This is a genomic window from Ferruginibacter sp., from assembly GCF_049840995.1.
Taxonomy (GTDB): Bacteria; Bacteroidota; Bacteroidia; order Chitinophagales; family Chitinophagaceae; genus Ferruginibacter.
The window spans coordinates 807,403-865,073 of record NZ_JASGIP010000003.1 but is presented as its reverse complement, the minus strand read 5'-3'; the positions used below and the strand labels follow the sequence as shown (position 1 = coordinate 865,073).

The following is a 57,671-nucleotide window of genomic DNA, read 5'->3' as shown; positions in this document are numbered from 1 at the left end:
TGCTTCTTTCTTTTCTGCAACAGCAATAGCTTTTGCCTGCACATCAAAATCTTTCGAGATAGATATCAACTGTCGTAGCTGGTTTGCTTTAGTAGGGTTATATCCCATACCATTCTGCATGATATTGATATCTATCTTTTGTTTTTTATTAAAGGCCTGCGCATAAATAAAATAATTGTTCTGCGGCTGCAGGTCCGAAAAAAAGAACATGCCATCATCATCTGTATCGATCTTAATAGCTTTGCCAAAGGCTTTGGCATTCATTAAAAATAATTTTGCACGCACGGGTTTTTTATCAACGCCTACAATTTGTCCGCTTAAAATATTGGCCTGGTCGGGCATAAACTTTAATTGCTTTTGGTTCAGCACATATTCGGTATAATCAAAATAGCGGTAGCCATGTGTCAACATCAAAAGGTCCAGCGCAGGCACTGCCTTTGGCTCGTCTTTTTTAAAATAGAATTGTGGTTCTTCTATCTTGCCTTTCAGCTCGCTGCTCAGTAACAGCCACGAAAGAATATGATCCTGCTTATCATCTGCAAAGGTCCACAGCTTATCATCCACCACTGCCAGCGAAAGATTGGATGCAATGGGATCACCCTTTTCATCCATTGTTTTTACAGTAAGCATCACTTTTTCGCGGGGCAGGTATCTTTGTTTGTCGGTGGTAATGGTTACATACAATAATTTCTGTTCGTTCAAAAACACCAGCCTTTCTGCCAGCGGCAATTCATCATCGCGGTATAAAGTGAATTGTGCAATACCGGCAGGAAAAATACCTTCATCGATGGTAATAGTATTGCTGCCTTTTTTAAGCCCGATACTTTCATGATAATAAGTAATGGATTTAACGGTGGCTTTCAGATGAATACGCTCGGCAGTATTGCTGGTAAGCTGTACAGTGATCTTTTTATTTTCTTTACTGATGTGCATGGCAATGCCATCATTAACAGCAGCAGGTAAGCTGAATTGCTGGCTGATGCCTGCCGGGGATGTGATGACCGCTTTGTACGACTGACCCGCCTGCGGTGCAAATAAAAACTTACCCATACCAAAATGATAACTTTCAAAACTGCCCGCTTTATTACCACGGCTGTCAATGATATAACCTTTGATATCAGCCGCCTTGCCATTTTCGTTCAGCGCTTTAAAAGCCACTGTGTTGGGCATGCCATTGATGAACGTGCCGCCTTCGGGCATAAACTGCAGGTCGATCTTGTTCAGCACAATGGGGATGCTCCTCGATATCGCTTCGGTATAAGCATTGTAATCAACCGTTACATTCAGTAGACCATCGGTAGTGGCAAGATCGTTAGGCAATGTAAAATTGATGACCGCCTTGCCATCATTGCCCGTTTTAAAATTTTGTGTGCTTACTATTTCCCCGCCAATGGATACAGCGTATTTTACGTTGTAATTGCGGATGGGTTCATCGGCGATATTGCGCATACTGAAGTTGGCTTTTACCAGGCTGCCAGCGCTGTAACCTTTTTCAGGAAAATCCAGCTTCATCAACACCCTGGGTGCGATCACTTTTTGCAATGTGATCTCCTTAATAAAAACCTGGCTCTCTTTTTCATTCAGCATCCAGCTGGTATAAGCCCTTATTTTATAAACACCACCAACAGATTGATCGGTAAAATCAAAAGAACCTTCGGCATAACCATCCGTAACCTTCAGCGGCGATTTTTTAACCACGGTACCGGCAGGGCTTATTAATTCTGCATACACCACGCTGCTCAATTGGCTGGCTGTCTGGTCCTGCGCTTTTACCAGGTATAATTTAAAATACAGCACATCCCCTGGTTTATAAAAAACATGATCCGTTTGTATATAGATCTTTTCTTTGGTGGAAACATAATCCTGAGCGCTGATACTGCAGCAGCCTAACAGCAAACTGAAAAACAATATTGCTTTTAATGAAGCGATCCTTTTCATGGTACTAAAATTTAAGGGATAATGAAAAACCGAATGAATGATAAGAGGGCAGGTTGAAAAGATCCAGCCCTCGGGTGCCTGCCTGGTCAAACAGCAGCTGGTTGGGATCTACGCCCTTGTATGCAGACCATAGCATGAAATTGCTGGCATATAGTGCACAGCTGATCTGCTGTACATATTTTTTTGGCCTGAACTGGTAGGACAGGTTGATGTTGTTCAACCGGATATGATCTGCTTTTTGAATATAGGATGCTGCAACACCACCGATGCCATAGCGGGTCCAGCGGTTTTGTTCCACCGGCAGGGATGGATCATAAAAAGATACCGGTATCGTGTTGGCCTTACCGTTAATATCCACCCCGTTAAAAACATAGCCCGTGGTATTTCTTAATGCAGCAGAGCCCGCCGACCTGCCATAATAATCCAGCAACGCTTCCGTACCGTTCCATACGTCACCACCCTTTTGCCATTCCATTATAATGCTTAGCCTCCATTTTTTTAAGTCGAAAGTGCTGGCATTTTTTATAACAAAATCAGGCGTGGGGTCGCCGATCACTGATGGCGTATTGTTTACCATTGGAAAGCCATCTGTACCAATGATGGTATTACCGGCTGCATCCTTTAAATAACTATTGCCCACAATAGCGCCCAGCGGCGCACCCTTTACAATAGCTTTATGCACATCTGCAAAGCCGGCAATATCAAAGAAGTCATATCCTGCTTTAACTTCGGTTACCCGGCCCCGGTATTTACTAAAAGTAAAGCTGTTGCTTACCGATAATTTTTTGGTGCCGCCAATAAGAATCCTTGTAGTTAATTCCAGGTCCATGCCGCGGTTACGGTGACTGGCCAAATTCATTAACTGCAACTGGTTGTTACTATATACCGGGAAAACATCGTTCAATGTGTACCGGGTATACCAATCTGCAACCAGGTATATTCTATTTTTAAGCAGTCTCCATTCAGTTCCAAAATTATATTCCCGGTGCTCAATAGGCATCAAGCCATTAAAGCCTGTTACTTCTTTTACAGGAAGGTATTGCAGTGTCTCGGCAACACGATATTGTGTAAGATTGTTTTGTGCCAGCGAAGTATTGATGGGCAACTCGCTGTTGAACTGGTTATAAGCAGCCTTTAACTTTATCCAAACGCCAGGTATATTAAACAGGTTGCTAAACACGCTGTAAGCAGCAAGGCCGGGCAGGAAGAGATCTTTTTTTGCAGTGGTGGAAGATGTATACATTTTGTCGGTAACCCGTATACCCGCCTCTCCAAAACCGCATTCAAAAGTTTGCAGGTAACTTAACAGGATATCGCTGGAAGAGCGATGATATTGATACAAATTACCTGGATAGGATATGGAAGAGCTGTTATTGTTATAAATATAACCCAGGTTTGCGGTTCCCCTCAACCCAAATTTGTAGTGGTCGCTGTTAAAACGAATATTGTATTCGGCAGCGGCATTTAAAAAATAATTCCGGTCTTTTTTATTGCGGTTAACGGCAATACCGTTCTCAAAAAATGCAGTAGAGGGGCGGTAACCTTCATTACTGTTTTGCTGCAGGTTTTCGAATGACTGGAATAAACTGATGGATCCTTTACTGAGCTTGTGCAGGATATTCAGGCTGCCACTTTTTTGCAGATTACTGAAAGAATGATCATTGTTTTGTAGCAGGAACAAAGGATTATCGGCATACTGGCTATAACTTCTTTGTACAGCGCCTAGCGTATTACCCTGGCCGTTATCAAAACTTACCGGTGTAAGTAATGCATTTTGATATACCCTGTTGAGAAAACCACCGCGGTTGCTGTTGGAAAAAGATTGCCCGGTATAACTATAAGCCGCCGTCAATGTAGTGCTCTTAATCGTCTGCGTACCGGTTGCAGCAAAATGATCGGTATTATTTTGATTAAAATTGATAAAGGTCTTTTCTGTAGTATGTCCTGCATTGATCAGTAAGCCTGAAACCATAGTGGAATTCTTTTTATACTTCAGCTGCACCGTTGCATTATTGGAAAACGAGGCCGCCGTGCGGAAAACGGAAGATGAATAGGGTATGATTTTTTTTCCGTTCCCGCTACCGGCAGCTGTTAATTTTCCATTTGCATCATAGGGGTAAGATGTTCCGTCAAATTCAAGCGTATTGATTGCAGGGCCATAACTGAATAATTCATTGGTTTCTGGTCCCTGCCAAACTGTTTTTCCGTTCAGGGAACGGCCTTGTACATATTCCTGCTGTACATCGGGCGTATGATTGGCACGTTGTATCTCTGTAATAGATGTGACCCAGCCGCTTACGGTTAATTTTTTATACTGCAGCAGATACAGCTGTAATCTGTTATTCCTGTCAACTGTTATCCGCTCGAATTTGTTGTAGAAATAATCGTTATAGAAATAACCATTCAGCCCGAGCCTTAAAGAAGATCTTTCCAAACTGTTGGAGCTGTCGGTCCATCGCTTTCTTGTAACGGTATCTTTTTTTATCAGCGAAAGATAATCCTGCGAAATAACAGGCTGCACGTCCTGCGCTGCAACAAAAAGAGGGCATACGAAAAGTATAAGCAGTATTGTTTTCATCTGTTAATGTTTTTTGCTGGTTGTGATCGCTGCAGTCTTAACACCGGATGCAAAAAGAAAACGGATTACACAAAATATTTTTTTAAGTACACTGTTCGTGTACTTATTCTTACAGCTCATGCAGCTGTTTGTGCAACTCATTACGGTGTTTATATTAATGCAGCACAGCCGTTTATACTTTCGCCGTAATTAAAAACCCACACTATCATGAAGAAGAAAATAATTATTGCATTGCTGGCGATCATTCCTTTTGCTGCCAATGCACAGCTTAAAGGGCTGATGAATAAGGTAAAGAATAAAGTAAACCAGCGGGCCGACAGTAAGGTGGACAAGGAAATTGATAAAACACTGGATAAGGTAGAAGGTAAAGATGCGCCTGCCAAAACCACCACTACCACTACTAAAGAAGAACCGGTAACAGCAAAAGCAGATGACGGTGTAAAAAGTTTTACAAAATATGATTTTGTACCGGGAGAAAAAATATTGTACTATGATAATTTTGACCAGGAAGCCATTGCAGAATTGCCCACCGGCTGGAACACCAACGGATCGGGCGAAGTGGTAACGCTGGAAAAATTCGGCGGCAAATGGCTGCGCCTGCACAATCCCTTTGTATACCTTACCAGCAATACCAAAGAACTAAGCGAAAACTATACAGCAGAATTTGACCTGGTACTGCAGTTAAAAAATAACGGCTGGATGTATCCTACTTTCTCCGCCGGCTTTTTAGCGAGTAGTACCGAAGGCAATACCGACAATGTTTTTTTAAAGGACTATAATAAATACAGTGCAGCAGTAGCTACCGTTTATCCTGCAGAAAACAGTAACAGCCGGGTACAGCTGGAATCTTTTACCGACGCCAAAACATTTTTTAAAAGCGAAGCAAAAATGTACAGCGAACTGGAAAAATATTATGGCAAACCGGTGCACGTAGCCATACAGGTGCAAAAACAGCGTTTCCGCATGTGGATCAACGAAACAAAAGTATTTGATGTACCCAAGGGTGTGGACACGGCGTATAAGATGAACCAGTTGTTCTTTAAAGTGGGTCAGACCAATTACAAAGAAGATCAGTACGCTGTTTATATCAGCAATATAAAAGCAGCCACCGGGTTACCCGATACCCGTCATAAATTAATTGAAGAAGGAAAATTTTCCACCACGGGTATTTTGTTTGATGTGAATGCTGCCACCATAAAACCGGAATCGTACGGCGTGGTAAAAGAGATAGCAGGGGTATTGAAAGAAAACCCCGGTGTGCGGATAAAAGTGATCGGCCATACCAGCAGCGATGGTGATGATAATGCCAATATGGAATTATCGAAGAAAAGATCACTGGCAGTAAAAGAAATGCTGGTAAAAGAATTCAGCATTGATGCCACAGTGATAGAAACCGAGGGCAAGGGCGAAACACAACCTGTAGCAGATAATAAAACAAAAGAAGGCAAGGCGCAGAACAGGCGGGTGGAGTTTATTAAACTATAATATAACTATAACGTATATACGTATTTAATGACAGCAAAGCCATTCACTATTGTGGATGGCTTTTGTTTTACCGCTACTTACGGGATTAAAAAACAACAATTCAGTGATCAATTTATGCAGTCCACGCACTGTTACATTGCCGGGCAGCTTAACAGCAGGCAATTTTGCGGCATTAATAACCAAAAAACTAAGTCATGAAAAAAGTAATTACAGTATTGGCAGGCATAATTATATCTGCCTCCGCATTTTCACAATTGTCCATCGGTGCACAAGGCATCGGTAATCTCAGCAGTGCATCACTCAACACCAGCGACCTTGTTAACCCGGTAAAAAAAGCAAGGATGCTGCAGGGCGCCGGTTTGGTGGCCGATTATACATTCTGCAAAAACACCAGCCTGCGCAGTGGCGTAAATTTTTTACAACAGGGAGTAAAGGTAGAAAGCAATAGCGGTGTTAATACACTGAAGTTTGAAGCCACCACCAGCCTCGATTACCTGCAGGTACCGGTGCAAATTGTTTACAGCGTTCCCCTGGCTGGCTTCCGCTTGTTTGCAGGAGCAGGCGGCTATTATTCGTTTGGTATCAATGGTAAAACAAAACTGACCACTACCACCACTTTGAATAATGGCAACACCCAGGTAACAAAAGAAGAGAACGATGCTTTTAAAAAAGAAAGCGATGGTGGCAGCGGTTTTAAAAGGTCTGACTATGGCGCAGGCATACTGGCAGGTGTACAATTACCCGACAGGTTTTATATCCATGCCGGCTACCAGTTAAGCTTTGCCAACATCAACAGCAATGATGCCGGTAAATACAAGAACCGCAGTCTTCAATTGACCATTGGCTGTTTCCTTTGGAACAGTAAATAAGTTACAGCATACAGGCAGCATCTTTCTGCCTGTATTTTTTCAATTCATGTATGCAAAAAATCAATTGATACATGCGCCCGTTTTTGATCCGCCTGCCATAAATGATTTTTGTGTCCTCATCATTCAACCGAAAAATTAATTGTATTGATATGAAAAAATTAAAACGCATACTTAAATGGACCGGCATTATACTGCTGGTACTGGTAACAGGTACGGCCATTGTTACCGCATCCAGGCAAAATATGAAATATGATGCGCCTTACCCGGAAATCCACGCCAGTAAGGACAGTGCAGTGATATCCAAAGGCAGGCATATTGCCAATGCCATTGCACACTGCAACGATTGCCACAGTAAAAGCAACAACGATTCTTTGCTCAGCCTGGGCCAGGATGTTCCATTGAGCGGCGGCGTGGGCTTTACATTACCCGTGGGCACTATCTATTCGGCCAATATCACTTCGGACAGTACTTATGGTATCGGCAAATTCACCGATCCGGAAGTGGCAAGAGTACTGCGCTATGGCGTTCATCCGGATGGTACCGTGGTATATGATTTTATGCCCTTTCATAATTTGAGTGACGAAGACCTGATCGCTGTATTATCTTACCTGCGTACACAGAAAGCCGTTAGTACCCCCAAACCAGCCAATGATTTGAACCTGATGGGCAACCTGGTAAAAGCATTTTTAATAAAGCCGGTTGGCCCTTCTGAAAAAATACAGGCAGCAGTAAAGCCAGACAGTACAGCCGAATACGGCAAATACCTGGTGTACAATGTAGGCAACTGCAATGGCTGCCATACCGAGCGCACTTTAAGCGGTGTGTACACAGGCGAACCTTTTGCCGGTGGTAATATGATGCCCAACGGCATGGTAACACCCAACATTACTCCCGACAGCAGCAGCAGGATATTCGGCTGGACACAGCAAAGCTTTATCGACCGCTTTCGTAAAGGCAAACTGATACCGAATACAGAAATGCCCTGGAACTCTTTTAAAAGAATGGATGATGTGGAACTGAAAGCGATCTATCAATTTCTGCAGACGGTAAAGCCGGCCAAAACAAAACTGATCCCTCACTAATAATTCACCGATCATGAAAAAATATCTTTTTGTATTTGCATCATTGTTGTGCTACAGTGTTGCAGATGCCCAACAACGGCCTGCAGCAAACTCTTTGCCCGACATTGATAAAATGATGAAGATGACACCAGCGGAGCTGGAAACCTACAAACAGAAAATGCTGCAACAGGCCAGTGCACAAATAAAGGACGTGGCATCAAAAAATAATATCAAGGTAAACGAAATGCTGCTGCCGGATTACGAACTGAAGCCACCGGTAAAAGATATCAAGCGCTTATCATTATTGCCGGTGCAACCACCCACATTGATACAGTTATCAGATGGCTTGAAGCAATCGATGCAGCAGCTGCAGTCGGTTACACCCAAAGCCATACTGGAAGAAGTAAAAACCATTACCACGCAACAAACACCTTCACAACAGCAAAGCACTTCTATTGCAGAATTTTACAGCGATAAACCGGTGCAGGCTTTACTGGTGTCCATGAATGCTGCTATACAAAACCCATCGGTGGTGGAAGGATGGAATAACCTCGCTGCATTATATAACATGAGCGGGCTGCAACATAAAGCCATCCCCATACTGATGCATCATCTTTCCAAAGAACCCAACAATAGTATGCTGCTGAATAATATGGGGCAGGCATACATGGGCCTCGGTGACCTGGAGAATGCAGAAAAGTTTTTAACAGCCTGTTTGATACAGGATCCCCTGCATCCCGAAGCCAACCGCAGCATGGGTATGATCCGCTTTTTTCAAAAGCAATTTGCAGAAGGGCAAAAATATTTTGAAAAGGAACTGGAAGTAGCGCATCGCCGTTCCACACTGGCAAATTTAAAAAGAAAAGGCATCAAGATAAACCTGGCGGCTATACGAAAAAGAAGAACCGGGATACCGCATCATGATTATTTTTCTGATATCGGCTTTTCCAAATTTGCTTTACCTGACCTGCCGGCAACAGCAGGGCAAGCAACACAGTGGTATAATATCAATGCTCCCTACGTGAAATCGCTGCAGGCAGAATTTATATTCTGGTTTAGCGCCGGTGATGCTACAGAAGCGCAAATAAAGGAAGAAGGCAGGCGTGCGCCGGGCTTGTATGCCGACCTGGAAGATGAACTGATGAGCGACCTGGGGGATGAGTTTGCACCGTTACTGGGTTTGATCACTAAACAGGAACGATCCAACCTGGATGGAATGCTGGAGGACTATAATAAAAAACTCAGCGAAGCAATTTGCCCCACGCCACCGAGTGTGCCGGGTGCAGGAGCTGACCTTGCGCTGGCCTATCAAAAAAAGTGCTGCGACCTGCGTAAACCCATCGCTGATGCTTATGTACAGAATGTAAATGATTTTATAAAGAACCGCTTCAACATTGTAAACACCCGCTGGAAGGAATATATCAATGCCATGATCAGTTATGTGCAATTAAATCCAACACTGGGCAATAAAAAGATCGTGTACAGCACCGTGGCGCAATACTTTACTTTTCTTATTACTACCGTGCAGACCGCAGTAAGTTTTGAACCGGACCCGATGGAATGCTTTGCAGTAAAAATGACATCGGAAGAAGCAGACGGAATAATTGAAGCCAGCCACAATATCGATTTCAGCTGCCCCGCCTGGTTGAACCTGGAACTGGATGTGCAGGTGGGAAAAATAAAAGCCGATTGCTCCAAGTATGCCATCGAAGCCTCTCCTGCGTTTGTACGATTAGGATACGAACATGATTTTAAAACAGGCACTTCCACATTGGCAGCGGGAGTAGGCGCCAAAGCCAAATTCTTTGCTGCTGCCGGCAGTGCCGAACTGAAGCAGATGGTATATGTGTCGTTCGATAATAACAATGAGTTCAGTGATTTTGGATTGAAGGGAACTGCTTCTGCTAAAATAGGCGATACTCCCGGCAGCATTGCCGACGGACTTATAAAAGTAGGCGGCACAGTTGCCGGCGTGGAAGGAGGTTATACATGGGGTATCAATTCCGGCTTTAATTCGGCAGTGAAGGGCAAAGGAATCATTGCAGATTTTGTAAAGATCGATAAATCATTATAAGATTTTTATTGCACCTGAATAAGCAACAATTCATAACAGTTTTAAAACAATTGAAACATACAACGCTGTAATAACAGCAACGCGGAAAATAACTTGCACCGGTTTCTTAAAAGTATAGCCATGATCTTTTTTGAAACTGCAATTCATCAACAATCAAAACACCATTAAAAAGCAGATCAAATGAAAAAGATTTTTTTATCTGCAGCCATCGTATGTGCTGCATTATTAGGAGCCTGTCAAAAAAGTAAAACAACAAAAGCATCCGCCACAGCATGCTCCAATCCAAGTGCACCGGTTAGCGCTGCATTACAGGGCAACTGGATGTACGGTAATTTCTCTATGACGGAATACTGGACACAGAACCCCGCCGATTACCTGGGCAACGCATTGCAGTTTGCGATCGCATTTAAATTCAATGCAGACGGCACTTATGAACAGTATTTTACATCGAGCAGCGTTACACTGGGTGTTGTTACTTACCAGCAATCAGTATCTAAAGGAACGGTTGTGATCGACGAAACCAATAAAACCGTTAAAACCTATTGCTGTACGTCGCGTTACAAAAGAACAAAGAACGGGCATGTGGAAGAAGAGCGTGACCTTAACCCCAGCGAGATAACCACTTTGAGTACTTACAATTACACTACTGGCACTGAGCCCAATGGCACCAAAGCTATTTACCTGACCATTGCGGGTACCACAAGCCAGCTCAAATTCTTACAAAAATTCTAAAAAGTATAGCCATGAAAAAAATACTATTGTCGCTGGTAATTGCCATTGCTTTTATCAGTAACATTCATGCACAGGAGCTTAAAACAGTAACAGAAGCGCCGAAACAATTCATGCAGATCACCACGGTGGAATCGGTACTGGCAGGTGGATTGGGAAGATCGAAGATGATCATCACCAACCCGGATGGCACACAAAAGGACAGTGATATGGAAAACCTGTTCAGCCTGGTAGGCATCAATTTCAAGAATATCAAGGAGAATGAAGATAAAGTGATCAAGACATTGAAAGAGTACACCAATAACGGCTGGAAAGTGGAGCATGTAACATCGCTCACACTTAGCCAGAACGATAGTGGCGCCGGTGGCATATTCATGACCCGTTATTTATTATCGAAACCGGAGGAGAAAAAATAATCATTAACCACAAAAGAATTAATAATGAAACAACAAACAATATTAGTAATAGGCGCCACCGGTGCACAGGGCGGCAGCGTGGCGAAGGAATTATTGACGCAGAAAAAATTTGCCGTACGCATTCTTACCCGTAACCCTACATCGGACAATGCACTCGCATTAATTCAGCAGGGTGCAGCAGTGGTAAAGGGCAACCTGGATGATAAAGAAAGTTTGAAAGAAGCTATGAAAGATTGCTACGGCGTATTTGGTGTTACAAACTTTTGGGAACATTATCAAAACGAATACCAGCAGGGGAAAAACCTGGTAGATGCAGTAAAGGAATCAAATATAGAACACTTTGTTTTTCATACACTGCCATCTTATTTTGAATTAAGCAAAGGCAAATACCCGGTGCCGCACTGCGATCAGAAAGCAGCTTTGCAGGAATATGCAAAAAGCGTGGGCGTAAAAGCGACTTTTTTAAGGGTGGCATTTTACTACGAGAACTTCTTTACCTTCTTTGTGTTGCAGCCTGCAGCGGATGGTTCTTACTTTTTTGGTTTTCCGCAGGGCGATACGCCGCTGGCAATGATCAGCGTGGAAGATGTGGGCGGCATAGTGGCTACAATTTTTGATCACCCTGCAGATTATATTGGCAGAACAGTAGGCGGAGTAGCGTGTAATGATACCTGTGATGCTTACGCAAGTATCATGAGTAAGGCGTTGGGTAAAAAAATAAGGTACCAGTATATACCAAGAGACCAATATGCGGCATTTGACTTTCCGGGAGCTGTTGAAATAGCGAATATGTTTGAAGTACAAAGATTGCACACACCACAGCAATTGGTTCAGATCAATATGATAGAAAGCTACGGGCTCAATCCAGGAATGCAGGGCTTTGAACAATGGGTTAAAAAGAACAGGCACCGGTTTATAACAAGCACACAAACAACAGAAAAACTAAGCGCATAGATGAAGGACCAGGGTTTTAGCAGTTGGAGATGGAAGGTTTGGTTTTTAATGCCGGCGATCTGCCGGCATTTTTTATTTACCGCGTTTTCATGCAGCGCTTATAACAGTTCATGCACAACTGTATCAACGGTTCCCATATCTCCGGATATCTTGCAGCAGTTTAAAAATAAAACAGCATGAAAAATACAACACAGGCCGCCGCACTTTTTATTACTGCTATCGCAGCCATCATACTGGTGGTAAAAGTGCACCCGCATTTGCCTAAAACTTACAATGAAGAATTTAAACGTTCCATGAACGACACTGCATACCGCTATGCAGCATCACCGGTTGAATTATTGTTTAAATAAATTATTCTTCTGCCTTAAATGAGACCTTTACTTGTAATAATAGTATGCAGCTGGTTGAATACAGCAAAGGCGCAAATGCCCGACAGTGTTAAGCTGGTGCTGGATTCCTCTATCAGTCTTTTGCAGCAGTACGCTTTGCACAGCAAAACCACCAACTGGCAACAGGTAAAACAAACCGCTTATGCCAAAGCAGCCAATGCAACAACATGGAAGGAACTGGACAGCTGTATTTCGTACCTGTTTGCTGCGGTGAACGATCATCATGGCTGGTTAGCTGCAGGTGATGCGGAATTTCGCTGGAATATAAAGCCGGAACAAAAATTTTCTGAAGCAATAAAAAATGAAATTGCCAAAGGCAACAGGATCGTAAAAAAAATGTTGCCGGGCCAGGTGGGCTACCTGCGTGTACCGGGTATGATACTGGACAGCAGCCAGTATAATAAAAAAGCACAGCAACTGAGTGACAGTCTTTGTGCATTGCAACAGGAGGGCGCTCAGAAATTCATCATCGATCTGAGGCTGAATGCGGGAGGTACTATGTTCCCTATGATCGCAGGTGTATCAGCATTATTAGGTAATGGTACATTCATTGGCAGTGCAGATGCTTCCGGGAATATACAAGGCATGGACGATCTGCATAACGGTGTTTTTACAGGCTATGATGGTGGTAAGGCAACTGTGCAAAGCAATTGCACAGGAGTTACTGCAAACATGCCTGTAGCAGTATTGCTGAGTAATTTAACGGGTAGTGCCGGTGAATGCCTGGCAGTAGCTTTTAAAGGAAGAGCCAATACAATTTTTATCGGCGAAACCACGGCAGGCTTTACTATTGGTAATAATGGCCACTGGATAATTGCAAACAAAGCGGGTATTGTAATTGCCGAATCGGCCATTACCGACAGGAACAAAAACATTTATTATAATAATGTTGCACCCGATACAATAATATGGGGCGGCGATGATTTTGATGATTACCTGCAGGATAAAAAGATACAGGCCGCACTGGCATGGCTTAAAAAGAAAAAATAAACGATCGGGCTTCCTGTAAAAGGCATCATAAACACATTTTCGGCAGCTCACCCTTACACAGGTGGGCAGGCCGCTGTATGAATTGAGGAAAAGGGCGCTTGAATTGTATAAATCGAAACACGGGATGGTCCGTAGTACGGCGGAGGTTTATTAAATTTGAAACTTCTTAAACCCCATCCTTTGCCAAAAAAATTCTTACTGTTAACTACATTATTTTTTGCGCTTTATGGCAGGGCGCAGCAATTGCCGGCAAAGCAATACAATTTTACCCACTACACTACGGCATCGGGCCTTATCTCCAACCAGGTAAATAATGTTATACAGGATAAGGAAGGTTATATCTGGATCACCACTACCGATGGCCTGCAACGGTTTGATGGCGTTCGCTATAAAACATTCCGGCACGATCCTAAAGATTCCACCTCTATACCTTATAACATTGTAAGTCAGATGGTACTGGATAAAAAAGGCAACCTATGGCTGTTGTTCAACCTGGGAAAGATCTGCATATTCAATACCAAAACATTTGTTTTTAAAGAAGTAAAAGTAGTTACCAAAAAAGACTATGGAGTGGGAAGCGTGGTGCAGGCGCTGATAGCCGATGAGTACGACAATATGTTCTTGATGATCGCCGGTACGGAGATATTAACTTACAAAGCATCCACCAACGAGTTTTCTTATAAGAATAATTTCTTTAAGCAAAAAGACGACTGGCATATCTGTTCTTTTATTCAGCAGCCGGGCACGCATAAATACTGGATAAGTGTACTGGGTGGTGGCCTTTCTGTTTATAATCACTCCACCGGTAATCTTAGCAGTGCAGAAAACAATATAGAAAAGGAGCCCATCATTGAACAATACAAAGGGCTGAAAACTTCAGTGGCGCATTTCTTCGATTCAAAGAACCGCTTATGGTTTGTTAACTGGAACCCAGCTGTTCCTATCATTTATTGTTACGACTTTAAAACACAGCAACCTGTTTTTTCCAGCATAGAGATCTACAGCTATTTTAAAGCCTATCATGAGATACATGGTTTTTACGAACAGAAAGATGGTACTATATGGATAAGAGGCATTCCCGTATTGGCTAAATACATCGAAACGGAAAAAAAATTCCAGATGGTGTACAATGGTTATAATAATGAACAGGGTATTTCTTATTCCCTGGTCAACTGCCTGTTTGAGGACAGGGAAAAAAATTTATGGGTCACTACAGATAATAATGGTTTGTTCCGCTTCAATCCTTCTGCCGAGTTTTTTACCAATGTAAAACACATCAACCGGAATAATTTAAAAGAGGGAGACGGAACAATGATGTCTTTTATGGAAACCAAATGGGGCACACTGCTGGCCGGTGCCTGGGGCGATGGCATGTATGAATACGATAAAAATTTAGACCCTGTTCCGCTTACCGTTCCTGATTTTGTAAAGATGAACACATTTGCCTGGTGGATGACAGCATCTGCAGACAGCAATCATATATGGATCGCATCACAACCGGGTATTTATTCACTGAACCAGCAAACAAAAAAACTTCAGTTTTATAATCCCCCTGCACTGGAAGGAAAAACAGTAAGGCAGATCGTTGAAGATAAGCATGGCAACCTGTGGATAGGGATGTTTGGTTCGGGCGTATTTAAATGGACCGCTTCCAAAGGACAAAAAGATTTTAATGAGGGTATTGCAAAGTTTACTGATCTGCCTGCCGGACAGGTGGGAAAGATCTTCATTGATTCAAAAGGTTTGGTATGGATTGGCGTGGGAGTGGATGGTTTGTACGTGATCGATCCTGATACAGATAAAATTGTAATGCACTTTAGCGCTAAAGAACCCGGTGCTAAAAATTTACCCGAAGTGGTGATATCCTCAGTAGGAGAATATGATGACAGTACCATGATCATTACCACTGCCACCATGATCATTGCATATAACAGGAATGCGAACACCTCCACCATTGTGGGTACCAGCCAGAATATCTCCGGCTATATCTCGGCCTTTGAAAAAGATAAGAATGGTTATTTGTGGCTTACCACCAGCAATGGATTGTACCGCATCAATATCCAGAAAAAGATATTTGTGTATTTTAATCGTATCGACGGTATCGAGAATGAAAAATTTTCACAGCCTTCTTCTTATGTAATGCACGACGGCAGAATGATATTTGGTACCAGCACCCATTTTATAGTATTCGATCCGCTGGCAATGAAAACAAACACTTCTTTTTCTGATGTGACCATCACAGATTTTAAAGTGTTCAATAAAGCATTGCCACTGGATTCATTACTGAAGCTGGATGAAATTGAACTGGATTATAAAGAGAATGCACTCACTATTGAATTCTCCCCGCTTTTGTATAATAGCGCTTCATTAATAAGGTACAAACTCAGCGGTATTGATAAGAACTGGGTGATCGCCGATAAGAATGACCGTGCCATTTATAATTACCTGCCGCCCGGCACTTATACCTTCCTGATAAAGACCATGAATGAAAATGGAAAGGAATCAGTAAAGGTTACCATGCTGAAAATAAAGATCAATGCACCTTTCTGGAGAACCTGGTGGTTCTATTCCCTGCTGGCATTGCTGGTGCTGGGCCTGTTGTTCTGGCTGGACAGGCAACGTACCAAACGCAAAGAAGCGGTTGAAAAAATGCGTACCGGTATTGCAGATAAATTACACCAGGAAGTGAATACGGCGCTTAACAATATCAATATCCTGAGCGAAATGGCAAAACTGAAAGCAGATAAGGATATTGAAAAATCAAAAGAGTATATTTAGCAGATACATGGTAAAAGCCAGCAGATGATCGTGGCCATGGATGATGTGCTCTGGGGTATTAACCCGGATAATGACAGTATGCAAAAGATCATCGATCGTTTTAAAGAACACATCGATGGGTTGAGGAACCGCTATGGTGTGCAGATCGATCTGTTGGTGGATGAAAAAATTGCGGGGTTAAAATTAGACATGCAACTGCGCCAGAACATATTCTGGTTATTGCGTGGCGGCAGTACCAATATTGTAAGAACGGGAGCAGCCAACTGTCATTTTCATATCGGGTTCAAAAAACCACAGCTCATTTATACCATGGAATTCGACAGCAGCAATACCGACATGCTGCAGCTGAATAATTTGCTGCAGCGCAAAGAGCTTGCCGATAAACTGGAAGAAATTAATGCAGTGCTGGATGCCAAACTGCATAAAACAAGATCGGTGATAGAATTAAGTATACCGGTGTATTGATATTATTTACCCATCCACTTTTTAAAGTCTGTTACTTTTTCCCTGCTCACCAATGCTTCTTTATCTACGGCTGGTTTTAACTGTAATATCAAACGGTTGCCAAAATAATCATCTATTTTATCAATGCTGGCGATAGATACATAGAAAGAACGGCTGATGCGGAAATATTTTTCAGGCTCCAGCATTTCTTCCAGCTCATCCATGGTATAATCCACTACAAACTTCCTGTTGTCAGTTGTTTTAAAGAAATTAAGGCGGCCATCGCTGTAGAAATAAGCGATCTCATCTATCTCAACAGAAACCAGTTTTTGACCATGCTTTACTAAAAAGCGTTTGCGGTATTCTTTGGGTTGCAGTTTTTGCTGTAACTGTTTTACCAGCACATCAATATTGATATCAGCAGCGGTATTGTTGCTTTGTATCTTCTGGAATTTATTTAACGCAGCCTGTAACTCTTCTTTCTGGATAGGCTTTAATAAATAATCCACGCTGTTTACTTTAAAAGCCTTCAAGGCATATTCATCATACGAAGTGGTGAATATCACGGGGCTTTTTACTTCTGTAAGATTAAATATCTCGAAACTCTGCCCGTCGGCCAGTTCAATATCCATCAGTATAAGATCGGGCTGCTGGTTTTCCTGCAACCATTCCACCGTGCTTTTAATACTGTCGGTAACGCCGGCAATATTGGCAACAGCGCTTACGGATAATAAAGTCTTTTGCAGTTTTTTTACTGCCAGTTCTTCGTCTTCTACAATTAATATCTGCATAATAAAATGTTTAGGTCTTTATGAATTGTTTGTAAGGTCCTGTTTGTTTTCAGTACTGTTATTCCATATCAAAGGCAGCACTACCGTAAAATTCTTTCCATCTTCCATTACCTGGAAACCCTTTTGGTGCAACAGCTCGTATTTCGCTTTTATATTATCCAGCCCCACTTTATTGCTGGGCGCCTGGATACTGCGGCGCTGCAGGTTATTGTTCACCACCAGTTTATTACCCGTGGTGGTGAATATTTCAATGGTAAGCGGTTTGTTTTTAGAAAGTGCATTGTGCTTCACCGCATTTTCCAGCAACATCTGCAGGCTCAGCGAAGGCAACAAATAATTACTATACTGCTTATCAATTTCCACCTGTAGCTCTACTGCATCGCTGTGCCTCGTCTTCAACAACTGGAAATAACTTTGAATGAATTTCATTTCGCTTTCCAGCGTGCTCATACTGTCGTGATTCTTGCGCAACAGGTAACGGTATACTTTGCTGAGTTCATCTAAAAAACGCTCCGCCTTATCCTTGTCTTCGGTGATGAGTGCCGACAAAGTATTAAAACAGTTGAAGAGAAAATGCGGGTTCACTTTTTCTTTAAGCCCGTCAAATTCCTGTTGCAGCTGCAATTGTTCCAGCAGGTCTTTTTCGGCAGTGGCTTCCTTGTATTTTTCAATGATATACACCACTTCCCACAAAGTTTCAAATACCAGGTTCACTGCAAGTCCTAATAAATAACCATATTTAAGATCACCTTCCTGCACCTGGTAGCCCAGTATTTTAAAACGGTGGAACACGTAAAAGATTAGTAACACCGAAGGCGTCATGATTAAAAGATTCACCAGCAATTTATAAGCGATCCTTTTGCCCGTTTCCTGCAATGAAGGAAATTTGGTACGCAGAAAATAATCGTATTGCGAATGCGCATACCACGAAAAATAACCAATAAAATAGATCAGTGCATAACAAACCACCCACACTTTCCAATCGCTCCACATCCGGTCATCGTACAAAATGTAGATGTAAGAAGTTACGATCAGCGGCATAGAAAGCCAGAAACTATAGGTCTGTATCCTGGTAGGGCGGTTCAGTTTCATACTGTTTCTCCCTCCTTTTTGGCAAAGAAAGGCAACAGGAAAGTTCTTTTGCCATCCCTTTCTTCTATAGTGATGCTGCCGGCATTTAGTATTTTGTATTTATCCACCAGGTTATTCAATCCATCGTCCACATTATAATTCTGCACTACTGTTTTTTCATGGATCGTATTGATAATAGATAATTCATTATTGCTGGTACTGCCGATATAAATATGCAGCGGGTTCAATTTACTCAGGGCATTGGTATAAATAATATTTTCCAGTATCACCTGCATGCTTAATGGCGGTAATTTTTTTTCAAGATCAGCAGGAGCAACATTAATGTCGATATGGATGGCATCACCAAAACGCTCTTTGGCTAAATAAAGATAAGAGGCCGCAAATTTTATTTCCATATCCACCGATACCAGCAATTCATCATCACTGCGTAAAAGATACCGGTGCACCCGGGTCATTTCGTTCAGAAAGATCTCCGCCTTTGCTTCATCTTCCTGAATCAAACCGGATAAAGTATTAAAACAATTGAAAAGAAAATGCGGGTTGATCTGTCCCTTTAAACCCAACACTTTGCTGCGCTGGTACACATTCTTTATTCTTTCGGCTTCAGTTATAGAAGCTTTCCACGATTCCCAGTTGGCCACTCCCTCATTGATGAACGTGATAATAGTGCTCATCAGGCAGGCATAAATAATGGACCATAACAACATATCGGTTTTTACCGGGCAGGATAACAACTGCAGTTTATGGTGTAGGTAAAAAAGCGCCGAAATAGCCAGGCAGTTCATCACATAAAACACGGGCAGCATGATAGAGATCCTTTTGAACAGGTCGCCGGCGGCAGCAAATCTTTTTTGAATAAGAATGGCCACCATGCCAAATAAAAAATAGATGACTATGATGAAGATGCCCGAATAAAAAAAACTTTTGAAAAACAAAGACAGCGAACCAAAAATGCAGCTGCCCAGCATCAGCAGGTTAAGAAAAAAAATATACGGCACCATTACCCACGCAAATACCAGAGGCTCCTTTTTGCTATATCTTTTTAATGCCATCCTGAAAATTATAAAATTTAAGTAAATGGCGGCTTTTCCATGGTATCAATTGTGTTAACTGTGTATGGATTGAGAAAAAAGCCGTATGAATTGTATGATATTTACCTTCTATCCCTCCATTTACTGCCGAAAACAGCGGTTTTCTGGCTTAAAACCGCTCAAAAACCACCCCGGAAAGCGCCTTGCATTTCATCCGCCGCAACCTCAATTCAGCAGTTATTTTACGCATCCCATTGCATAGCTGCTTGCCCCGCCTGCCCGAAGCCTGCAAATTTGCGGGATCAAAAAAATAGTCATGAAAAAAATATTATTTGCAGCTGTACCGGCCGATGGACATTTTAACCCATTAACAGGCCTGGCCAAATATTTACAGCAGCAAGGCTATGATGTGAGATGGTATGCTGCATCTAAATACCTGCCCAAACTGCAGCAACTGCAGATACCTTCCTACAAATTTGGCAAGGAGATAGATTTTACCACCGATGAATTTGATACCGCCTTCCCGGAAAGAGTACAGATAAAGAGCACGATCAAAAAACTCAATTTTGATATGGAGTATTTTTTTATCAACCGCGGACCGGTATATTATAAAGAGATGCAACAGATACATGAAACATTTCCCTTTGACCTGCTGATAGCAGATGTCGCATTTATGGGAAGTATTTTTGTAAAAGAACTGATGCGTATACCTGTATTATCCATTGGTGTATTGCCATTGGTGGAAAGTTCCAGGGACCTGCCACCGAACGGGCTGGGCATGACGCCATCCAATACTTTTGCAGGTAAAATAAAACAGGGGATGTTAAGATGGCTGGTTAAAAATATCCTGTTTAAAAAACCGGATGCGTTGGCACAAAAGATACTGGACGAATATAAAATTGAGCATAATAAAATATTTCTTTTCGACCTGTTGAGCCATAAGGCAGATTTTATATTGCAGAGCGGCACACCGGGTTTTGAATACCAACGCAGCGATCTCAGCAGCAATATCCGCTTTATAGGTCCCTTGTTGCCCTACAGTAATAAACAAAATAGCAAGCCCTGGTTTGATGAAAGACTGTATACCTATAGCAGGATAGTGCTGGTAACACAAGGCACCGTAGAAAAAGACATCAACAAGATCATTGTGCCCACGTTGGAAGCATTTAAAAATACGAGCACATTGGTGGTGTGCACAACAGGCGGTTCGCTTACCGAAGAGCTGCGGGAAAAATATGATTGTCCCAATATCATCATCGAGGATTTTATTCCATTTGCAGACGTGATGCCTTATGCAAGTGTATATGTTACCAATGGCGGCTATGGCGGTGTAATGCTGGGTATAGAAAATAAATTGCCGATGGTGATGGCAGGTGTGCACGAAGGAAAGAATGAGATCTGTGCAAGGGTGGGTTATTTTAAATATGGCGTGAACCTGAAAACAGAAAGCCCCACCGCTGTTCAGATCGCAAAAGCTGTAGATGAAGTGATCAATAACAACCTGTATAAAAGGAATATTGAAAAACTGAGTAGGGAATTTGCCTCCTACAATGCCAATGAGCTTTGCCTGGAATATGTAAAAGCATTGATACCCGCTGGTAAAGTAAGTAATGAGAAAGTACAACAACTTTCAGCAAGTATATACGAATAATTTTAGAGCAAGATAGTTTTTTTCCGTACCATCATTTGCGTTTTATAGCATGCAGTTTGAACAAGTAAACCCGTAGCCCCGTAAGGCTGCGGTTTTTTTATTGGAGTGCATGATAAACGAACAATACATTTCATGCAACGCTTTCATCAACTCATGTACTAACCGTTTCATGAACGGGTAAACGAAGCGCAAATTTGTATCAACATTCACAATCACAAAAAAATATTTTATGAACAGGTACAACATTTTTGGAGAGATACACAAAGGATTACGTGCATTACTTTATGAAACAGCTTTACTGCTGCAGCAAACAGACTTTACCAATACAGAAGAAGCAGAAAATGCGCTGGAAAGAGTGGCCCTGGTTGCCGACCTGTTTGATAAGCATGCGCATACAGAAGACACGATGATATTTAATACCATAGAACAGGCGGAGCCATCGCTGGTAACTGCTTTTGAAAAAGAGCATGAAGAAGATCATGCGCTGGGGCAGCAACTGCGTGGACTGTTAACAGCTTTTGTACACAGTGTATCGTCGGCCGATAAACATGCAGTGGGGGCAGCCATTTCGCAATCCTTTGTTCACTTTATGATATTCAACCTGCAGCACATGGCCAAGGAAGAAGATATTATCAATAAGGCTTTGTGGAAACATTATACTGATATAGAACTGCATGGCATGACACAGAAAATAGTAGCCAGTATACCACCGCAGAAGATGGCCGTATACAGCCGCTGGATGATGCGTGGACTCAGCAACAACGAGATCACCGGCTGGCTGAAGGAAGTAAAGAACAATGCACCGGATTTTGTATTTCAATCATTGATGCAGCTGGCGGGCCAGGAGCTGCATCCACAACGCTGGCAAACAGTGCAGGAAACGATCACCGAAGGAGCGATGCTGGCATAATGTTTATGTAAACAACCCGATCAATTATAACCATTTCAAACAATAACATCATGCAAAAAACATCATTGAACACATTGCTGTCAGTGCTCAGGATATTTATCATCCTGTTTATCCTGGCCATCATCAGCATGTTTATTTTTTCTTTCACTGTGAATAAAATAAACGAAGATTTTTTAAAACAACTCGGCATTTCAAAAACCGAAGCAGATAAAAAGATCACCGGCAGCATACTGGGCGGTTACCTGAATACTTACGGGGCAAAAAATGCCACCAATATAGCAGTGGGCAACCGTGGGGCAGTAACAAAAGACCTTTTGGCTTATACCAAAAATTATGTGAAGACCGAAGCGTTTAAAAAAGAATATGCTGCATTGAAGGAAAGCCACAAACCAAACGAAAATAAAGTACTGACACCGGAAGAAATGCGCCAGCAGAATATTGAAATGTATAAAAAAGCAGTAACGGATAATGAAGCCAGCGTAAAGAAAGCGGATGCCAATTTAAAACCCATCTTTCAAAAAGTACTGGATGATGCGAAGAAACAATTAAAGGACGCGGAAGATCCGAACAACAAAACCATTACCAACTATACAAAGAACTACCCGCAAATGCTGAAGTCCACACAGGATGCCTACCAGCGCAGCCTGCAGCAATGGGAAGCAGCTTATCCCACCAACCACATGTTGTTTGTAAAGCAGCGCCTGGAAAAGTTTTTGGAAGAAACCAAGGACATTGATTTTGCAGCAGAGTTGACAGTAAAGAACGGGAAGAAAATATTTGTGAATACAGTGTATGAAAAAAATAAAGGGTACTACTGGAAAATGGCATTCCGTGCAGGAAAGGAAGTAGTGGAACCGGCCAGGGCATTTATAACAGAATGGCTTAAAGAGATCAATTAACAGCGTACTCATGTTTAGTGAGGGTTTTCAGGAAGGATGGCCGGTTCAGTTTTCTGGACCGGCTTTTTTATGCGTAGAATGATATAAGTATAATGAATGAACGTATAAAATTTACCCGCAATTCATACTTGTAAAAAAACATTTGGTACAGCAGCAGCTTTTACCGCGGCGGTTTTAGTGAGAACTTTGCAGCGCAAAAAACAAAAAATTTAAAACTTTATAAAAATGGAAAAATTAAGATTCATGTTCCAGGTATTCATAGCCATCGTGGCTTTGCCTGTAATTACAATGATGGAGCTGAACCATCCTAAAAAAGACCCGGCAATGCACAACGAAATGAACGCAGAACAAGCGGTGTCTGCAGGCGGCAGCTATTTTATCATCAGCGGTAAAGCTGCAGCCGGCAACAGGATCATTTCGCTGGATAAAAGCACGGCTGAATAAATTACCACAGCTACAGCACACAGCTTCCACTCATCCTATTTTAGTATCACAACAAAGCCGATTAATATATTTTTATACAAATTACTGTTATGAAAAAAAATAAATTGATCGCAAGTATTGTTGCAATAGCTTTTTACAGCGTTTGCATGGGACAAAAATTATTATTACCAGCCGATGGCGGTAATAAAAAAGCAATGGTGAGTGAGCGCATCGGCATTACAGATGTGACCATTCATTACGACCGGCCCGCAGTTAAAGGAAGAGAAGGAAAGATATGGAACGGCCTGGTGCATGTGGGCTTTACCGATCTTGGATTCGGTACCAGCAAGGCAGCGCCCTGGAGGGCAGGCGCCAACGAGAACACCACATTTACTTTCAGCACTGATGTGATGATAGAAGGTAAAACACTGGCAAAAGGAACGTATGGATTTTTTATCGCCATGGGCAACGGCGATGCCACATTGATCTTCAGCAATAATTCCACTTCGTGGGGTTCTTTCTTTTACGATGAAAAAGAAGATGCTTTAAGAATAACGGTAAAAACGGTGCCACTAAATGAATCGGTAGAAAGACTGGAATACCAGTTCATGGATGAAAAAGATAACAGTGCAGTGGTAGCCCTGTTGTGGGAAAAATTAAAGAATACCATTCACGGTGCAGGTGGACTATGTAAAAACACAACTGGAAAGTTTCCGCAGGCAGTTAAGGAATGATGAAGGATTTGAATCAGACGCATGGGTACAGGCCGCTAACTTTTGTGTGGATCATAATACCAACCTGGAAGAAGCATTGCAATGGAGCGATTACGCCATCAATGGCGTATTTGTTGGACAAAAGAATTTTAAAACACTCAGCTGCCGCGCCAATGTATTGAATAAACTTAACCGCACTGCCGAAGCAGATACGGTAATGAAACAGGCAATGCCTTTAGCCACCATGCAGGAGCTGCATAATTATGGCCGCATGTTATTGCGCCAGAAAAAAAATGCGGCGGCGCTGGAAGCCTTTAAGCTGAATGCTCAAAAAAATCCCAACCAGTTTACCACCAATATGGGATTGATGCGTGGCTACTCTGCCAATGCAGATTATAAAAATGCAGCGAAGTATGCAAAGCTGGCATTGCCGCAAGCTCCTGATAAAGTGAATAAGGAAGCGTTGGAAAAATACATCCCTATGCTGGAGAAGGGGCAGGATGTGAATCAATAAAAAGTGAGATAGATATGCTATAAATAATAACGGGCACCTATTGGTGCCCGTTATGTTTCAACTGAAATATCTTATTTCAAATGTTTAGAAAGCAATTTCGCCATATCAAACATAGATACCTGTGCTTTACCACCAAATATTGGTTTTAATTTAGCATCAGCATTGATCATGCGTTTGTTTTTAGAATCCTGCAGTTTATTTGCTTTGATATAAACCCACAATTTTTTTACTACTTCAGTGCGGGGTAATCCTTTGCTGCCTACTACTGCTGCAAGATCAGCACTTGGTGTAAGTGGTTTCATGAATGCTGCAGAAGGTTTACGTGCAGATTTCTTTTTAGCTGCTTTTTTTGGAGCTGCTTTCTTAGCTGCTTTTTTAGGAGCCGCTTTTTTTGCTGCTTTCTTTGGAGCTGCTTTTTTAGCTGCTTTCTTCACTGTTTTTTTTGTTGCCATTTTTTAAAATTTAGAATGTTAATGAGTATTTAGTAATTAACCAGTATCAAATATAACTTATTTCCCTGCTAACAACAATGCGTTTTCGTTAAAAAAATTTCTTCTTTTTTTACTTTGTGCATAACAGGGGGATGGAGCGTAAGCCTTGGTGGTAAAGGATATGGCCCGTTTCCCCTGTATTTTGCTAACTTTCCCCAATACAAAAATGCATTATGACCACTATAGAGCAGTTGATACAGCATTATGATTTATTGCCCCATCCCGAAGGAGGATGGTATAAAGAGACTTACCGGAGCGAAGGTGCTGTCGCTTCAAATGCACTGCCAGCAAGCTTTTCAGGCGACAGGGCTTTTTGCACCGCTATTTATTTTTTACTGGACCGGGGAAATTTTTCCGCCTTTCACCGTATCAAAAGCGATGAATGCTGGCACTTTTATACAGGGGGCGCCCTGGAGATATTCGTCATTCACCCAGAGGGAAAACTGGAAATTATACGCCTGGGAAGTGATACCGCCTGTGGAGAAATATTCCAGTACGTGGTGCCCGCTCATTGCTGGTTTGCAAGCCGGCCGGCTGCCGGAACCGCTTTTTCCCTCGTGGGATGCACCGTTTCACCGGGTTTTGACTTTGAAGATTTTGAACTGGCCAATGCAGCCGCATTGGTAAAAACCTATCCGCAGCATGAAGTATTGATAAAGGAATTGTGCAGGTAAATGCAAGTACAATAAATAAAATACTATTGAAATAATGCCAGCTGTAATGGCTTTAGCAAACGGAAACTTTCTCCCTCTCCACCAGAAGTAATGGTATATACATCAGTAGCTGTATAGCGGGATGCAACAACAACTTCAATAGCTCCCGCATGCGTATGGAATAATTTTTCTGCCAGTTCCGGCGTATTATTTTCTTTAGATAAATGCGACAATAAAAGATGCGTCATAAAAGGCGGGCGGTGCTGTATGAACAATTCCAGCGCCTGCTTATTGGATAAATGCCCCTCGCCACCACGGATGCGGTTCTTTAAGTGTATTGGATAGCGACCGTTCTCCAGCATATCCTCATCATAATTGGCTTCTAAAAAAACAGCATGGCATTGTTTAAAATAATGCAGCACGTTCTCGCAGGCAATACCAATATCGGTAAATACACCTACCGTGGTATTGTTATAACTGATGATGAAACTATGCGGATCAGCAGCATCATGCTGTTTGGCAAATGCAGTTACCAAAAGTTCACCTACTGCTATCGGTTCATTGGCTTTAAAAGAACGTGAAAGATGCCCGATCAATCTTGGGCCATGCTTTGCCGTTAGTTGCGTAATATAAACCGGTAAACTGTATTTATGCGCCAATGTTGAAACGCCTTTGATATGATCGGTATGTTCGTGCGATATAAAAATAGCTTTCACTTTTTTTATATCCAGGCCCAGTTGTTTCATCCGCTTCTCTGTTTCGCGGCAGGAAATACCCACGTCTACCAGCACAGCCTCGTTGCTGTTACCGATATAATAACAGTTGCCGTTGCTGCCCGAATTTAAAGATGTAATGAATAATGACATGCGAAATACAAAGAAAACCCTTTTTACTGGTATGATAACGGGGTGATTTGTAATTTTTTGACAAAAAAAACCTAATATATAACTGGCATTAGTAAATGTACGAGGGGCATCTACGCCGTATTTTTTTATTGCAAGATTTATGCACAAACCTTGTATTTATAAAATATCATTTGTATTTTTATACCAGCTTACGAAACTCTGAAAACCTTTATCTTTCCTGATCAACCCGTATCCAATTCCCAAAGTTTAAACCTTGTTATTTCCTATCCTCTGAACAGCTAACGCTATTTAGGAATTATGTATTGCAACTTTTTCCTGGGTAGATTTTAGATCCGGTTCCCTATTGTTACACCTGTCCTGAAAAAACCAAGTGTACGGATCATTGTATGCAAAATGCAATGGACCTGCAACAGACGGTAACAATTATCTAAACCTAAAATTTACGTTATGGAAACTTTTTACACTGCTTACACCAAATTGCTTGACTACAAGACTTATTTTTTTGTAAAGAAATTTACTGCATTCCCTGAATTTAAAGATGTATCACCTGTGCTGGAATCTTATGGCATGCATACCGATTTTGATAAAGCATGCAGCATTGCCGGCCTTACTGACCCTGCTATTAAAGAACAGCTTTTACAGCAGGCGGAAGAAAATATACAGCGCGGCAGGATCGTTGAACTTACACCGGTAAGTTTTGCAGGCCAGAGCATTGCAGGATAAGGATTGTTTTGTTTTAATTTTAATAGGTAAAGCCTTCCGTTAACAACGGCAAGGCTTTTTTATTTAAGTATCTTGCAGCTTTCGCACCATCATTATGCAAAGAAAAAAACCGGATGTGGATGTGATACTGGATATACTGGAAGCAACCCTTGCAGCAAAACCTGCATCCACCTTTACTGCCAGCCTGCTGCAGCAATACCGCGAAAGGGGCGGCCTCAGCAAAAAGCAATTGGAAGGACTGTATAACAAAGCATCTAAAGTGCCCGCTGTTACAGAAACCAAGCTGGCTACGCTGGAAGCTATTATTTTAAAAAAACATACCCGCCATCGTTCGCCCTTGCCACAGGCTACCCCACTTTTTACAAAGGATGAAGAAGCCGGTAATTTGATCAATGCTATACTGGAAAAATACCCGCAGCATAAACGGGTGTTGTTCTTTAAAGCCAATTACGATAACAACAAACCCATTTCAGTAACCGAAAAAGAAGAGCTGAAAAGGTTTCATAAACTGCTGATCGAAAAATAGCATCAGGAATGTGTGTTATTGACATCAATCAGGTAATCGAAGAGATTGGTCTCCGAGGGGATGCCCAGTTTTTTACGCAGGCGGTAGCGGCTTATCTCCACACCTCTTACAGAAATACTCATCAGCTGTGCAATTTCCTTGGTGGAAAGATTCATTCTTAAATAAGCGCAAAGCTTCAGTTCATTATTAGTGATATTGGGATGTTTTTCTTTTAACCCGCTTACAAAATCGCTGTGTACCTTATCAAAATGCTTGGTAAAGTTCTCCCACTCCTTATCAATATTGTCATCTTCGCTCAGCGTCTTGATCATTTTCTTTAACTCAGCCGCCGCTTCAGGATTGTCGAAGCTTTTCATCACCTGCGCCAGCTCTGCTTTTATTTTGGTAAGCAGTTCTCCTTTTTTAACCAGGTGCATGGCAGAAGAAGCCAGTTCAGAATTTTTAAAGTTGATCTCTGCTTCCAGTTTTTCATTGCGCAAAGCCACCAGCTCGCTTTCGGTCTTGCTCAGTTCCAATTCGTGTATGTAGGATAATTTTTTCTGTTCTTCTTCATGCTTTTGCCTTTGCAGCCTGAACTTTTTCTGTTGCCATTTATACAAAGCAAATAAACCGGCGGCCAGTATCAGCAGGTAAAGAATAGTAGCCCAGGTGGTTTGATACCAGGGCGGCAGTATCTTAAAAGAATACACAGCCGCAGCAGATTCATTGCCCAGGTTGCTTCTTACTTTTACTTCAAACGAATAAGTGCCCGCGGGTAAGTTGGTGTATTCCTTTTCTGTTCTTTTCGTCCACTCGTTCCAGTTATCATCAAACCCTTTCAGCCGGTAGCTGTATTCCAGGTTGCTCTGGTACCCAAACAAGGAGGAAGAAAATTCAAACCGGATCGTTTTCCAACCGTCTTTTACCTGTGGAACAGCAGTAGCGGGCTGCACCTGTTTTTCATTTACAGCCGCAAAGTAACCGCCGAACAATACGCTGTCTGTTTTACTAATCACCCTTACATTTCTTATCTGCACCTGCAGCTCGGGTTGTGTTTTTTTATATTTTTCGTAATTGATATGAAAGAAACCTTTTTCTCCTCCTAAAAAGATATTATTGTTATCAACCGGGTAGATGAACTCAAAACCACTCAGCATTTTATTGCTCAGCTCGGGCATATAAATAATGGCTGGTTCTTTGGCAGAAAGATCGATAACGCCCAATGTTTTTTCGTGAATGAACCACACATTGCCCTGTGTATCTTCTTTAAGATAGCGGATGCTCTGGTTGCCCAGTAATTTATTATAAAATGCCACCGGTTCAAAACTATCCTTATCACGGTTGTATTGATACACCCCTTTTTCTGACGCCACCACCACTTCGTTCTTGATCTTATAAATATGATTATTCAACGTGGAAGGCAAACCATTCTTATCTGTATAAAGAATGATCTTATAAGTACCCTCTGCATTTTTACTGATGCGGTACACACCATGATAAGGATGCGACACCCATGTATTATCATATTTATCCAGCGCTACAAACCTGGATGATTCTTCAAAGCCCGGCACTTTACCCGACTGTACAAAATGCCCGTTCACATAATCAAAAAAGAAAAGCCCTTTATAATTACCTGATATCACCTGCGGCGTAGGAAAGGTAGCCGACATAGGAACAAAATTCCAGAAACCGGGATTGGAGGATACGGCTGTAGCAGTATTGTTGTTGATCACAAAAGCGCCATCATGATTACCCAGTAATAACTGGTCGTTTATCTCCGTAAGGCGCCAGGTTTGTGACTTGGTATTATTCACCGGTAAAAAATTGCCTTTGCTGAAACTCAGGTCCTTCATGGGTTGCAGCTCCACGCTGAACAAACCATTGGTGGTGCCGGCAAACAAACGGTTCTTATAAATAATAGCAGTATAACCCGATCCATCCTGGAAAGGATTTACCTGCTTGATAGCGCTGTTGTAAGCAATAAAATCAATTCCATTATCGAGGCCCAGCCAAAGATTACTTTGCTTATCTAAAAAAATACTGAGCACATTATTATTCTGCAGACCTTCCTTATTGGTAAAGCTTTGTACAATATTGCCTTTCAGATCGATGATGTACACACCACCGTTATTCGTAGCCAGTGCCACCCATTCGTTATTAATAGTAGTGGCCGAGTATACCCTTTCGCTTTGAAAAAGCGGGTTGTTGGCCGTAGGCAATTGTGTGATGCTGCTGTTGGAAAGAATGAACAGCCCGTCTTTTAAAGTGGCGATCAATGCCGTATCAGGTGCAATGGAAACAATGCCTGTAACAGGATCACTGAGCGGGAAAGAACTCTTAACAGGCAGCGGCGACCAGGCATCGTTTTCAAAACCCATTAAGCCCACTTTATGATCATGCGCATATAAATGGCCATTGCAGGCGCCTAAAAAACTCCATTCCAGCGGTGCGTAATAGGTCTCCACCGATTCGTCGGTGAATTTGAATATCTTATTAGTGGACCGGAAAAAAACACTGCTGTTATAAGATACAATATCCCATACATCGCCAAAGGTCTTATCCTTTGCAGGAATAAAAGGAGTGAGTGAATGATACTGCAGTTGCCCGTTCTTACCCGGCGCAAAATAACCCAGCTCATCCTGGCCACCCACATAAATTTTGCTATCAGCACCTATCTCAACTGAGCGTACGATCGTCTTGTTGGGTAATGGATACAGGTTCCAGTTGCGGCCATCATAAGTAAGCAGCCCCTCATTATTGGCGACATAAATAATACCGTTCTTATCCTGCCGTATATCCCAGTTTTGCAGGCCGGCGCTGTAGGTTTGTTTGGAATAATTGATCACATCGGGCAGCCCGATCGTGTTTTGGCAATAGGCGCCCAGTGGTAGTAGAATAAGGAGCAGCAGTTTTTTCATATCTGCAGTGGCAATTGTGTGGTGAAGGTATATAAAAAATTGTGATGTAGTATTGATGTAGTATAAATGGATTAAAAATCAAGCAATTAGATTTTGTGATGTAGTAATGTTGTGGCTGTTTATTTCTTATTTGTAGGGGCGATGGATACTTTTACTTTCAATTAAATCATTACCAAAAACGATTGCTTATGAAATTAAAAGTCACATTGCTGTGCTTTGGCATCCTTTTCTGCTGTTTTCTGCAGCAGGCCATAGCACAAAATATTTCCACCTCCGGAAAAGTAAGAAACAAGGCCACCGGCGAGCCGCTTGCGGGCGCCACCGTACTGGTGCAGGGCACCACTTCCACCACGCAGACAGATGCCAACGGTAACTTTACCATCAGCGCAGCAAAAGGAGCCACGCTGGTGATCAGCTATACCGGTATGGATGCTGTTCGCTACAAAGTAACCGGCATTGGCGCCATGGATATACAGATGGAAGATGCCAACCGCACCATGAATGAAGTAGTGGTGGTAGGTTATGGTGTTCAAAAAGTAACCAAGGTATCCGGTGCCATATCTACCGTAAAAGCAGCCGATATAGAAAAGCTGAAACCAGCCAGGGCCGAAGAAGCTTTACAGGGAAGAGCATCGGGTGTTACCGTGATCTCTCCCGGTACACCAGGCGCAAAGCCTACCGTACTGGTAAGGGGTATACCATCCTTTTCGGGTACCGACCCTGTGGTGATCATTGATGGTGTGCCACAAACACTCACCGATTTTAATTCTATCAGTGCTTCCGATATTGAATCCATCAACGTATTGAAAGATGCCGCCACTACTGCCATCTATGGTGTAAAAGGCGGTAACGGGGTGATCGTGGTTACTACCAAATCGGGCAGAAAAAATCAAAGAACAGAAATAACTGTCAGTGGCAACTACGGCATGCAGGAAGTGGCCAAAAAGATCGGTGTATTGAATGCTACAGAATATGCAGCCATCATCAACGAAGGAAGTACCACTGCGGGCGGTGGGGTAATATTCCCCGACCTTTCAAAAATAGGTGTGGGCACCAACTGGCAGGACCAGGTATTTGAAAATGCCTCATTACAATCACATACCGTATCTGCAAGGGGCGGTAGCGATAAGGTCACTTATTTTTTATCAGGCGCTTATCTTAACCAGGGTGGTATTGTAGGCGGCAATGATAAATCAGTTTTTAACAGGGGAACCTTTACAGCCAATCTTAATTTCGATCTCACCTCCCGCTTAAAATTCATTGTGAATACCACTGGTGTACTGCTGAACGGCAGGGGTATACAGGAAAACTCTTTCAACAGCATCATCGGCAGTGCCTTGAACTTTGATCCTACAGTGCCGGTATATAATAACACACCGAATACCGTGGGAAAATATGGTTTCAGTAATTTACTGCTGTCGGAAATATATAACCCGCTTACCAAGCTGGATAATACCTATAATAAGAACAACGGCAATAAATTATACGGCAAATTCGAGTTCCAGTACGATGTAGTGAAAAATATAAAATTAACTACCCGTTTCGGATACACGAAATATGACGGCAATTCCAAAAGCTTTAACCCGCTGGTATTTTACGGGCTGAACAACGTGGATAATTCCATGAACGCAGATGGTTCTACCGTTACGGGCAAGCACAACAGTGTATCGCACGAAAAAGCCAGCAACTTTAATTATACCTGGGAAAGTTTTGCCAACTACAATTTTAAAGTAAAACAGGATCACAATTTTGAGACCGTGATCGGTTTCTCTATCGCTAAAACATCGGGCAATGCAGCAGGTGCCAGCAGGCAGGATGTACCTTTCAACTCCTGGGATTTTGCTGATTTTAACGCGGCTACCGGTACCAACTCGGCTACCAATACCAATGCACTCAGCGGATACTATTACCAATACTTCAGGAAAAACCTTTCTTATTTTGCAAGGGTTAACTACGATTACCAGGATAAATACCTTGCTTCCTTTACTGCACGCCGCGATGGATCGTATGCGTTTGGTATCAAAAATAAATATGCCAACTTCTTCTCCGGCTCATTGGGCTGGGTGGTTACCAAAGAAGATTTCTTTCATTCAGAATTCATTGATTATTTAAAAATAAGGGGCAGTTACGGCTCTATCGGTAATGAGAACGTAGATCCACAGTTTGTAAGTATCGTAACCGGCGGACCCAGCTACGGAGCCACAGCTAACAGCAACGGGTACACGTTCAATAATGTATTTTACTCCGGCGCTACAGTTGGTTCTGCAGCCAACGACGCTTTAAGGTGGGAAAAACAACTGCAATCCAATGTGGGGTTTGATATGACCTTTTACAAAAAGAAATTTACTTTAACTGCAGATTATTTCCAGAAAAAAGTAGATGGTTTATTGTTCACGCCTTCTGCATCACTTTACCTCGGTACAGTGCCTATCCCTACTGCTAATATCGGTGCTACCAAAAGCAGTGGTATCGATCTTACACTGGGTTACAACGAGATCATCAACCGCAATATCAAACTGAGCACTTCCTTAACTTTTACAACTGCTAAAAACCAGGTTACTGCCACCAACGATGATGGCACTGCAAGGATACTGGGCGGTAGCTATTTCAATGGTCAGTCGCAAACAGTGACCGTATTTGAAAAAGGACAGACACCGGGTTATTTCTATGGCTACAAAACAGACGGTTTGTTTCAGACTGCTGCAGATGTAACTAAAGGAGCCACACAAACAGGCGCACAACCGGGCGATATCCGCTTTGTGGATGTAAATAAAGATGGTGTGATCAATGCTTCCGATCAAACCAAGATCGGCGATCCCTTCCCCGATTTTACTATGGGCTGGAACCTGAACATTGAGTACAAAAATTTTGATTTTTCTGCATTCACCTATGCATCTGTAGGCAATGATATTTACAGGGCTTACGAAAGAAATGCCAACTACTCTAATAAATTCAGGGCAGTACTGGCAAGATGGACCGGGGCCGGCAGCACCAACGATGCAAGGAACCCAAGGTATTCTTTCACTGATGCCAACAGCAATATCAGGGTATCTGACCGCTACGTGGAAGATGGTTCTTTTGTAAAGATCAAGAACATACAGCTGGGTTATACATTCCCTTCAACCATGACGAAAAAGATATTGAGCAAACTGCGGATCTATGCACAGGTTAAAAATGCGTACACCTTCACCAAGTACTCTGGTTTCGATCCGGAAATTTCCGGTGGTATACTGGATACCGGTATTGACCGTGGCGCTTATCCACAGGCAAGGACCTATGCAGTAGGTATCGACATCAGACTATAATTTTTAAATAAAAATATTTATACAATGAAGAGCATAAAAATATTCAGCCTGGTTGTTTTGATGGCCTCGCTGGCATCCTGTAAAAAATGGATCGATTATAATCCGCACGATGAATACAAGATCACCGACCTGGATTATTTGAAATCCGAGAGCGATTACCGTACGATGGAAGTGAGTGTATATACACCGCTGCAATGGCTGAACCAGGCCGTACCGGTGGGAGATATTGCATCGGATAACGCGGTGAGCGGCGGCGAAAATGCTTCCGATGTATTATCGCTGCAACAGATTGACGATTATACACACACACCAGTAAACTCCACACTTACTGAATTGTGGCAGGCCGCATACGAAGGCATTAACAGGGCCAATTACATGACACAGTATAAGGACCAGAACAAAGCAGGCGAAACGGTGAATTTTACCGGCAAGGATGCTTTGTATGGCGAGATCTACTTCTTACGTGCGTACTATTATTTTCACCTGGTAAGATTTTTTGGAGATGTGCCGCTCTTTACTGATAAAAGATTGGGACTGGATGAATCCAAAACATTGAAAAGATCACCTAAAGCGGATGTGTACAAACAAATTGAAGCAGACCTGAACAGTGCGATAGCAGTATTACCGATCACCAATATTGAAAAAGGCCGTGTAACCAAGTATGCTGCACAAGCATTACTGGGCAAAGTGTTGCTGTACGAAAATAAATTTGATGCAGCAGCTGCCATGCTGGAAAACGTAGTGAACGGTCCTTTTACACTGGTACCTGATTTTGCAGGTATGTTCTTAGCCACCGGCGAAAATGGTACCGAGTCTGTTTTCGAGATACAATATTCCAACACATCACCTTATTACAATTGGGGCGGTGTAACAAGGGGCCAGGGCAACTATGCAGTACAGCAATGCGGTATCAGGGGATTGAACGGTTCGGCTGCGATGCCTTATTCTGCCGGCTGGAGCACTAACCTGCCTACTGCCAACTTAGCCAACGCCTATACGGCGGGGGATATACGAAAAGCAGCTACTATACTGGATATAGAAGCGTATAAAACTGCCAATCCATCTTTCGGTATCACTTACCAGGTAGCGCCTTATAAAAATACCGGGCTGTACAATCAAAAATACCTGCCACGCAAAGGCGAAACATCCGGCCAGGTGGAATTAAATTACCTGAATAATTACAGGACCATCCGCTATGCTGATGTATTACTGATGGCTGCAGAAGCGAATAACAGGGCCACCACACCCAATGATACCAAGGCACAATTGTACCTGAACAAAGTGCGCCGCCGTGCATTTGCAGTGAATGATGCCAGCAAAGATATCACAGCAACCGGCGCTACATTGAAGCAGGCCATCTGGGATGAAAGAAGGCTGGAACTGGCGATGGAAGGCGATCGCTTTTTTGATTTGGTAAGGACCGGGCAAACATCCAAGATCACTGGTTTTGTTACGGGCAAACACGAAGTGTTCCCGATACCACAACAGGAAATAAATATTTCAGGCCTTACACAAAACCCCGGTTATTAATCATTCACCAATAAAATTTAACGATCATGAAAATATTGAAATATTTTTTAGCCATCAGTTTTTTACTGGCAATGACGGTAAGTTGTACCAAGGAAAAAACAGATGACCTTTCTTCGTTGGCAACCGACCAGGCGCCGGATAAATTATCTGCCTTGTTTGACATTACGCAGGATAACACCGGGCTTGTTACCATTACACCCAATGGCGAAGGACTTTCTTTCTACGAAATATATTATGGCGATGCCACCACCACACCGGCAAAAGTGTTGCCTGGTAAGAATACACAGCATGTATATGCAGAAGGCATTTATAATGTAAAGATCGTGGGACACAGCATCACCGGTAAAATAACCGAAACAACCAAGCAGCTCACGGTATCATTCAGGGCGCCGGAAAATCTTGATTTTACCATTACGGTAGACCCTGCCAATAATTTTAAAATAAGTGTAAAGGCATCGGCTTTATACGAAACACTGTTTAAAGTTTATTTTGGTGATGTACCTAATGAAGTGCCGGTATCATTTTTAGAAGGCGACGTGGTATCGCATACTTATGCAGCTGTAGGCACATACTCTGTAAAAGTGGTGGCACTCAGCGGTGGCGCTGCCACTACGCAGTTGATAAAAACGGTTACCATTGTTGATCCGATATTATTACCAATAACATTTGAATCCACCACTATCAACTATGCGTTCAACAATTTTGACGGCGGTGCGGTTACGGTTATTGCCAACCCGCAATCGAATGGCATTAACACCAGCGCTAAAGTAGGTAAGATGGTAAAGAACCCGGGACAGACATGGGGCGGCAGCTGGATCGGCTTAAGCGGCAATATCGATTTTTCTGCCAACAAAGTTTTCCGGATGAAAGTGTTTTCACCAAGGGTAGGCGCCAAAGTTTTATTGAAAGTGGAAAATGCTGCGAACACTGCATTGAGTTATGAAAAAGAAACACTCACTACGGTAGCCAATGCATGGGAAGACCTGGTATTCAATTACAGTGCAGTAAATACAGCCAACACTTACCAGCATATCGTACTCATTTTTGATAATGGCACCATGGGTGACGGTTCGGCGAATTTTACATTCCTGTTTGATGATATAAGGCTTACCAATACATTGCCGGCAGCGCAGATCAATTTACCGGTTACATTCGATGATCCTTCTGTGAACTATACGGTAACTGATTTTGGCGGTAATGCTACTGTTGATGCAGTGGACCCTGGTAATGCTGCCAATAAAGTAAAGAAGACCACTAAAACAAACGGTGCACAAACATGGGCCGGTACATCAATCGGTACACCGCTGGGCTTTGCATCACCGGTGCCTTTTACAGCTACTGCAAAACAAATGTCTGTAAGAGTGTATTCACCGGCAATAGGTTTACCGGTAAGATTGAAGGTGGAAGATCATTTGAACAGCACCCATTCGGTAGAAACAGAAAAGAACACCACCGTTGCCAATGCATGGGAAACGATCGTGTTTGATTTTGCGAATCCTGCATCGGGCACACCCGCAATGAACCTGGCTTATACGTACGATTTGGCTTCTATCTTCTTTGATTTTAATACTGCAGGCAATGGAAAAATATTCTATTGGGATGATGTAAAATTTGCACCACCGGCCGCAGTGCTGGCACCGCCGATAGATTTTGAATCCACCACGCTGGCATATACATTTACGAATTTCGATGGAGGTGTTGCTACTGTTATTGCTAACCCGCAGGTAAACGGTATCAATACCAGCGCTAAGGTGGGTAAAATGGTAAAGGGTGCAGGACAAACCTGGGGCGGCAGTTACCTTACCATGGGCAACCCGCTGGATTTTTCAGTGACCAAAACATTTAAAATAAAAGTGTACTCTCCAAGAGTGGGTGCCAAAGTGTTGCTGAAAGTAGAGAACCTTACCAATGGTGGTATCAGTTACGAAAAAGAAGTAAGCACTACTGTTGCCAATGCATGGGAACTGCTCACGTTCGACTACAGCGCTATTAATACTGCTAACAGTTACCAGAAGATCGTTCTGATATTCGACAACGGTACCATGGGAGACGGCAGCGCCAACTTTACTTTCTATTTTGATGACATAACACTCAATTAATTTTAAAAATAAAATTTATGATCACTAAAATAAAATCATTCATCATAGTCTTTCTTGCAATGGGCATATTGTTTACTGCCTGTAAGAAAACGGAATACTCACTGGGAGACCTTAAAGCGCCTACAGGGCTTACATTAACAACTGTCATTGCAGGTTTGGATGCGTCGAACCCTAATGGTAACGGATCCGGCCAGGTTGCAATAACCACCACCGCTTCCAACGCCATCACTTACAACATTGATTTTGGCGATGGCAAAACACAGGTAGTGCCTTCAGGCATCATCAATTACAAATACAGTAACCCCGGCACTTACGATTATACCATCACGGTAAATGCCATCGGTACAGCCGGTATCATTTCATCTATCAGTAAAAAGATCAGGGTGTTCGTTGCATTTGTAATTCCTTCCGCCATCCTGCAATCACTTACCAATGGTACATCCAAAGTATGGGTGACCGATAAAGATGCGAACGGGCATTTTGGAGTAGGTCCCAACGACCAGTTCTCTCCCATCTGGTATGCTGCACCGCCTAATACAAGAGAGGCCTGCGCTTACAATGATGAGATCACTTTTTCAAAAGATGCCAGCGATAACGTATTTATGTCAGTAGATAATAAAGGCGAAAGCTTTTCTATTGGTGCTGCCACTGCATTTTATGGTGTGAGTGGCGGAGATGGTTGCTATGCCATCAGCACCGGGGGCAATAAAAAACTCGCATTTATGGATGCTACATCGGCTTCCACACCTGCTGTATCCACCCGTATACAGTTTGTTGTACCGGGTAATGGCATCATTAACTTTGGAACAGGAGGCACCACGTACGAAATACTGTCGATAACTTCCACCAGTATGCACATACGCAATATAGGCGCCGACGGTAATGCATGGTATCAAAAATTAAAAATGAAATAAGCTATATGAATTACGTAAAAAATTCCACGGTTTTGCTGCTGATGTTCCTCGTGTTTTCCAGTTGTAAAAAAAGCAGCTCCAGCAGCGGGCCTTCGCAAACAGCGCCTACCGACCTGGTGGTAACCGCCAATGTAAGCACAAATGGCAGCGGTAATGTAACTTTTACCGCCACTGCCAACAATGCAGTAAACTTTGGCTATGAATTTGGTGATGGCGGCATCGCCAGCGCACCCACCGGCAGCACCACGTATAAATATACTTTGGTAGGCAATAACACTTATACAGTAACGGTAACGGCTACCAGTAGTTCGGGCGGCACACTTAAAAAATCCATACAGGTAACAGTTAACGTGGTGGCAGGCACACCCGGGCTGGTATGGTCCGACGAGTTTAATGTGGATGGAGCCCCCGACCCCACTAAATGGGGTTACGACCTGGGCGCAGGCGGCTGGGGCAATAATGAAGCGCAATACTATACCAGCAGGCCCGAGAACGCTGTTGTGATCAATGGTGTATTGAAGATCACTTTAAAGAAAGAAAGCTATAGCGGCAGCAATTATACCTCTGCAAGGCTGCTCACCAAAGACAAGTTCTCTTTTAAATACGGCAAGATAGAGATCAGGGCAAAACTGCCTTCGGGCGGTGGTACCTGGCCGGCCATCTGGACGCTGGGTAGCAATATCAACACCACACCATGGCCTGCCTGCGGCGAAATGGATATTATGGAACACAAGGGCAATGAGCTGAACAAGATCTATGGTACACTGCACCATCCCGGCCACTCCGGTGGTAACGGTGATGGTAGTACGCTGGTCATCAGCAATGCCAGCACCGAATTCCATAATTATATCCTGGAATGGTCTGCCAGCACTATCAAGTTATCCGTGGATTCACAAGTGTTCTTCACCTTTGCCAACAATGCCAGCCTGCCGTTCAATCAAAACTTTTTTGTGATACTGAACGTGGCCATGGGCGGCACTTTTGGCGGTGCAATAGATCCGGCATTTACAAGCGGCACTATGGAAGTGGACTATGTAAGAGTGTATCAATAATCAAAACAGTGGGGATCAAAGTGAGCCCTGTAAAATAATTTAAATGAAAAATCAACACACAAAAATCCTCTTTGTGCTGTTATCAACGGTGTTGTTGATAGCATTCACCAATAAGAAAAAAACAACAACCCCGGCCGCTGCTGCAACACCAATAAAGGATAAGCATTGGCGTTTTGAAAAAAAACCGGTTTGGCAGGATGACTTTTCTTCTGGTAAGATAGATCCCGCCAAATGGACCTTCGAAACGGGCGGCAGTGGCTGGGGTAATAATGAACTGCAGTATTATACGGATGGTCCTAATTCTGTAGTGAAAGACGGAAACCTGGTTATCACGGCAAAAAAGGAAAAATTTTCCACCAATGACTACACTTCCTCCCGCATGGTTACCAAGGGTAAAGGCGATTGGTTGTACGGCCGCTTTGAAGTTAGGGCCAAACTGCCCAAGGGCAAAGGCACCTGGCCTGCTATCTGGATGTTATCAAGCGATGACAGTTATGGCGGCTGGCCTGCATCAGGCGAGATCGACATTATGGAGCATGTAGGTTTTGACCAGGATAATATTCACAGCACCGTGCATACTTCGGCGTATAACCACATGAAGGGCACCCAAAAAACTGCCACTAAAATAGTGACAGGCGCTTCGGATGATTTTCATGTGTACCGTATCGACTGGACACCTTATGCCATCAGGGGCTTTATTGATAACAGCCAGTATTTTGAATTTGTGAATGAAGGCAATGCTTTTGAAAGCTGGCCATTCAATAAAAGGTTCCACCTTATTTTAAATGTAGCTGTAGGCGGTAACTGGGGTGGTGCAAAGGGTGTTGACTCAGACGCTTTTCCTACCAGCATGGTGGTGGACTATGTAAAAGTTTATAAAATGATTGAGTAGATAGCAGTACTCAATTTGCAGTTGGTTTATTTTGTAATATAGCAATTCGCAGTAAAGCGGATCGTATGCACCTTTCCAGGTCGATACTTCCGCTTTTTTATTATGCAGAAGGGGTGGTATAAAACAAAGGCCCCCGCAACGTAGTTGCGGGGGCCTTTGAAGTCTTTAAGAGAGTACTGAAATTTATTCGTTGTTTTAATTAGCTGAACAGACCACCTTTCTTCAGTTCACGAGTGCCCTGGCCAATTAAAAATCCATTCTGGTAGATCATGATCTTGTATGCACCCTGTTGGAAGTTAGTGCCTGGAGCAAAAGCGAATTCAACATTTTTGCTTTTAGCTGTTTCAATTTCTACAGGTAATTTAGCGGTGTAAGTTTTATCACCATCTTCACGTGTGGTAAAAGTTTCAGCGCCTGAAGTAACAGGGTTACCATCAGGACCGATCACCACTACATATACATCTGTTGAACCTGGTTCAGCAATACGGTTGGTTACATCAAAGCTTACCAGCAATTTGTCAACACGTTTTGCAGTAGATGATACTTTTTCTTTACCGTTCTTCCTTACGTTTACAGGAGTGATAACAATGTTAGAAGCATTTAAAGTTGATGCAACATCCACTTTCTTTTCAAGATTTACTTTAGCTTCTGTAGTTGCTGTAAGATCTGTAGTTAACTTTTCTTTTTCCTGGGTTAAAACCACCTTATCATTAGTTAAGGTTTGGTTATCCTGTGTTAACCTTGCAACATCTGCTTCCAGGCCGCTGATCTTATCGTTCAAAGATGCGATCAGTGTTTTAGCCCTTGCCAGTTCACTCGCAGTAGCGTTTTTCTTATTCAAAATGCTGCGGATCTCATTTTTTGTTTTTGCGATCTCAGCATTCTTATCAGCCAACTGGCTGGATAAACCGTTGTTGGCAGTGGTCATTGAATCAAGGCGTGCCAGTGAAGCATCAAAGCTTACCTGGATATCGCTTTTTTCATCTGTAACTTTTGCGATCTGAGTTTGTTGCTGCTGTATGGTATCAGAATTTTTATTTTTATCATACACCATGTAGCCACCCATACCTAAAATACCTGCGGCCAATACGCCAATAACAACGTTCTTAACGGTGTTTGTTTTAGCAGGCATCTGTACCTGTTTCTCCTGATCAGGAGTTGGAAAATTTGTTGTGCTCATAATAATAGATTTTTAAAGATTAAGATTTAGATTTTTATTGAGAAGCAGTTAAACCGCGTCTTTTTCAGATTTCTGATGCCATAAATTCCAAAACCGTGCCATTATTATTTTTTGGGGAAAAGTGAAAGCGTTTTAACAAATGGCCAAAAAAATGCAAAACCCTTGCTGGTATTGTGTTTCACGGGATTTAAAATAGTTGAAAATAATTTTATTTTTCTTTCTTTTAACGGTTGTTAACAGGCAACCCGGGCCCTTTTTTTACCGTTTATTCAGGCGAATAAATCAGCATGAACAAGAACGCCGCTATAATTAACCTGCCGGTAAAGCGAAAAAGAACACAGCCGGATACTGCTATCATAACCTATTTGAATAAAAGCCAGGGAAGGGCCGGTAAAAGCTATTTATATAAAGTAGTGTACAGCAATTTTACACCCCCCGATACAGCAGCTGTATGTTCCATAAAACTGCCGCTTGACAATACCCGTTACCGCAGCGCTAAAAGAGCAATGGATATTTTTTTATCTGTAGTGGTTATAGTATTTGTACTGACCTGGCTGATACCATTGATGGCAATACTGATAAAAGCAGGCTCACGTGGCCCCGTTTTTTTTCTGCAGCAAAGACATAAGCAGAATGGCAAAGTGTTTACCTGTATAAAATTCCGTTCTATGATGGTAAATGATGAAGCAGATATTTTACCCGCTACAGAAAATGATAAAAGGATCACTCCTATAGGGAAAATAATGCGCCGCACATTTATGGATGAACTGCCGCAGTTCTTTAATGTGCTGTGGGGCGATATGTCGGTAATAGGACCACGACCACACATGCTCAGTGAGAACCTGCGTTTTGAAGAGCAGGTAAGCTATTACCGCTTCCGTGAAAAAGCAAAACCGGGCATTACGGGCTTATCGCAGATCATTGGGCTGGAAGGCGCAGCAGATACCGTGCAGAAAATGAAAGACAGGATAGATGTGGATGTTTTTTACCTGCGGCACTGGACACTTAAAATGGATATGATCATCCTGTACCGAACTTTTTATAAACTACTCGGCTTTTAAATAACGGGCATTACTGCGTGAAGCAAATTTTCAACAATACACTGGCTGTTCTTGATACAAAAGAAAAGAAACACTTCGGCATTTTAATATTGCTGGATATATTGACGAGTATTGCTGATATCCTTTCATTGGCATTGTTGCTGTGGATCGTACAGTTCTATATTCAGCCGGTTAATAAAAACATTCCGGCATTTTTACCTGAGTGGTTGCTCAACCGGAGCTCTGTTGCAATGATCGCTCTCTTCCTGTTGTTCTTTGCTGTAAAGAATATTGCTGCTTATTTTATTTCCCGGGCCTTTAATACATTCAGCAGCGGGGTGGCGGTACGCATGGCACACGATAACCTGGCTGCTTACCAGCAGGCGCCGTACGGAGACTTTGTTCATACAGATTCTTCTGCCTGGGTGCGGAAGATCTGTTTTCAGCCACTGGAATACTGCCAGCATTTACTGGCCGGTATCCAGCAACTGATCACACAATATGCACTTATACTTATCAGCATCATTGCTATCGTACTCTTCAATGCCAAAATATTTCTGCTGTTACTGCTGGTATTACTACCGCCGGTGGTAGCCGTGTTTTATTTTCTTAAAAAAAAACTGGCAACGGCAAAAAAGCATATCAAGGAAAATAATGAACGCTCCTATCAATATTTATACGAAGCATTGAAAGGTTATACAGAAAGCAATATTTACCAACGGAATGATTTCTTTTTACAACGCTTTACCCGCTACCGCGAAAAATTCAGTGCGTATCTTTTTGAATCATTTGCTTTGCAAAGCCTGCCCGGCCGCATTATAGAAATATTTGCAGTAGCAGGATTGTTTATTTTGATCGCACTCGCCAGCTGGACGGGCAACGATGATCATGCCACACTGATCACTATAGGTGCATTTATGGCGGCGGCCTATAAAATAATACCAGGCATTGTAAAGATCATCAATACAACCGGGCAGATGAAAGCATACCAGTTTGCAACCGGTGAAATTGAAAACAGTAATGTTGTAGAAAAGGATAAAGGCAGCAACCCGATAGTTATCGAATCAATAGAGTTAAAACAACTGTATTTTAAATACAATGACAAAATAGTTTTGAAAGATGTTTCTGCAGCGTTGAACAAAGGTGATATTGTGGGCATCAGCGGCGCATCGGGCAGGGGAAAGACCACGCTGCTGAATATTGTACTGGGTTTTTTACAACCACAAAAAGGAGCAATATACATTAACGGGAATGTAGTGGATAATGAAATACTGCAAAGCTGCTGGCCGCAGGTAGCCTATGTGCGGCAACAGGTGTTTTTGATACACGACAGTTTACTGAAGAATATAACACTGGAAGAAAATGGTCATGACGAAAAAAAATTGCAGCAGGCAATACAATTAGCCGGGCTGGATGAATTTATAGATAAGTCTCCCGGGGGTATCAATACCATCATAACTGAAAATGGTAAAAATATAAGCGGCGGCCAGCAGCAGCGCATCGCTATTGCGAGGGCGTTGTATAAAGACGCTACGGTTATTTTACTGGACGAACCCTTTAATGAACTGGACATGGCATCCACACATAAAATGCTGGCAAACTTTAAAGCAATGGCTGCAGCAGGAAAACTGGTTGTTATGATAACGCATGATGCGGAAAGCCTTTCTTACTGCAATAAAATTATTTCGCTCCATGACGAAGCATGATCGTACACTGGTGATACTTAGCCCCGGGTTTCCGCACAGCGAAACCGATACCAACTGCCTGCCCCTGCAGCAAAGCCTTGTAAAAAAAATAAAAGAAAATTACCCGCAATGGAATATCGTGGTATTGAGTTTTCAATATCCTTATTATACAAAAGAGTATCAATGGTATGGCATAACAGTAATGAGTTTTAACGGGAGGAATAAAGGCGGACTGGCAAAATTATTATTGCGGCAGAGAATATACAAAACACTTTCTGCGATTGGGCAACAGCAAAAAATAACCGGCATTCTGAGTTTTTGGTATGGAGAATGTGCATTGGTGGCTAAAAGATTTGCAGATAAAAATAATATACCACAGTATTGCTGGATACTGGGGCAGGATGCTAAAAAAGAAAACAGTTATCCCGGCAGAACACAACCATTACCTGGGGAATTGATCGCACTCTCAGATTTTATACAGGATGAATTTGAAAAGAACCATTCAGTAAGGCCGGCGCATGTTATTCCTGCGGGGATCGAGCCATCACAATTCAATGCGGTTACGGCAGCAAAAGATATTGATATTATTGCAGCGGGATCATTACTGCCATTGAAACGTTATGAAATACTGATAGCAGTTATTGCGGCAATCAAAAAAAACAGGCCTGCTGTTACTGCAGTATTGATAGGCGACGGGCCTGAAAAAGATAAACTCCAGCAAATGATCACTGCAGCAGGGCTAGAGTCCAATATTTTACTTACAGGGCAATTGCCACATCCCGAAGTATTGCAATGGATGCAGCGGGGAAAGATATTTTTACATCCCTCTGCGTATGAAGGTTTTGGTGCGGTATGTATTGAAGCCTTGTATGCAGGCTGCAAAGTGATCAGTTTTTGTAAACCTATGAAAGCAAAGATCAATGGATGGTATATTGTATCCTCTACAGAAGCAATGCAACAAAAAGCGATACAGCTTTTACAGGAGAATACGGTTTATGAACCTGTATCTTATTTAACCATGGATATGGTAGCTGAAAAAATGATGCGGTTATTTGAATGATCAATCTATAAAGATGCCATTACACCCTCGATCTTTTTAGTGATAGCATTAAATGAAAGCTCCGCATGAAACTGCTGTAAAACTTTTTGCCGCTCTTTTTCCCTGTCCATCGACCTTGTATGCAACAATACATGCAAAAGTTCCTGCTCATTTCCTGCTTCGTACAGCAAGCCGCAATTACCCGGTCCGGTAAGCCGCCGGAATGATTTGATATTGGTTACAATGGGTATGCAGCCGCACGACATGGCTTCTATCACTGCTACACCACTACCCTCGTAATGCGAACCGGAAATAATAAAATCGGCGCTGTTGTACCAGCTTTGTAATAAACTATGCGGCACTTTACCCACCAGTTTGATGGCACTCCTGCTTTTGGTATCAGCGGATAATTGCTCTTTTACCTGCTGCAATAATACCGCTTCGCTGTAGATCATATATAATGTAGCAGAAGGCTGGTGCTGCAGGTATTGCTGGAAAGCTGTGATAACAGTTAAAGGATCTTTATTGGCATCCAGCCGGCCCACCCATAAAAAAACGGGATCGCCTTTTGTTTGTGTGAGCTGCATTGCCTGGCTTTTACCAGTAACATTAAAAACAGAGGAAGCCTGCACTACTTCTTTTATTTTTTTTCCATGCGGAAAAATGCCTGCATCCACCCATTCCATGCCCATCTCGTCTGAAGCAAATAAATAAGCATTGATGCAGTTTGCGGCAATGCGTTGCAGTAATTTTTTATAACCGGTTGTTGGTTTTTCGGCGCGGTGCAATACAATGATCTTTGCCTTGCTGCCCAGCCGCATGCGCAACTGTATTATTTGTAAAGGAAAAATAAATCCATTGATGAACACGGCATCGGGTTGCAGTTTTTTTACCAGCCCGTGCAGGCGCCAGGGAAAACGAACTGTTTTATTTTTAAACCGGTTGAAATAATACTGCACACCATTCTTACGGTAAATGCCTTCGTAATTAATATGTTCAATGCCTATGACGGTATGCTTATCACACAGCCCTTCCAGTATACCCGTATAACCTTCAATACGTTTCAGCCAAAGCTCCGGCTTATCAAACTGCGGCGAACTGGTATAACTGGTAAAAACGATCGTCATGCAACATGGTGTTTGTCAGAAAATATCAATATCAGCAAAACTGAATTTAAGTGCAGCAGGCTCAATAACCGATCCAAAATCCTGCACCAGCACCGGGTAAGAAGGTGTGGCTGCATAATGGCGGCTGAATAAAGCGTGTAACGCTGTGCCCGTGCTGCAATGGAATTGTATCAACCTGATGCCACTTCGTTTGGCAATTTTTTTAAGCTGTTGCATTACCACATTAAAATTAACAGCACTCACTCCTTCCATATCGCCGATCATGATACCATGTTTATTGCTTATCCAGATCTTTGCACCGGCAATCTCAATTACACTGGTATTGCTGTAAGTTTTGTACAGCAGGTAATTTTCATCACGACATACACCCGCAAAGCCATCCTGCAATGCTGTATTGGCCACACCTGCCAATGGTAACAATTTCTTTTTTACGATCAAAAGCCCGTAGCGTTTATACAGGTTATTTAAAGCGTTAAACCTATTAAATATCTTTTCCCAGGGCAATCCTTTAACAGTAATGGTAAAGCATTCCATACTGCCGGCGTGCTGCCAGCCTAATTTATTTACAGCACCATGGTAAGAGTTTTGATTAGGGAAGCCAAAGATGAGCTGTATGCCCAGTTGCCTGCACAGATCGAATGTGATGTTGGATAATTCCACGAACATTCCTTTAAAACGATAACCCGGGTGGGTCATGGTATCGGCCGATTGAGCCGCCAGCATTTTTTTATTACCATGCTGTATAAAGCAGGGGATAACACCGTAATATGCAATGGGCACCTCATTGCTGTAAGCAATAAAGCCAACATGCGAAACGCCGGTATAAGCAGTATCATATTTTTTTTCGAAGTAGCCGGCTGGTTGGGCTTTACCATATACGGCCTGGTGCAACCGGGCAATATCAGCCAGGTTATCCTTGCTTAAGCGGGTAATGCTGTATTCCTTAACAGGGGTATCAGCGGTAATTTCCTGTGATGCTGGCATGTAACTGGTTGATGTTTGAAATAAATGGATTGATGGTGAGCCTTTCCTTTAAAAATGTTCCGTTGCTTTGATCACCTTTATTAAAATCTGTTGCTAACAGTTGCGTGTGTCCGCAGTTTATTGCGGCTTCGGCAACTGCACTATTATAGGAGCCATAGGGAAAAGCGAAAGCATTGATGCTTTTCCCGGTAATGCCCTCAAGATATTTTTTAGATGCAGCCATGTCCTCTCCCGCTTCTGCAACAGGAATACGGGCAAGATCGTTGTGGTAACTGCTGTGATTACCAATGGTTACCCATAGGCTTTGCGAAAGCTGTTTTATTTGTTCTGCCGTCAGCTGCAGCCAGTAATCTTCAGGCACTTTTTCATGAATATTGCCCAGGGCCTGCATCATAGCAGCTTTGTCGGCAAAGCCTGTTGTACGCAGTAATGCTGCAAGTGGTTCATTCGTGGATGACGAAATATATTTTCCGTTACGGTCTTTTATAAAAGTATCATTACGCAAAACAAAGCTGGAAGGGCCATACTGGTATGCGATGCTTAACAGGTCGTTCCAAAGGATATTATAGCCGGCCGAACGGATGCCCGTGATAAAAAATGTTGCCGGTACCTGGTACTTTTCTAAAAGTGGTAAAACGTAGCTGTAGTTATTGGCAAAGCCATCATCGAATGTGAGACAGAGATTAAATTTTTCCCTGGAAAGATCACCTGCATAATATGCATCCATGGAAACGAGGTTAAAATATTTTTTATACAGCTTTAATTGCGCTTCAAAAGTTTTAACCGTTACAAAAAGTGTATTGAATTGTAACGGATCACCCTTGCAAACGCCGTGGTACAACAATATCCTCGATCCCTTAGCATTATTAAAAAAAGAATTGTTGAAGCCCAGCCACCAGCCGGCATCGGTAGGCAGCCCTTTTATCCTGCTGCGCAGCCCGAAAATTTTGGTATGCAGTTTTTTTATTTTTTCCGGCACCTTAAATTTTTCTTAGTTTTAAATATGCGGTTGCTACAAAAAGTATTGAATAAATTAAATGGCCTTCACTACAAACAGGAATACCTGTGCTTTGCAAAAGAAGCATTCATTCAACCGCCCCATCTTTATATCAGCAACGATCATCGTGCTGTACAGGATGTTACTGCAGCGCATGTTTTTGCCGGGTATTGCCCGCTGGTATTTGCTTTTTACCAAAACGGCTTGCCCGATCAACTACAGCTTACCCTTACGCAAGAGCCCCTTTCTCTGAACGAGAAATTTGCGGAAAAGGATGCCCTTGCCACCCTGAATTTTAAGAAGATAAGAGCGGCTGCCGGCATTGTTTATTACGAAGGAACAACAGGGAAACACCGTTTTCTACCGGCATTTAACCAGCTGGCCGGTAACCTGTACAACCGCCTGTACAATAAAAAACCGGGCAATGTTTTTTTGCACGATAATCTTTACCGGCAGGTGCAGGCAGCTTATGCGGTGCCCAGGAGTATTGCGCTTATTACCGTTGGAGAAGATGACCTGTTCAATCTTTTTCCAACCGACCTGCATGGGCAGGTGAACGAAACGCAGTATATCATTTCGTTGCGTACTGGCGGCCGGGCATTGGAGCAGGTGCAAAAAGCAGGGCGGCTTTTGTTAACAGCAGTGAGCAGCAGTGCTTATCAAACCGCTTATGCGTTGGGCAAAAATCACATGCAGCCATTGCGGCCCAAAAATGAACTTTCCTTCAGTGCATCGGTCTCCGAAAATTTTAAATGGCCCCTGCCCGAAAATGCCATTGGCTATAAAGAATTGCAGTTGCAGGATGCTTTTGTTCACGGCATTCACAGCATCATGCTGTTCAGCATCAATTTTCAGCAGCAATTACAACCGGGAGAAGGCAGTCTTGCACATATCCACAACAGCTATGCCACCTGGCGGTATAAAAATAAATTGCCGGGCAACTATTTGCTCCGTTAAACCGATTTAATTGATAGCAAGACTATTAATTAAACGGCATGAATAAAGTTCTGTTATTTAATCCCAGGAGCGCAAAATATAAACCCAGGATACCCAATTCAATTCTCAGCGTTGCATCTTCAATTGAGGGGTTGTATGATTATGTGATCGTGGATGGCAATATGGAAACCGATCCTTGGCAAAAGATACATGCTTATTTAGCTGCCGGCGACTTTGGTTATTTCGGCTGCACCAGCATGCCGGGCCCGCAACTGCAACAGGCCATCCCTATTTCAAAAAAGATAAGGGAATTATATCCCTCTATAAAAATCATCTGGGGCGGCTATTTTCCTTCCAATCAGAATAAAGTGGTGCTCAATTCCGGCTATGTTGATTTTGTGATCAACGGGCCCGGCGAAAAAACTTTTCCTGCTTTATTGAATGCACTGGAAAGAAATGAACCTTATGAATTGATCCGCAATCTCATTTATAAGTCAGGCGAAAAAATAATTAAAACAACCAAGGATGAATTATATGACCTGGATGCTTTGCCAACATTGCCTTACGATAAGCTCAACCAGTTCTATCCATTAAAACGTTACTTAGGAAAAACCTATCTCGGCACCCGCACTATTGCTTATCACTCCAGTATGGGCTGCCCTTTTAAATGTTCATTTTGCGCTGTGGTACCTATTTATAATGCACGGTGGAAAGGCAAATCTGCACAGCTTATATACAATGATATCAAGTACCTGAAAGATGAATACGGGGGTAATGCAATAGAATTTCATGATAACAATTTTTTTGTTTCCGAAAAAAGAACGGTGGAGTTTTCCCGCCTGATAAAACCGGAAAAAATGGTATGGTGGGGCGAAGGGCGCATTGATACCATTGATAAATACTCAGACGCATCACTGGCTGCCATGCGGGAAAGCGGGTGCAAGATGATATTTTTTGGCGCCGAAACGGGTAACGATGAAGTGCTGAAAAAAATGGACAAGGGTGGTACGCAGACTGCGGCTGAGATAAGATCATTCGCAGCAAGAATTGCAAAATTTGACATCATTCCCGAATACTCTTTTGTATTAGGTACACCAGCCGATACACCCGAACAGGTGATGAAACAGATAGACCAGGATATTGCATTCATCAAAGAAATAAAATCGATCAATCCCCGTACAGAGATCATTATTTACGTATACAGCCCCGTGCCCACCGAAGGAAGTGATATGTACAATAAAGTTTTAGGCAGTGGGTTTCATTTTCCTGAAAAACTGGAAGACTGGATAAGTCCGCAATGGGAAAATTTTGACCTGCGGAAGAACCCGCTTACACCCTGGCTTACGCCGGAAATGATCAACAAGATAAAGGATTTTGAAACCGTGTTAAATGGGTACTATCCAACGGTGTCGGATATACGATTAAATAATATCAAAAGAAAACTATTACGCAATATAGCGGCTATCCGGTATAAAACAGGGCTGTACCGGAAACCATACGAATTAAAAGCATTACACATGCTGTGGAAATACCGTCAACCGGAAATAGAGGGCTTTTAAATTTTACTTTGAATACTGTATTTAAACATATCGTTGCAAGAACCTATAGGCCGTTACTGGTAAAATACCTTTCCAAAGCGAGGATATACCGGTACAAAGGGATACGCCTGGTCATTCCGCCGGAAGTTTTTCACCCGGGGTTCTTTTTCAGTACCCAGATTTTATTACAATACATCAATACCCTGCAACTAAAAGAAAAGAAATTCTTAGAACTGGGTTGCGGCAGCGGATTGATCGCTGTAAGCGCTGCCAAACAGCAGGCAAAAGTTACGGCAACGGATATCAACAGTATTGCAGTTGAAGCATTGAAAAAGAACAGCTGGCAAAATAAAGTAGTGCTGCAGGTAATAGAGTCGGATCTTTTTACAGCCATACCACCACAACAGTTTGATATTATTGCGATCAATCCCCCTTACTATAAAAAACAGCCGCACACAGCAAAAGATCATGCCTGGTATTGTGGCGAAAAGGGAGAATACTTTGCTGCATTGTTCAATTCACTGGCTGCCTATATGCATAAAGACAGCCAGGTGCTGATGATACTTTTTGATGGCGCTGATATGGAAATGATCAATGGCTTTGCCCAAAAAAATAATTTTTTGCTGCACTGTGTGTACAGTAAAAAAAATATGCTGGAGAAAAATTTTATTTACCAAATCTCAAAAGCAGCATGAATGTAACCACTACGATTGCAAGCGAATTTGAAAAATTGTACCTGCACCTTCGGGAAGAGGAAGGGCGGGTGTATACAGATGAAGAAGTGGCATCACTGCCCGATATCAATTCCGGTCATCCCTTTTACAGGGAGTGGCGTATACGGAAAACATCGGCAAGAAGATTGGTGCATCACTTAAAACAAAAACAACGGGAACTGGATATACTGGAAGTGGGCTGTGGAAACGGCTGGCTTTCGGCACACCTGGCAGCTGCCATAAAAGGTACGGTTACAGGGATAGATATAGTAGATGCAGAGATACAACAGGCGCAAAAAGTTTTTCAACAGATCCGTAATCTCAGTTTTATTCATGGCCATTTGAATGATACTGTTTTACCGGATAAAAAATTTGATGTGATCGTTTTTGCAGCATCGGCGCCTTATTTCGCTTCTTTAAAAAAACTGGTTGCCGACGCATCAGTGCATCTTACCCTGCAGGGTGAAATTCATTTACTGGATGCGCCATTTTACCCGCAGCAGGAGATCGCTGCAGCAAAGCAACGCTCCCTGGAGCATTTTACAACACTCGGTGTACCACAAATGGCTGCATTTTATTTTTATCACAGCATCAGCGATATAAAAAAATTCAATTACCGTTTTTTATATGATCCCGTTTCATGGGCCAGCAAACTGAGTTTGCAAAACAGCCCCTTTCATCATGTGATCATTAAAAACCGTTACCAATAATACAATGCAGAATGTTTTAACCACCTATAAAAGATACCGCACGCTGCAAACGCACGTCATCAGCGCTTTACCGGTGGTGATACTGATGCCGCACAGCGCCTGCAACTGCAGGTGTGTGATGTGCGATATCTGGAAAGGGAACCACCGGTTGAAACAACTTACTGAGGAAGATATCAGTGGCCTGTTACAGGCATTACGAAAATTTGGAACACAAAGGGTATTGATGTCGGGAGGCGAAGCATTGCTGCATCCTGATTTTTTTCGCCTTTGCAAGCTACTAAAAAATGAAAGAATAAAGATCAGCCTTTTATCCACCGGTTTAACACTTAAAAAAAATGCTGCACAACTGGTGCAATGGGTGGATGATATCATTGTATCGCTGGATGGTGACGAAGCAATGCACAACAGTATACGTAATATTCCCAACGCATTTGCTAAAATGGCCGAAGGTATTGCGGCAATAAAAGCGATCGACCCACATTTCAAGGTCAGCAGCAGAACGGTGATACAACAACAGAATTTTACAAAATGGCCTGCTATTATCGACAGCGCAAAAAAGATCGGTATTGACCAGGTAAGTTTTTTGCCGGCTGATACCGGCAGCACTGCTTTTAACCGGGAGATAATATGGGATGAGGATCGGCAACATGAAATATTACTGCGGCAAAATGACCTGCCGGCGCTGAAAAATATTATTGATGATCTTATTGTGCAGTATAAAAATGATTTTGAGAACGGGTATATAGCAGAATCACCGCAGAAGATAGAAAAGATCTACCGGTACTATGCTGCTTTTTATGGCCACAATGAATTTCCTTATAAAAAGTGCAATGCGCCCTGGGTATCTGCGGTAATTGAAGCAGACGGAACAGTGCGGCCCTGTTTTTTTCATAAGGCTTATGGTAATATCAAAGATGAAACATTCGATACTGTCATCAATAGTAAAGAAGCTGTTGCATTCAGGAAGCAACTGGATATGGATACGAATGAGACCTGCATTAAATGTGTGTGCTATCTCAATTTAAAACCACAGGTAAAATTGTAACCGGTAAAACCTGAACTAACGCAATAAAAATATTTTTTATTAAACCATAGAACGGAAATGACTGACATTCTTTTTTCGCATTCTTATTTTTTACGGTTCGACCCCAAGCAATGGGCAACAGGACAACCTTATGCACCACTCGCAACATTGTATGCAGCTGCATTCATGAGAGAGAGTGGATACGGTGTTGCTTTGTTCGATACCATGTTTGCCCATCAGCCCGAAGAGATCATTGCACCCATTGAAAAAATGACGCCCCGCTTTTTTGTACTGTACGATGACGGCTTTAATTATCTTACCAAGATGTGCCTTACCAATATGCGGGAAGCGGCATTTAAAATGATCGCTTATGCAAAGGAAAGAGGCTGTACCGTAATTGTATCAAGCTCCGACAGTACCGACCGGTTTGAAATGTACCTGAACGCAGGCGCTGATTTTATTTTGATGGGCGAAGCTGAAATGACCTTATTGCAACTCGTGGATGCTTTAAGCAGTAACAACAACGATTTCTTTTCAATAGAAGGCCTGGCATTTAAACACAATCATGCCGTTGTAAAAACAGCACGCCGCCCCGTGATGAAAGAGCTGGATGCATTGCCACTGCCTGCTTGGGACATTATTGATATGGAACCCTACAAAAAAATGTGGCAGAAACATGCGGGTTATTTTTCACTGAACATGAGCACTACAAGAGGATGCCCTTTTAAATGCAACTGGTGCGCCAAACCCATTTATGGTAACCGCTATAATGTAAGAAGCCCGCAGCATGTAGTGAATGAATTGATATTATTGAAAGAAAAATTCAGTTTCGACCATATCTGGTTCTGCGATGATATTTTTGGATTGAACCCCGGATGGATACGGGAGTTTGCCGACCTGGTGGAAGAACGCCAACTGCAGTTTAGTTTTAAAATGCAGGGCAGGGTGGATCTTTTACTGAAAGAGAACAGTATCAAAAATCTTGCAAGGGCAGGCTGCACCAATATATGGATGGGCGCAGAAAGCGGATCGCAAAAAATACTGGATGCAATGGATAAAGGCACTACGGTGCAGCAGATATACGAAGCCAGCATGCTGCTGAAAAGAAACCGGATCAATCCCTCTTTCTTTATACAGTTCGGTTATCCCGGCGAAACAAAAGAAGACATTGACCTTACTTTAAGAATGATCAACAGGTTGATGCCGCACGAGATCGGGGTTTCTGTTTCATATCCTTTGCCGGGCACGGTATTTTTTGAAAAAGTAAAAAGCCAGTTAAGCGAAAAAACCAACTGGACAGATTCGGATGAAATGGCGTTGATGTTCCGAAATACTTACCAGCCGGCCTTTTACAAGCAATTACACAGTTACGTACATAAAACCTACCGCAAGCGGCAGGCCTTTGAGCATGTAAAAAGAGTGATCATGAACCCCTTCAAAGTGAATTATAGAACGATACGCAAAGCATTGTCTTGGCTGTATTACCTGCCTGCAACTTTTATTGATAAGAAAAAACTGGAGCAATTACAAAAGCCCGCTGCATGAATATCTCATCGCATCATATCAATGAACAAAATGCGGCAGCTGCATTCAGTAAGCAGGCGGTGATATTTGATGAACTGTATGCAGGTAATACCATTGTGCAGTACAAAAGACAAAGGGTAAGGGATCATCTGCTGAAATTATTACAACCCGAAAGTCATATTTTGGAATTGAACAGCGGCACCGGCGAAGACGCAATATGGCTGGCACAGCAGGGACATTTTGTACATGCCACAGATATTGCACGTGGTATGCAGGAACAATTGCAACAAAAAGTAAAATTGCTGCACCTACAGCAAAATGTGACCAATGAACTCCTATCGTTTACTCAACTGGAACAATTACAACAACAAAAAAAATACGATCATATATTTTCCAATTTTGCAGGATTGAATTGTACGGGAGAATTGAATAAAGTGCTGCAGTCATTTGCTCCTTTGCTCAAACCAGGCGGCACGGTTACGTTAGTGGTATTGCCCAAATTCTGCCTCTGGGAATTTTTATTACTCTTTAAAGGAAAATTCAAAACTGCATTCCGCCGCCTTTTCAGCAGCAGGGGCGTAACAGCACACGTTGAAGGTGAATATTTTACCTGCTGGTATTATGCTCCATCGTATATCATAAAAAATATGCGCAAAGATTTTAAACTGCTGGCGCTGGAAGGCTTATGTACGGTTGTTCCCCCGTCTTATATTGAAGGCTTTGCAGAAAAGCATTCAAAGTTGTACAACTCCCTAAAAATAAAGGAAGGTAAATGGAAAACAAAATGGCCGTGGAAATACATCGGTGATTATTACATCATCTCGCTGCAAAAAAAATAATAGTACATTAAGCGCTGATCTTACTGGGTTGATGCGCCAGGTCTTCTATCTCCTGCATTTTAAGCTGGTATTGCGACAGTATCTTTTGCTGAAAATTCTTTGGGTCGGGTTTAGAGAAATGTCTGCCGACACTCATGCCCATATTGCTACCTTTATCGTCTAACCGTTGCTGTAATGCCTTTTTTTTCCAACGGCTGTCGGTAAGCCGCATCAGCCATTTATCGATGCGGTCGCCCAGTTTATTGTTAAGGGATCTTTCCAGGAACCTCACCAGCATTCCCTTTTGTATTTCCGGAACGCTGTTGCTGTTTGCTTTGTGTGCAGGGAAGAATATCCTGGTCCAGTTATTATTATTGCGAAAATCAGTTAAACTCCTGTTACCCTGCATGGGCAACAAAGTAATGATCTCGATGGCAGTGAAGATATTTTTTTCAGGTATTTCCAATTCAGCCTCATCCACATAATAATTCATGCAGAACCAGCGCTGGCGGCCAGTTAAGAAAGTGAGCTTTTTATAAAGATGCATTGCTGTTCTTGCGATCCACAACCGGTTGCTCGCTGTTACAATAAAAAAATCGATATCAGAATACTCCGTTGCAACATTCTTGGATAAAGAACCGGAAACGCCAATGCCTTTTACATAAGGAAAACGGGAAAGAAAAGCGGCGATCTTAACAGCCAGTTTCATTTGCTCTGCCGCCAGCTGGTTGGCTTTATTCCTTTTTTGCTGCAGTGCATAATCATAATGCAAACTGTAAAAACTGTCGAGTTTAAAAATAAATTTTTCATTCACCAGCATTTCCAGTTCTGCAGCAATGGCGCTTGCAGCAATGTTTTCAGGATGGAACATACAGATCTCTTCTGCCGTGAGCGGGTAATGGAACAGGTCGAAATACCCCAATGTCTTTAATATGTTATGCGCTGTATTGTTCAAAGCTTAACGGATTTGTTTGTTAGCATACGCTACTCCCGGTATTTCCTGCTGCAGCAGTTCCCGCAGCTTTTGGTATTTTAAATAGGTTTGCTGTGCCGCCAATACGGCAATGATAAATCCTTCACGTCCTTCAATAAAGCCCAACCTTAGTATATAACCATTTATAAAAGCCCACAAGGGATTGATGATGATCTTAAAGCGATATTTCCTGGCACCTGCATCATACATGGACTGCGAAATAACATTGCTGATCTGTTCATTCCTGCGCTGGTATTCTTTTATACTGGCAAATGCGGCATGCATCATATCGCCCTTTAATAATTTTACAGCTGTGCCCTCGGGCATCACGATCCTGTCGTGCGGATTCATGCCACCACAGTTGCCCAGCCTTTTATCGAACAGGCGGAGTTTTTTATCAGGGTACCACAAGCCATGCCTGATCTCCCTGCCGCAAAAAATACTGCAGCGTTTCATGCTGTAGGCTTTAAAAGTAAAATGCTTTTTTTCTTCCAGGATGGAATTGGCAAGTTCTTCTGTTAAAGATTCATCAGCATCCAGCAATAAAACATACGGGTGTTTTGCCAATGCAATGGCTTTATTCTTCTGGCTGATATAACCATCAAATTTTGATTGCTTGACAATGGCGCCCAAAAATTGTGCTATCTCCACCGTGGCATCGTCAGAATAGGAATCCACCACAATAACTTCATCAGCTATTTTTTGA

49 protein-coding genes and 1 pseudogene (2 of these 50 only partly in view) are annotated in these 57,671 nt (G+C 42.5%); 36 read left to right on the top strand and 14 right to left on the bottom strand.

The window, feature by feature from the left end; translation table 11 throughout:
- Positions 1-1,938 carry the start of a TonB-dependent receptor plug domain-containing protein gene (locus QM738_RS05415; RefSeq protein ID WP_462275657.1) on the bottom strand. Its footprint begins 2,580 nt before the window's first position, so only the first 1,938 of its 4,518 coding nucleotides appear in the window; the start codon lies at positions 1,936-1,938; its stop codon lies off the left edge, out of view.
- Between the two features lie 4 nt (positions 1,939-1,942).
- A complete protein-coding gene (locus QM738_RS05410; protein ID WP_462275656.1) occupies positions 1,943-4,516 on the bottom strand; it encodes a SusC/RagA family TonB-linked outer membrane protein in 2,574 nt (857 codons plus the stop codon).
- 207 nt (positions 4,517-4,723) lie between these two features.
- On the opposite strand from QM738_RS05410, the gene QM738_RS05405 reads away from it, so the two are divergent.
- From QM738_RS05405 to QM738_RS05355, 11 genes are all read left to right on the top strand, one after another.
- Positions 4,724-6,001 carry an OmpA family protein gene (locus tag QM738_RS05405; protein WP_462275655.1) on the top strand — a complete coding sequence of 426 codons (1,278 nt, stop codon included), beginning with the start codon at positions 4,724-4,726 and terminating at the stop codon, positions 5,999-6,001.
- A 194-nt stretch (positions 6,002-6,195) separates the two neighbouring features.
- Positions 6,196-6,870: an outer membrane beta-barrel protein gene (locus QM738_RS05400; RefSeq protein WP_462275654.1), complete on the top strand. Its 675-nt coding sequence runs from the start codon at positions 6,196-6,198 to the stop codon at positions 6,868-6,870.
- Positions 6,871-7,019: 149 nt separating this feature from the next.
- On the top strand, positions 7,020-7,952 hold the full coding sequence (locus QM738_RS05395) for a c-type cytochrome (RefSeq protein ID WP_462275653.1): 933 nt from the start codon (positions 7,020-7,022) through the stop codon (positions 7,950-7,952).
- A 13-nt stretch (positions 7,953-7,965) separates the two neighbouring features.
- Positions 7,966-10,005, top strand: coding sequence for a tetratricopeptide repeat protein (locus QM738_RS05390; protein WP_462275652.1), 2,040 nt, complete (start codon positions 7,966-7,968; stop codon positions 10,003-10,005).
- A 180-nt stretch (positions 10,006-10,185) separates the two neighbouring features.
- Entirely contained in the window at positions 10,186-10,737 is a 552-nt protein-coding gene (locus QM738_RS05385; protein WP_462275651.1) for a hypothetical protein, read from the top strand.
- A gap of 11 nt (positions 10,738-10,748) precedes the next feature.
- Entirely contained in the window at positions 10,749-11,150 is a 402-nt protein-coding gene (locus QM738_RS05380; protein WP_462275650.1) for a hypothetical protein, read from the top strand.
- A 24-nt stretch (positions 11,151-11,174) separates the two neighbouring features.
- Positions 11,175-12,104 (top strand): NmrA/HSCARG family protein, encoded by a 930-nt coding sequence (locus QM738_RS05375; RefSeq protein WP_462275649.1) that lies wholly within the window; start codon positions 11,175-11,177, stop codon positions 12,102-12,104.
- A gap of 176 nt (positions 12,105-12,280) precedes the next feature.
- Positions 12,281-12,454, top strand: coding sequence for a hypothetical protein (locus QM738_RS05370; protein ID WP_462275648.1), 174 nt, complete (start codon positions 12,281-12,283; stop codon positions 12,452-12,454).
- A gap of 18 nt (positions 12,455-12,472) precedes the next feature.
- The gene (locus QM738_RS05365; protein ID WP_462275647.1) at positions 12,473-13,483 is read left to right on the top strand and encodes a S41 family peptidase; all 1,011 of its coding nucleotides are present in this window, start codon (positions 12,473-12,475) and stop codon (positions 13,481-13,483) included.
- A gap of 180 nt (positions 13,484-13,663) precedes the next feature.
- The gene (locus tag QM738_RS05360; protein WP_462275646.1) at positions 13,664-16,261 is read left to right on the top strand and encodes a ligand-binding sensor domain-containing protein; all 2,598 of its coding nucleotides are present in this window, start codon (positions 13,664-13,666) and stop codon (positions 16,259-16,261) included.
- Between the two features lie 24 nt (positions 16,262-16,285).
- Positions 16,286-16,726 carry a hypothetical protein gene (locus QM738_RS05355; RefSeq protein ID WP_462275645.1) on the top strand — a complete coding sequence of 147 codons (441 nt, stop codon included), beginning with the start codon at positions 16,286-16,288 and terminating at the stop codon, positions 16,724-16,726.
- A gap of 2 nt (positions 16,727-16,728) precedes the next feature.
- Here QM738_RS05355 and QM738_RS05350 read toward each other — a convergent pair whose 3' ends face one another.
- The 3 genes from QM738_RS05350 to QM738_RS05340 are packed head-to-tail and all read right to left on the bottom strand — an operon-like array spanning position 16,729 to position 19,640.
- Complete coding sequence (locus QM738_RS05350; RefSeq protein ID WP_462275644.1) at positions 16,729-17,496, bottom strand: LytR/AlgR family response regulator transcription factor; 768 nt, start codon at positions 17,494-17,496, stop codon at positions 16,729-16,731.
- An 18-nt stretch (positions 17,497-17,514) separates the two neighbouring features.
- A complete protein-coding gene (locus QM738_RS05345) occupies positions 17,515-18,588 on the bottom strand; it encodes a sensor histidine kinase (protein ID WP_462275643.1) in 1,074 nt (357 codons plus the stop codon).
- Positions 18,585-19,640 carry a sensor histidine kinase gene (locus QM738_RS05340; protein WP_462275642.1) on the bottom strand — a complete coding sequence of 352 codons (1,056 nt, stop codon included), beginning with the start codon at positions 19,638-19,640 and terminating at the stop codon, positions 18,585-18,587. The genes QM738_RS05345 and QM738_RS05340 overlap by 4 nt, the downstream gene beginning before the upstream one ends.
- Before the next feature lie 295 nt (positions 19,641-19,935).
- Between QM738_RS05340 and QM738_RS05335 the strand changes: the two genes are divergently transcribed.
- The 6 genes from QM738_RS05335 to QM738_RS05310 all read left to right on the top strand — a co-directional run bounded on the left by QM738_RS05335 (position 19,936) and on the right by QM738_RS05310 (position 24,729).
- Positions 19,936-21,270, top strand: coding sequence for a glycosyltransferase (locus tag QM738_RS05335; RefSeq protein WP_462275641.1), 1,335 nt, complete (start codon positions 19,936-19,938; stop codon positions 21,268-21,270).
- A gap of 229 nt (positions 21,271-21,499) precedes the next feature.
- Complete coding sequence (locus QM738_RS05330; protein ID WP_462275640.1) at positions 21,500-22,180, top strand: hemerythrin domain-containing protein; 681 nt, start codon at positions 21,500-21,502, stop codon at positions 22,178-22,180.
- A gap of 50 nt (positions 22,181-22,230) precedes the next feature.
- A complete protein-coding gene (locus QM738_RS05325) occupies positions 22,231-23,079 on the top strand; it encodes a hypothetical protein (RefSeq protein ID WP_462275639.1) in 849 nt (282 codons plus the stop codon).
- A gap of 225 nt (positions 23,080-23,304) precedes the next feature.
- Positions 23,305-23,523: a hypothetical protein gene (locus QM738_RS05320; RefSeq protein WP_462275638.1), complete on the top strand. Its 219-nt coding sequence runs from the start codon at positions 23,305-23,307 to the stop codon at positions 23,521-23,523.
- A gap of 89 nt (positions 23,524-23,612) precedes the next feature.
- On the top strand, positions 23,613-24,236 hold the full coding sequence (locus tag QM738_RS05315; protein ID WP_462275637.1) for a DUF2911 domain-containing protein: 624 nt from the start codon (positions 23,613-23,615) through the stop codon (positions 24,234-24,236).
- A complete protein-coding gene (locus QM738_RS05310; protein WP_462275636.1) occupies positions 24,184-24,729 on the top strand; it encodes a hypothetical protein in 546 nt (181 codons plus the stop codon). Before QM738_RS05315 ends, QM738_RS05310 begins: the two co-directional genes overlap by 53 nt.
- A gap of 71 nt (positions 24,730-24,800) precedes the next feature.
- On the opposite strand, the gene QM738_RS05305 is transcribed toward QM738_RS05310, so the two are convergent.
- Positions 24,801-25,181 carry an SWIB/MDM2 domain-containing protein gene (locus QM738_RS05305; RefSeq protein ID WP_462275635.1) on the bottom strand — a complete coding sequence of 127 codons (381 nt, stop codon included), beginning with the start codon at positions 25,179-25,181 and terminating at the stop codon, positions 24,801-24,803.
- A 212-nt stretch (positions 25,182-25,393) separates the two neighbouring features.
- Here QM738_RS05305 and QM738_RS05300 point away from each other — a divergent pair, with 212 nt between their 5' ends.
- A complete protein-coding gene (locus tag QM738_RS05300) occupies positions 25,394-25,894 on the top strand; it encodes a cupin domain-containing protein (RefSeq protein ID WP_462275634.1) in 501 nt (166 codons plus the stop codon).
- A gap of 23 nt (positions 25,895-25,917) precedes the next feature.
- Here QM738_RS05300 and QM738_RS05295 read toward each other — a convergent pair whose 3' ends face one another.
- Entirely contained in the window at positions 25,918-26,739 is an 822-nt protein-coding gene (locus tag QM738_RS05295; RefSeq protein WP_462275633.1) for an MBL fold metallo-hydrolase, read from the bottom strand.
- 447 nt (positions 26,740-27,186) lie between these two features.
- Between QM738_RS05295 and QM738_RS05290 the strand changes: the two genes are divergently transcribed.
- Together QM738_RS05290 and QM738_RS05285 are read left to right on the top strand one after the other, a co-directional pair.
- Positions 27,187-27,462 carry a hypothetical protein gene (locus QM738_RS05290; protein ID WP_462275632.1) on the top strand — a complete coding sequence of 92 codons (276 nt, stop codon included), beginning with the start codon at positions 27,187-27,189 and terminating at the stop codon, positions 27,460-27,462.
- Between the two features lie 94 nt (positions 27,463-27,556).
- Complete coding sequence (locus QM738_RS05285; protein WP_462275631.1) at positions 27,557-27,988, top strand: hypothetical protein; 432 nt, start codon at positions 27,557-27,559, stop codon at positions 27,986-27,988.
- A 2-nt stretch (positions 27,989-27,990) separates the two neighbouring features.
- On the opposite strand, the gene QM738_RS05280 is transcribed toward QM738_RS05285, so the two are convergent.
- A complete protein-coding gene (locus QM738_RS05280; protein WP_462275630.1) occupies positions 27,991-30,885 on the bottom strand; it encodes a ligand-binding sensor domain-containing protein in 2,895 nt (964 codons plus the stop codon).
- Between the two features lie 188 nt (positions 30,886-31,073).
- Here QM738_RS05280 and QM738_RS05275 point away from each other — a divergent pair, with 188 nt between their 5' ends.
- From QM738_RS05275 to QM738_RS05250, 6 genes are read left to right on the top strand one after another with little or no spacing between them, the layout of a single operon-like run.
- Complete coding sequence (locus QM738_RS05275) at positions 31,074-34,190, top strand: SusC/RagA family TonB-linked outer membrane protein (RefSeq protein WP_462275629.1); 3,117 nt, start codon at positions 31,074-31,076, stop codon at positions 34,188-34,190.
- Between the two features lie 24 nt (positions 34,191-34,214).
- Complete coding sequence (locus tag QM738_RS05270) at positions 34,215-35,720, top strand: RagB/SusD family nutrient uptake outer membrane protein (RefSeq protein ID WP_462275628.1); 1,506 nt, start codon at positions 34,215-34,217, stop codon at positions 35,718-35,720.
- 26 nt (positions 35,721-35,746) lie between these two features.
- The gene (locus QM738_RS05265; RefSeq protein WP_462275627.1) at positions 35,747-37,819 is read left to right on the top strand and encodes a hypothetical protein; all 2,073 of its coding nucleotides are present in this window, start codon (positions 35,747-35,749) and stop codon (positions 37,817-37,819) included.
- Positions 37,820-37,836: 17 nt separating this feature from the next.
- Positions 37,837-38,733 carry a PKD domain-containing protein gene (locus tag QM738_RS05260; RefSeq protein WP_462275626.1) on the top strand — a complete coding sequence of 299 codons (897 nt, stop codon included), beginning with the start codon at positions 37,837-37,839 and terminating at the stop codon, positions 38,731-38,733.
- Between the two features lie 5 nt (positions 38,734-38,738).
- Positions 38,739-39,785 (top strand): family 16 glycosylhydrolase, encoded by a 1,047-nt coding sequence (locus QM738_RS05255; RefSeq protein ID WP_462275625.1) that lies wholly within the window; start codon positions 38,739-38,741, stop codon positions 39,783-39,785.
- Between the two features lie 43 nt (positions 39,786-39,828).
- The gene (locus QM738_RS05250) at positions 39,829-40,677 is read left to right on the top strand and encodes a glycoside hydrolase family 16 protein (protein WP_462275624.1); all 849 of its coding nucleotides are present in this window, start codon (positions 39,829-39,831) and stop codon (positions 40,675-40,677) included.
- A gap of 199 nt (positions 40,678-40,876) precedes the next feature.
- Here the strand turns inward: QM738_RS05250 and QM738_RS05245 are convergent, their stop codons facing one another.
- Positions 40,877-41,857, bottom strand: coding sequence for a hypothetical protein (locus QM738_RS05245; protein ID WP_462275623.1), 981 nt, complete (start codon positions 41,855-41,857; stop codon positions 40,877-40,879).
- 287 nt (positions 41,858-42,144) lie between these two features.
- Between QM738_RS05245 and QM738_RS05240 the strand changes: the two genes are divergently transcribed.
- From QM738_RS05240 to QM738_RS05230, 3 genes are read left to right on the top strand one after another with little or no spacing between them, the layout of a single operon-like run.
- A complete protein-coding gene (locus tag QM738_RS05240) occupies positions 42,145-42,918 on the top strand; it encodes a sugar transferase (RefSeq protein WP_462275622.1) in 774 nt (257 codons plus the stop codon).
- 17 nt (positions 42,919-42,935) lie between these two features.
- Positions 42,936-44,603 (top strand): ATP-binding cassette domain-containing protein, encoded by a 1,668-nt coding sequence (locus tag QM738_RS05235; protein WP_462275621.1) that lies wholly within the window; start codon positions 42,936-42,938, stop codon positions 44,601-44,603.
- Positions 44,590-45,642, top strand: coding sequence for a glycosyltransferase (locus tag QM738_RS05230; RefSeq protein ID WP_462275620.1), 1,053 nt, complete (start codon positions 44,590-44,592; stop codon positions 45,640-45,642). The genes QM738_RS05235 and QM738_RS05230 overlap by 14 nt, the downstream gene beginning before the upstream one ends.
- A gap of 5 nt (positions 45,643-45,647) precedes the next feature.
- Here the strand turns inward: QM738_RS05230 and QM738_RS05225 are convergent, their stop codons facing one another.
- Genes QM738_RS05225 through QM738_RS05215 form a run of 3 tightly spaced genes read right to left on the bottom strand, consistent with a single transcriptional unit; the run spans position 45,648 to position 48,711 of the window.
- Positions 45,648-46,748, bottom strand: coding sequence for a glycosyltransferase family 4 protein (locus QM738_RS05225; RefSeq protein ID WP_462275619.1), 1,101 nt, complete (start codon positions 46,746-46,748; stop codon positions 45,648-45,650).
- 15 nt (positions 46,749-46,763) lie between these two features.
- Positions 46,764-47,732, bottom strand: a complete 969-nt coding sequence (locus QM738_RS05220; protein ID WP_462275618.1) for a GNAT family N-acetyltransferase — start codon at positions 47,730-47,732, stop codon at positions 46,764-46,766.
- Positions 47,704-48,711 (bottom strand): polysaccharide deacetylase family protein, encoded by a 1,008-nt coding sequence (locus QM738_RS05215; RefSeq protein ID WP_462275617.1) that lies wholly within the window; start codon positions 48,709-48,711, stop codon positions 47,704-47,706. Before QM738_RS05215 ends, QM738_RS05220 begins: the two co-directional genes overlap by 29 nt.
- A gap of 24 nt (positions 48,712-48,735) precedes the next feature.
- Here QM738_RS05215 and QM738_RS05210 point away from each other — a divergent pair, with 24 nt between their 5' ends.
- From QM738_RS05210 to QM738_RS05180, 7 genes are read left to right on the top strand one after another with little or no spacing between them, the layout of a single operon-like run.
- Positions 48,736-49,686 carry a hypothetical protein gene (locus tag QM738_RS05210; protein ID WP_462275616.1) on the top strand — a complete coding sequence of 317 codons (951 nt, stop codon included), beginning with the start codon at positions 48,736-48,738 and terminating at the stop codon, positions 49,684-49,686.
- Positions 49,687-49,724: 38 nt separating this feature from the next.
- Positions 49,725-51,224, top strand: coding sequence for a B12-binding domain-containing radical SAM protein (locus QM738_RS05205; protein WP_462275615.1), 1,500 nt, complete (start codon positions 49,725-49,727; stop codon positions 51,222-51,224).
- An 8-nt stretch (positions 51,225-51,232) separates the two neighbouring features.
- Complete coding sequence (locus tag QM738_RS05200) at positions 51,233-51,898, top strand: methyltransferase (protein ID WP_462275614.1); 666 nt, start codon at positions 51,233-51,235, stop codon at positions 51,896-51,898.
- Positions 51,895-52,626 (top strand): class I SAM-dependent methyltransferase, encoded by a 732-nt coding sequence (locus QM738_RS05195; protein WP_462275613.1) that lies wholly within the window; start codon positions 51,895-51,897, stop codon positions 52,624-52,626. Before QM738_RS05200 ends, QM738_RS05195 begins: the two co-directional genes overlap by 4 nt.
- 4 nt (positions 52,627-52,630) lie before the next feature.
- Positions 52,631-53,671: a radical SAM protein gene (locus QM738_RS05190; protein ID WP_462275612.1), complete on the top strand. Its 1,041-nt coding sequence runs from the start codon at positions 52,631-52,633 to the stop codon at positions 53,669-53,671.
- A gap of 57 nt (positions 53,672-53,728) precedes the next feature.
- The gene (locus tag QM738_RS05185; RefSeq protein WP_462275611.1) at positions 53,729-55,195 is read left to right on the top strand and encodes a B12-binding domain-containing radical SAM protein; all 1,467 of its coding nucleotides are present in this window, start codon (positions 53,729-53,731) and stop codon (positions 55,193-55,195) included.
- On the top strand, positions 55,192-56,013 hold the full coding sequence (locus QM738_RS05180) for a class I SAM-dependent methyltransferase (protein ID WP_462275610.1): 822 nt from the start codon (positions 55,192-55,194) through the stop codon (positions 56,011-56,013). Before QM738_RS05185 ends, QM738_RS05180 begins: the two co-directional genes overlap by 4 nt.
- 7 nt (positions 56,014-56,020) lie before the next feature.
- On the opposite strand, the pseudogene QM738_RS05175 reads toward QM738_RS05180, so the two are convergent.
- Positions 56,021-56,623, bottom strand: a pseudogene (locus QM738_RS05175) (hypothetical protein); the annotation flags it as partial.
- A 327-nt stretch (positions 56,624-56,950) separates the two neighbouring features.
- Positions 56,951-57,671 carry the 3' portion of a glycosyltransferase family 2 protein gene (locus QM738_RS05170; RefSeq protein WP_462276699.1) on the bottom strand. Its footprint extends 47 nt past the window's final position, so 721 of the gene's 768 nt are visible here — the last part of the coding sequence; its start codon lies beyond the right edge, outside the window; it ends in the stop codon at positions 56,951-56,953.

Coding starts and splice junctions, on each gene's coding strand:
- QM738_RS05410 (WP_462275656.1), bottom strand. CDS start 4,516: ATGAAAACAATACTGCTTATACTTTTCGTATGCCCTCTTTTTGTTGCA.
- QM738_RS05405 (WP_462275655.1), top strand. CDS start 4,724: ATGAAGAAGAAAATAATTATTGCATTGCTGGCGATCATTCCTTTTGCT.
- QM738_RS05400 (WP_462275654.1), top strand. CDS start 6,196: ATGAAAAAAGTAATTACAGTATTGGCAGGCATAATTATATCTGCCTCC.
- QM738_RS05395 (WP_462275653.1), top strand. CDS start 7,020: ATGAAAAAATTAAAACGCATACTTAAATGGACCGGCATTATACTGCTG.
- QM738_RS05390 (WP_462275652.1), top strand. CDS start 7,966: ATGAAAAAATATCTTTTTGTATTTGCATCATTGTTGTGCTACAGTGTT.
- QM738_RS05385 (WP_462275651.1), top strand. CDS start 10,186: ATGAAAAAGATTTTTTTATCTGCAGCCATCGTATGTGCTGCATTATTA.
- QM738_RS05380 (WP_462275650.1), top strand. CDS start 10,749: ATGAAAAAAATACTATTGTCGCTGGTAATTGCCATTGCTTTTATCAGT.
- QM738_RS05375 (WP_462275649.1), top strand. CDS start 11,175: ATGAAACAACAAACAATATTAGTAATAGGCGCCACCGGTGCACAGGGC.
- QM738_RS05370 (WP_462275648.1), top strand. CDS start 12,281: ATGAAAAATACAACACAGGCCGCCGCACTTTTTATTACTGCTATCGCA.
- QM738_RS05365 (WP_462275647.1), top strand. CDS start 12,473: ATGAGACCTTTACTTGTAATAATAGTATGCAGCTGGTTGAATACAGCA.
- QM738_RS05355 (WP_462275645.1), top strand. CDS start 16,286: ATGATCGTGGCCATGGATGATGTGCTCTGGGGTATTAACCCGGATAAT.
- QM738_RS05350 (WP_462275644.1), bottom strand. CDS start 17,496: ATGCAGATATTAATTGTAGAAGACGAAGAACTGGCAGTAAAAAAACTG.
- QM738_RS05345 (WP_462275643.1), bottom strand. CDS start 18,588: ATGAAACTGAACCGCCCTACCAGGATACAGACCTATAGTTTCTGGCTT.
- QM738_RS05340 (WP_462275642.1), bottom strand. CDS start 19,640: ATGGCATTAAAAAGATATAGCAAAAAGGAGCCTCTGGTATTTGCGTGG.
- QM738_RS05335 (WP_462275641.1), top strand. CDS start 19,936: ATGAAAAAAATATTATTTGCAGCTGTACCGGCCGATGGACATTTTAAC.
- QM738_RS05330 (WP_462275640.1), top strand. CDS start 21,500: ATGAACAGGTACAACATTTTTGGAGAGATACACAAAGGATTACGTGCA.
- QM738_RS05325 (WP_462275639.1), top strand. CDS start 22,231: ATGCAAAAAACATCATTGAACACATTGCTGTCAGTGCTCAGGATATTT.
- QM738_RS05320 (WP_462275638.1), top strand. CDS start 23,305: ATGGAAAAATTAAGATTCATGTTCCAGGTATTCATAGCCATCGTGGCT.
- QM738_RS05315 (WP_462275637.1), top strand. CDS start 23,613: ATGAAAAAAAATAAATTGATCGCAAGTATTGTTGCAATAGCTTTTTAC.
- QM738_RS05305 (WP_462275635.1), bottom strand. CDS start 25,181: ATGGCAACAAAAAAAACAGTGAAGAAAGCAGCTAAAAAAGCAGCTCCA.
- QM738_RS05300 (WP_462275634.1), top strand. CDS start 25,394: ATGACCACTATAGAGCAGTTGATACAGCATTATGATTTATTGCCCCAT.
- QM738_RS05295 (WP_462275633.1), bottom strand. CDS start 26,739: ATGTCATTATTCATTACATCTTTAAATTCGGGCAGCAACGGCAACTGT.
- QM738_RS05290 (WP_462275632.1), top strand. CDS start 27,187: ATGGAAACTTTTTACACTGCTTACACCAAATTGCTTGACTACAAGACT.
- QM738_RS05285 (WP_462275631.1), top strand. CDS start 27,557: ATGCAAAGAAAAAAACCGGATGTGGATGTGATACTGGATATACTGGAA.
- QM738_RS05280 (WP_462275630.1), bottom strand. CDS start 30,885: ATGAAAAAACTGCTGCTCCTTATTCTACTACCACTGGGCGCCTATTGC.
- QM738_RS05275 (WP_462275629.1), top strand. CDS start 31,074: ATGAAATTAAAAGTCACATTGCTGTGCTTTGGCATCCTTTTCTGCTGT.
- QM738_RS05270 (WP_462275628.1), top strand. CDS start 34,215: ATGAAGAGCATAAAAATATTCAGCCTGGTTGTTTTGATGGCCTCGCTG.
- QM738_RS05265 (WP_462275627.1), top strand. CDS start 35,747: ATGAAAATATTGAAATATTTTTTAGCCATCAGTTTTTTACTGGCAATG.
- QM738_RS05260 (WP_462275626.1), top strand. CDS start 37,837: ATGATCACTAAAATAAAATCATTCATCATAGTCTTTCTTGCAATGGGC.
- QM738_RS05255 (WP_462275625.1), top strand. CDS start 38,739: ATGAATTACGTAAAAAATTCCACGGTTTTGCTGCTGATGTTCCTCGTG.
- QM738_RS05250 (WP_462275624.1), top strand. CDS start 39,829: ATGAAAAATCAACACACAAAAATCCTCTTTGTGCTGTTATCAACGGTG.
- QM738_RS05245 (WP_462275623.1), bottom strand. CDS start 41,857: ATGAGCACAACAAATTTTCCAACTCCTGATCAGGAGAAACAGGTACAG.
- QM738_RS05240 (WP_462275622.1), top strand. CDS start 42,145: ATGAACAAGAACGCCGCTATAATTAACCTGCCGGTAAAGCGAAAAAGA.
- QM738_RS05230 (WP_462275620.1), top strand. CDS start 44,590: ATGACGAAGCATGATCGTACACTGGTGATACTTAGCCCCGGGTTTCCG.
- QM738_RS05225 (WP_462275619.1), bottom strand. CDS start 46,748: ATGACGATCGTTTTTACCAGTTATACCAGTTCGCCGCAGTTTGATAAG.
- QM738_RS05220 (WP_462275618.1), bottom strand. CDS start 47,732: ATGCCAGCATCACAGGAAATTACCGCTGATACCCCTGTTAAGGAATAC.
- QM738_RS05210 (WP_462275616.1), top strand. CDS start 48,736: ATGCGGTTGCTACAAAAAGTATTGAATAAATTAAATGGCCTTCACTAC.
- QM738_RS05205 (WP_462275615.1), top strand. CDS start 49,725: ATGAATAAAGTTCTGTTATTTAATCCCAGGAGCGCAAAATATAAACCC.
- QM738_RS05195 (WP_462275613.1), top strand. CDS start 51,895: ATGAATGTAACCACTACGATTGCAAGCGAATTTGAAAAATTGTACCTG.
- QM738_RS05190 (WP_462275612.1), top strand. CDS start 52,631: ATGCAGAATGTTTTAACCACCTATAAAAGATACCGCACGCTGCAAACG.
- QM738_RS05185 (WP_462275611.1), top strand. CDS start 53,729: ATGACTGACATTCTTTTTTCGCATTCTTATTTTTTACGGTTCGACCCC.
- QM738_RS05180 (WP_462275610.1), top strand. CDS start 55,192: ATGAATATCTCATCGCATCATATCAATGAACAAAATGCGGCAGCTGCA.